At 43.4% G+C, this 43,909-nt stretch carries 46 protein-coding genes, 1 pseudogene and 2 riboswitches (1 of these 49 only partly in view); of the genes and pseudogenes, 10 read left to right on the forward strand and 37 right to left on the reverse strand.

Translation table 11 applies throughout. The features are described from left to right. The 3 genes in view from LRR81_RS18655 to LRR81_RS18665 are tightly spaced (at most 31 nt apart) and all read right to left on the reverse strand, a layout consistent with a single transcriptional unit that may run on beyond the window. Positions 1-1,116 carry the 5' portion of a bifunctional metallophosphatase/5'-nucleotidase gene (locus LRR81_RS18655; protein WP_231790917.1) on the reverse strand. The gene continues 279 nt to the left of window position 1, outside the view, so 1,116 of the gene's 1,395 nt are visible here — the first part of the coding sequence; its start codon is at positions 1,114-1,116; its stop codon lies off the left edge, out of view. Between the two features lie 31 nt (positions 1,117-1,147). Next, positions 1,148-1,966 carry a sulfite exporter TauE/SafE family protein gene (locus tag LRR81_RS18660; protein WP_231790918.1) on the reverse strand — a complete coding sequence of 273 codons (819 nt, stop codon included), beginning with the start codon at positions 1,964-1,966 and terminating at the stop codon, positions 1,148-1,150. 28 nt (positions 1,967-1,994) lie between these two features. Beyond that, on the reverse strand, positions 1,995-2,846 hold the full coding sequence (locus LRR81_RS18665) for a DUF72 domain-containing protein (RefSeq protein ID WP_231790919.1): 852 nt from the start codon (positions 2,844-2,846) through the stop codon (positions 1,995-1,997). Between the two features lie 127 nt (positions 2,847-2,973). Here LRR81_RS18665 and LRR81_RS18670 point away from each other — a divergent pair, with 127 nt between their 5' ends. Next, entirely contained in the window at positions 2,974-3,636 is a 663-nt protein-coding gene (locus tag LRR81_RS18670) for a VC0807 family protein (protein WP_231790920.1), read from the forward strand. Positions 3,637-3,821: 185 nt separating this feature from the next. Here the strand turns inward: LRR81_RS18670 and LRR81_RS18675 are convergent, their stop codons facing one another. From LRR81_RS18675 to LRR81_RS18785, 23 genes are all read right to left on the reverse strand, one after another. Then, the gene (locus LRR81_RS18675) at positions 3,822-4,025 is read right to left on the reverse strand and encodes a hypothetical protein (RefSeq protein WP_231790921.1); all 204 of its coding nucleotides are present in this window, start codon (positions 4,023-4,025) and stop codon (positions 3,822-3,824) included. A 47-nt stretch (positions 4,026-4,072) separates the two neighbouring features. Beyond that, positions 4,073-4,222, reverse strand: coding sequence for a hypothetical protein (locus tag LRR81_RS18680; protein WP_231790922.1), 150 nt, complete (start codon positions 4,220-4,222; stop codon positions 4,073-4,075). Positions 4,223-4,373: 151 nt separating this feature from the next. Further along, positions 4,374-5,771: a Fe-S cluster assembly protein SufB gene (sufB, locus tag LRR81_RS18685; protein ID WP_231790923.1), complete on the reverse strand. Its 1,398-nt coding sequence runs from the start codon at positions 5,769-5,771 to the stop codon at positions 4,374-4,376. A 60-nt stretch (positions 5,772-5,831) separates the two neighbouring features. After that, a complete protein-coding gene (gene sufU / locus LRR81_RS18690; RefSeq protein WP_231790924.1) occupies positions 5,832-6,272 on the reverse strand; it encodes a Fe-S cluster assembly sulfur transfer protein SufU in 441 nt (146 codons plus the stop codon). Beyond that, positions 6,262-7,482: a cysteine desulfurase gene (locus LRR81_RS18695; RefSeq protein WP_231790925.1), complete on the reverse strand. Its 1,221-nt coding sequence runs from the start codon at positions 7,480-7,482 to the stop codon at positions 6,262-6,264. The genes sufU and LRR81_RS18695 overlap by 11 nt, the downstream gene beginning before the upstream one ends. Next, the gene (sufD, locus tag LRR81_RS18700) at positions 7,482-8,786 is read right to left on the reverse strand and encodes a Fe-S cluster assembly protein SufD (protein ID WP_231790926.1); all 1,305 of its coding nucleotides are present in this window, start codon (positions 8,784-8,786) and stop codon (positions 7,482-7,484) included. The genes LRR81_RS18695 and sufD overlap by 1 nt, the downstream gene beginning before the upstream one ends. Positions 8,787-8,804: 18 nt before the next feature. Continuing rightward, on the reverse strand, positions 8,805-9,590 hold the full coding sequence (sufC, locus tag LRR81_RS18705; RefSeq protein ID WP_231790927.1) for a Fe-S cluster assembly ATPase SufC: 786 nt from the start codon (positions 9,588-9,590) through the stop codon (positions 8,805-8,807). Between the two features lie 223 nt (positions 9,591-9,813). Continuing rightward, a complete protein-coding gene (locus tag LRR81_RS18710; RefSeq protein ID WP_231790965.1) occupies positions 9,814-9,954 on the reverse strand; it encodes a hypothetical protein in 141 nt (46 codons plus the stop codon). 256 nt (positions 9,955-10,210) lie between these two features. After that, positions 10,211-10,570 (reverse strand): carboxymuconolactone decarboxylase family protein, encoded by a 360-nt coding sequence (locus LRR81_RS18715; protein WP_231790964.1) that lies wholly within the window; start codon positions 10,568-10,570, stop codon positions 10,211-10,213. 87 nt (positions 10,571-10,657) lie between these two features. Further along, the gene (locus LRR81_RS18720) at positions 10,658-10,951 is read right to left on the reverse strand and encodes an HPr family phosphocarrier protein (protein ID WP_231790928.1); all 294 of its coding nucleotides are present in this window, start codon (positions 10,949-10,951) and stop codon (positions 10,658-10,660) included. A 135-nt stretch (positions 10,952-11,086) separates the two neighbouring features. After that, positions 11,087-12,355 (reverse strand): dicarboxylate/amino acid:cation symporter, encoded by a 1,269-nt coding sequence (locus tag LRR81_RS18725; RefSeq protein WP_231790929.1) that lies wholly within the window; start codon positions 12,353-12,355, stop codon positions 11,087-11,089. Between the two features lie 232 nt (positions 12,356-12,587). Then, the gene (locus LRR81_RS18730) at positions 12,588-13,418 is read right to left on the reverse strand and encodes a MetQ/NlpA family ABC transporter substrate-binding protein (protein ID WP_231790930.1); all 831 of its coding nucleotides are present in this window, start codon (positions 13,416-13,418) and stop codon (positions 12,588-12,590) included. 11 nt (positions 13,419-13,429) lie between these two features. Then, positions 13,430-14,098, reverse strand: a complete 669-nt coding sequence (locus LRR81_RS18735; RefSeq protein WP_231790931.1) for a methionine ABC transporter permease — start codon at positions 14,096-14,098, stop codon at positions 13,430-13,432. Further along, the gene (locus LRR81_RS18740) at positions 14,091-15,116 is read right to left on the reverse strand and encodes a methionine ABC transporter ATP-binding protein (protein WP_231790932.1); all 1,026 of its coding nucleotides are present in this window, start codon (positions 15,114-15,116) and stop codon (positions 14,091-14,093) included. The genes LRR81_RS18735 and LRR81_RS18740 overlap by 8 nt, the downstream gene beginning before the upstream one ends. 95 nt (positions 15,117-15,211) lie before the next feature. Beyond that, positions 15,212-15,321: riboswitch (SAM riboswitch) on the reverse strand. 94 nt (positions 15,322-15,415) lie between these two features. Beyond that, positions 15,416-16,732: an O-acetylhomoserine aminocarboxypropyltransferase/cysteine synthase family protein gene (locus tag LRR81_RS18745; protein ID WP_231790933.1), complete on the reverse strand. Its 1,317-nt coding sequence runs from the start codon at positions 16,730-16,732 to the stop codon at positions 15,416-15,418. A 70-nt stretch (positions 16,733-16,802) separates the two neighbouring features. Continuing rightward, positions 16,803-16,905: riboswitch (SAM riboswitch) on the reverse strand. Positions 16,906-17,125: 220 nt separating this feature from the next. After that, positions 17,126-17,425 (reverse strand): thioredoxin family protein, encoded by a 300-nt coding sequence (locus LRR81_RS18750; RefSeq protein WP_231790934.1) that lies wholly within the window; start codon positions 17,423-17,425, stop codon positions 17,126-17,128. Positions 17,426-17,446: 21 nt separating this feature from the next. Next, a complete protein-coding gene (locus LRR81_RS18755; protein WP_231790935.1) occupies positions 17,447-17,794 on the reverse strand; it encodes a toprim domain-containing protein in 348 nt (115 codons plus the stop codon). Positions 17,795-17,992: 198 nt separating this feature from the next. Then, entirely contained in the window at positions 17,993-18,247 is a 255-nt protein-coding gene (locus tag LRR81_RS18760; RefSeq protein WP_408631626.1) for a YusG family protein, read from the reverse strand. A 46-nt stretch (positions 18,248-18,293) separates the two neighbouring features. Further along, positions 18,294-18,677: a glycine cleavage system protein GcvH gene (gcvH, locus tag LRR81_RS18765; protein ID WP_231790937.1), complete on the reverse strand. Its 384-nt coding sequence runs from the start codon at positions 18,675-18,677 to the stop codon at positions 18,294-18,296. Positions 18,678-18,736: 59 nt separating this feature from the next. Beyond that, entirely contained in the window at positions 18,737-19,093 is a 357-nt protein-coding gene (locus LRR81_RS18770) for an arsenate reductase family protein (RefSeq protein WP_231790938.1), read from the reverse strand. 164 nt (positions 19,094-19,257) lie between these two features. After that, positions 19,258-21,042, reverse strand: coding sequence for an acyl-CoA dehydrogenase family protein (locus LRR81_RS18775; protein WP_231790939.1), 1,785 nt, complete (start codon positions 21,040-21,042; stop codon positions 19,258-19,260). 29 nt (positions 21,043-21,071) lie between these two features. After that, positions 21,072-22,247 (reverse strand): acetyl-CoA C-acetyltransferase, encoded by a 1,176-nt coding sequence (locus tag LRR81_RS18780; RefSeq protein WP_231790940.1) that lies wholly within the window; start codon positions 22,245-22,247, stop codon positions 21,072-21,074. A gap of 15 nt (positions 22,248-22,262) precedes the next feature. Further along, on the reverse strand, positions 22,263-24,647 hold the full coding sequence (locus LRR81_RS18785; RefSeq protein ID WP_231790941.1) for a 3-hydroxyacyl-CoA dehydrogenase/enoyl-CoA hydratase family protein: 2,385 nt from the start codon (positions 24,645-24,647) through the stop codon (positions 22,263-22,265). A 191-nt stretch (positions 24,648-24,838) separates the two neighbouring features. Between LRR81_RS18785 and LRR81_RS18790 the strand changes: the two genes are divergently transcribed. Then, a complete protein-coding gene (locus tag LRR81_RS18790; protein ID WP_231790942.1) occupies positions 24,839-24,991 on the forward strand; it encodes a YuzL family protein in 153 nt (50 codons plus the stop codon). A gap of 96 nt (positions 24,992-25,087) precedes the next feature. Further along, complete coding sequence (locus tag LRR81_RS18795) at positions 25,088-25,618, forward strand: AAA family ATPase (protein ID WP_231790943.1); 531 nt, start codon at positions 25,088-25,090, stop codon at positions 25,616-25,618. A gap of 30 nt (positions 25,619-25,648) precedes the next feature. On the opposite strand, the gene LRR81_RS18800 is transcribed toward LRR81_RS18795, so the two are convergent. Then, on the reverse strand, positions 25,649-26,566 hold the full coding sequence (locus LRR81_RS18800) for a proline dehydrogenase family protein (protein ID WP_231790944.1): 918 nt from the start codon (positions 26,564-26,566) through the stop codon (positions 25,649-25,651). Positions 26,567-26,792: 226 nt separating this feature from the next. Here LRR81_RS18800 and LRR81_RS18805 point away from each other — a divergent pair, with 226 nt between their 5' ends. Beyond that, positions 26,793-27,050: a hypothetical protein gene (locus LRR81_RS18805; protein ID WP_231790945.1), complete on the forward strand. Its 258-nt coding sequence runs from the start codon at positions 26,793-26,795 to the stop codon at positions 27,048-27,050. A 15-nt stretch (positions 27,051-27,065) separates the two neighbouring features. Continuing rightward, a complete protein-coding gene (locus tag LRR81_RS18810) occupies positions 27,066-27,413 on the forward strand; it encodes a spore coat protein (RefSeq protein WP_231790946.1) in 348 nt (115 codons plus the stop codon). A 199-nt stretch (positions 27,414-27,612) separates the two neighbouring features. On the opposite strand, the gene LRR81_RS18815 is transcribed toward LRR81_RS18810, so the two are convergent. Next, positions 27,613-27,882: a DUF2573 family protein gene (locus tag LRR81_RS18815; protein ID WP_231790947.1), complete on the reverse strand. Its 270-nt coding sequence runs from the start codon at positions 27,880-27,882 to the stop codon at positions 27,613-27,615. 146 nt (positions 27,883-28,028) lie between these two features. Between LRR81_RS18815 and LRR81_RS18820 the strand changes: the two genes are divergently transcribed. Next, positions 28,029-28,775 carry a ZIP family metal transporter gene (locus tag LRR81_RS18820; protein WP_231790948.1) on the forward strand — a complete coding sequence of 249 codons (747 nt, stop codon included), beginning with the start codon at positions 28,029-28,031 and terminating at the stop codon, positions 28,773-28,775. Between the two features lie 760 nt (positions 28,776-29,535). Here the strand turns inward: LRR81_RS18820 and LRR81_RS18825 are convergent. From LRR81_RS18825 to LRR81_RS18835, 3 genes are all read right to left on the reverse strand, one after another. Next, positions 29,536-30,861 (reverse strand): TrkH family potassium uptake protein, encoded by a 1,326-nt coding sequence (locus tag LRR81_RS18825; protein ID WP_231790949.1) that lies wholly within the window; start codon positions 30,859-30,861, stop codon positions 29,536-29,538. A gap of 141 nt (positions 30,862-31,002) precedes the next feature. Beyond that, positions 31,003-31,599, reverse strand: coding sequence for a DedA family protein (locus tag LRR81_RS18830; RefSeq protein ID WP_231790950.1), 597 nt, complete (start codon positions 31,597-31,599; stop codon positions 31,003-31,005). Positions 31,600-31,676: 77 nt separating this feature from the next. Next, a complete protein-coding gene (locus tag LRR81_RS18835) occupies positions 31,677-32,906 on the reverse strand; it encodes a dicarboxylate/amino acid:cation symporter (protein ID WP_231790951.1) in 1,230 nt (409 codons plus the stop codon). 229 nt (positions 32,907-33,135) lie between these two features. On the opposite strand from LRR81_RS18835, the gene LRR81_RS18840 reads away from it, so the two are divergent. After that, positions 33,136-34,020, forward strand: coding sequence for a DUF6612 family protein (locus LRR81_RS18840; RefSeq protein WP_231790952.1), 885 nt, complete (start codon positions 33,136-33,138; stop codon positions 34,018-34,020). Positions 34,021-34,283: 263 nt separating this feature from the next. On the opposite strand, the gene LRR81_RS18845 is transcribed toward LRR81_RS18840, so the two are convergent. Continuing rightward, positions 34,284-34,463, reverse strand: a complete 180-nt coding sequence (locus tag LRR81_RS18845; protein ID WP_231790953.1) for a twin-arginine translocase TatA/TatE family subunit — start codon at positions 34,461-34,463, stop codon at positions 34,284-34,286. A 227-nt stretch (positions 34,464-34,690) separates the two neighbouring features. Between LRR81_RS18845 and bacA the strand changes: the two genes are divergently transcribed. Further along, positions 34,691-35,491 (forward strand): undecaprenyl-diphosphate phosphatase, encoded by an 801-nt coding sequence (gene bacA / locus LRR81_RS18850; protein WP_231790954.1) that lies wholly within the window; start codon positions 34,691-34,693, stop codon positions 35,489-35,491. A gap of 54 nt (positions 35,492-35,545) precedes the next feature. On the opposite strand, the gene LRR81_RS18855 is transcribed toward bacA, so the two are convergent. From LRR81_RS18855 to LRR81_RS18870, 4 genes are all read right to left on the reverse strand, one after another. Further along, positions 35,546-36,802 carry a cation:dicarboxylate symporter family transporter gene (locus LRR81_RS18855; protein WP_231790955.1) on the reverse strand — a complete coding sequence of 419 codons (1,257 nt, stop codon included), beginning with the start codon at positions 36,800-36,802 and terminating at the stop codon, positions 35,546-35,548. A 396-nt stretch (positions 36,803-37,198) separates the two neighbouring features. Next, complete coding sequence (locus LRR81_RS18860) at positions 37,199-38,374, reverse strand: D-alanyl-D-alanine carboxypeptidase family protein (protein ID WP_231790956.1); 1,176 nt, start codon at positions 38,372-38,374, stop codon at positions 37,199-37,201. Between the two features lie 375 nt (positions 38,375-38,749). After that, the gene (gene fumC, locus LRR81_RS18865; protein ID WP_231790957.1) at positions 38,750-40,135 is read right to left on the reverse strand and encodes a class II fumarate hydratase; all 1,386 of its coding nucleotides are present in this window, start codon (positions 40,133-40,135) and stop codon (positions 38,750-38,752) included. 78 nt (positions 40,136-40,213) lie between these two features. Further along, complete coding sequence (locus tag LRR81_RS18870; protein WP_231790958.1) at positions 40,214-40,768, reverse strand: GNAT family N-acetyltransferase; 555 nt, start codon at positions 40,766-40,768, stop codon at positions 40,214-40,216. A gap of 207 nt (positions 40,769-40,975) precedes the next feature. Between LRR81_RS18870 and LRR81_RS18875 the strand changes: the two are divergent. Next, positions 40,976-41,800 (forward strand): annotated as a pseudogene (locus LRR81_RS18875) (EcsC family protein). Positions 41,801-41,885: 85 nt separating this feature from the next. After that, positions 41,886-42,227, forward strand: a complete 342-nt coding sequence (locus LRR81_RS18880; RefSeq protein WP_231790959.1) for a DUF3243 domain-containing protein — start codon at positions 41,886-41,888, stop codon at positions 42,225-42,227. 160 nt (positions 42,228-42,387) lie between these two features. Here the strand turns inward: LRR81_RS18880 and brnQ are convergent, their stop codons facing one another. After that, a complete protein-coding gene (brnQ, locus tag LRR81_RS18885) occupies positions 42,388-43,707 on the reverse strand; it encodes a branched-chain amino acid transport system II carrier protein (RefSeq protein WP_231790960.1) in 1,320 nt (439 codons plus the stop codon). Positions 43,708-43,909 lie beyond the last annotated feature (202 nt).

The raw sequence follows: 43,909 nt of genomic DNA on the forward strand, positions 1-43,909 counted from the left end.
AAGTCCTTTCAATTTCAGTTCTTCCATATCCTTTGAAATCGCCTGCAGGATGACTTCTCTTATCACCTGGCCTTTTAATTCAACTTTGCATGGGTTGATCGGATGCGGACAAATTCTGTGCAGGTCGCCGATTGTAACAGGACCTTCCGGAAGCGGTTCAAGCAGCATCCCGGCATTAACCATAGCCACTTCCCCACCACACCACTCCTTCAGTGCATCAGCAAGGAGTGTTCCAAGAGGAGAATCATCGAACCAATCAAGCGTGAGCTCTTCTTTTACAAATGCTGCTGGCTGATCCAGAGTTTTCGCACTTTCAGCAGCAAAAGCCTGAAGTTCTGCTTCCGTTTTTTCGTCATTTTCTTCCTCTTCCATCAGCCAGACAGATGCTGTTTCATTGATCTTCCCTTTGTCTGCATCCAATTCCACATGCCCTACATATCGGCCGTATTTTCCTGCCCCGCAAAGAAGCGTATTGGAGACACGGCGCCCTTTTTCCAGAAGGTGGTGGGTGTGGGAGCCGAGAATCAGATCAATTTCAGGAAAACGGGCTGCGATGGCTTCATCGTCCGTGATGCCGACGTGGGAAAGAAGGATAATGTATTCTGCCTTTCCCTTTACCTCCTGAAGCACTTCCTTCAGGCTTTCAAAAGGGTCTTTCAGCTGCCAGCCGAGCATCCGGTAGAATTCTTCATAAAAAACCGTAACCCCAAGAACGGCAGCTGTTATTCCTGTTTTGCCAAGCTCAATAAGCTCATAAGGCTTTGCCCACTTTGGCCTGCTCCCATTGAGATCATATAAATTAGATAAAATGACAGGAAATTCTGCCTCGTCATACAAAGAATCAAGCGCATCATGAGGAAGGGTAATTCCTTCATTGTTTCCAATTGTCGCTGCATCAAAATGAAGCTCATTTAAGCATTTAATATTAATTTTTCCAAGACTTGCCTCTGTAAGCGGATGGAACCTGTCAGTATGATCGCCAATATCAAATACATAGTAAGCTTCGCCCGCAAGATCATGTTCTTTTTTTCTCCGATTTAAAAAACTGGCGATTTTCGGCCAGTTTTCAAAATGGCTGTGCAAGTCATTAACATGATAAATATGAACCTTTTCCATTGGGAATGTCTCTCCTTATCCGTGCACTTCCTTATAGTAAACCTTGGTAAATCAGCCTTGCCCCTACCAGTATAAGGACTAATCTCAGCAGATTTACGACTGTTTTGCTTTCAAGCCTCATGTTCAGAAGAGCTCCCGCTTTGCCTCCGTACCATGCCCCAGGTATAAGAGCGAGAGCATATAACCAGTTAATATTTCCGAAAATAATATGAGTCACAGAGCTGGTTATGGAAGACAGGAAAATAATCAGCATAGATGTAGCTACCGCAACGTGCGGCGGAAACACAAAAAAGATGATCATAGCAGGAACCATTAACGAGCCTCCGCCTATTCCGAAAAGCCCGCCGAAAAAACCCACAGCGAAGGCAATCAAGATGCCGATCACAGGCTGAAAGGAATAGGTGTGCACCTGTCCTTTTTCATCTGTGTAGGTCCTTGCAATGCCGCTGGAAGATTGATTTAACGGCTTAATTTTATCCTTCAGGAACAGGACAATCGAAACAAAGATCATGAAAATTCCGAACCATAGGGAAAAGGAAGCAAGGTTAAATTCCTTATTCACATAAGCCCCGATTATGCTCCCAGGTCCGCTGCCAATAAAGAAAATCAGACCGCTTTTGTAGTCCGTCATTTTCTTTTTCATATAGGTAAGAGTAGATGAAAGCCCTGTGAAAATAATGACAATTAAGGAGGTCCCTACAGCAACCTGCGGGTTTATTCCTGTAAAAAGAGAGGACCCTGCTGATAAGAAAAGCAGGGCAGGCACGATAATAATGCCGCCTCCAAGGCCCACAAGACTTCCGATTGTCCCGGCAAAAAATCCGAGGATGATAAGCAAAATGTACTCCATAACTTCCCTCTCTCATACATGCAAAATGCTAATTGAATAAATCAAGCTGGCGCGGTGCAAGGCCTTCATAGGAAATATCCATTAAGTCCAGAAGCATTTTGGCATTTCCCGATGCGTCACCGCCTGAATTGTTGTTAAAAACAAGATAAATATCTTTTGTTGATTTTTGCAGAGCGAGAAGCTTTTCCTTCCACTCCAGAAGCTCTGCTTCGTTATATTTATATAAATAGCGGATCTCCCGCCATTCCTTCCCTTTTACAGGCTTTTTCCAGCCATGCACATTTCGTCCATGCATCCTGATAAGGGTTTTATCAGGATCTGTTGCTTCAAGTACTGCAGGAATGGAGCCCTCTCCAGCCTGAGGCTCGTCACAGATGCTGTGAATCCACCCATCTTCCTTCATATATTCCAGGGTCTTTTCATAAAATTCCCCTTGGAACCAAGTTCTATTTCGAAATTCAAGTGCACACGGAATATCACCCATTTGCTTCCTGCACCATCTTAAATACGTCACATTTTCTTTCGTGCAATCAAACCAGGGCGGAAACTGGAACAGCACCATTGTCAGCTTGCCGGACTCACGAAAATGAGTCAGCGATTTTTTGAAAGCCTCAAACATTTCTTCCTTGCTGTCAAATGGAATTTCTCCGCGCTGGTGGCCTGTCATTCCCTGATACGCTTTTACAATAAAATGAAAATTCTCAGGTGTATCGTTTGTCCACTTTTTCATATTTCTTTCCGGCTGAACCGCATAAAAGCTGGCGTCCACTTCAACAACTGGAAAATGAGCCGCATATTCTTTCAGCTTTTCAGAAGCTGGAAGCCCGTCACGGTAAATCTCATCATGATCTCCCCAGCCAGTTACTCCTATATAAATCACGGCACTCACCTCTCTCTATAGTTTATCATACAACAGCAGAATTCTGTTTTTACAGCAACTGTCCTAAATTATCAATAGAAAAAAAGGGAAGATATGTTATGATGAACAGGATAGAGGAGGTATGATGATGAAAAAGTACCAAATGATTGGTGACATCTTATTTTATCTGGCTTTGCCCTATTTCATCTGGAAATTTGGACAAGAGCCGCTTGGAAACTACTATGCCATGCTGCTTTCTACGACTCCAGGCATCGTTTACACCATTTTTCGCTTTTTTGCTGATAAACAGTTCAACGTCACCGGAGTATTTATCCTGGCAAGCATGAGCGTGACAACCATTATCGACCTACTCTCCCAATCCGCAGAGCGGATGCAGTGGAATAACGTATATACAGCCTTCGGATTCGGACTCTTCTGGATCATCACCATGATCATGAAAAAGCCTTTTGCCCTTTATCTAATGGCTGACATCTCAGCACTTCAGGGAATCGACAGAGAAAAGAGCAAAAAGCTGTACCGCAGTAAAAAACTGCTGCCTCTTTTCTATATGGTCAGCATTCTGTTTGCTGCAAGGAGCATGATCAGCGGCTTCCTGAGAGCCTATTTGATCAATACAATCGGGATCTCTCATTACGATAAGATTCTTTTTTATATGAAAGTCTACGGATGGATTTTCGGCGCCATTATGGCTGTTGCTTTCGTCTATGTAGGCATGAAGATCAGCAATGAAATGGAAAAAGAAAATCCCGAACCTAAAATTGAAGGAAACGAAAACAGCTCGCCGGTTTGATCGGCGGGCTGTTTTTTTTGAAAAGGGGGCAGACATAAGCCTTAAATTTCAGAAAGCAAAAATGAATTTATCCTACCCCCTAAAATTGGAGAAGCCCGTCTTAACGTTTATTGGTATCGTTCACGATCAGGATACGGATTAGCATTCTTATGTATAAAAAATAGGCCCGCATAAGAGAGCCGATTTTACAATTTATCTAAATCTCCATTTTTCTTGAAAGAGGCTAATTTATTATAAATAGCCCCAAGTAAACCAATTACCGCTCCCAGCAAAAGGGATATGATTAATAATCCTACAATGTAATTATTATCTAATATCGAATAAGCCGCAAAAAATAGGATAAAGCTTAAAAGCATCCCTAAGGAGACGCTTTTAATGATGGACTTCACTATTTTTCCCCCAAGTATATATGTGGATGGTCTTCCTTTGTCTTAAATCAGTTATCGGTTTGTTCCAGCTTCTTTTTCAAATACTCCGCACGTATTTTTTCAAGCTGCTGCTTTTTATCAAATTTGGCTGGCTTTTGTTTTTCATGATATTTTGCCACAGCTGCCTTGCCTTTGGTATCTAATTGATATTTCCCCACTTTGTTCACCTACTTTTCTTATCCTTTAAGAGAATCTGTTTAACAAATATAATATACCTTATTTTGCTGAAGTAAACCTTAATCTTGATGTTCCTCTAAAAAAAGAAGAAGACGAACTTCAAAAGTTCGCCTCCTACAGGGTTTTACTATCTTAACCGATTGAACCTTCCATTTCAAACTTAATCAAACGGTTCATTTCAACGGCATATTCCATTGGCAGTTCTTTTGTGAACGGCTCGATGAAGCCCATGACGATCATTTCAGTTGCTTCTTCCTGTGAAATGCCGCGGCTCATCAGATAGAACAATTGCTCTTCAGATACTTTTGATACTTTTGCTTCATGCTCCAATGAAATGTTGTCGTTCAGAATTTCATTGTAAGGAATCGTATCAGAAGTTGATTTGTTATCCATAATCAATGTGTCGCACTCAATGTTGGAACGGGCGTTTTCAGCTTTGCGGCCGAAATGCACGATTCCGCGGTATGTTACTTTACCGCCTTGTTTAGAGATGGATTTAGACACAATTGTAGAGGATGTGTTTGGCGCCAGGTGAATCATTTTGGCTCCGGCATCCTGATGCTGGCCTTTGCCTGCCATGGCAATGGAAAGGGTCATGCCGCGCGCACCCTCGCCTTTCAGAATAACAGCCGGATATTTCATTGTCAGCTTGGAGCCGATGTTGCCGTCAATCCATTCCATTGTGGCATTTTCGTCACAAACCGCGCGTTTTGTCACGAGGTTGAAGACGTTGTTTGCCCAGTTCTGGATGGTAGTATAACGGCAGTAGCCGCCTTTTTTCACGGAGATTTCAACGACTGCGCTGTGAAGGGAATTTGTTGTGTACACAGGAGCTGTACAGCCTTCTACATAATGCACAGATGCGTCTTCGTCAACGATGATCAGCGTGCGTTCGAATTGGCCCATGTTTTCAGAGTTGATTCGGAAATACGCCTGCAGCGGAGTATCAACTTTAACGCCTTTCGGTACATAGATGAAAGATCCGCCTGACCATACAGCAGAGTTCAATGCAGCGAACTTGTTGTCCGTCGGTGGAATGACTTTTCCCCAGTGCTCTTTAAAAATGTCTTCATTTTCGCGAAGAGCGCTGTCCGTGTCCTTGAAGACGATTCCCATTTCTTCAAGATCTTCTTTCATGTTGTGGTAAACAACCTCTGATTCATACTGGGCAGAAACACCTGCAAGGTATTTTTGCTCTGCTTCAGGAATTCCAAGTTTGTCAAAGGTTTGCTTGATTTCTTCCGGCACTTCATCCCATGATCTTTCAGATTTCTCTGAAGGCTTCACGTAATAAGTGATTTCATCGAAATTGAGTGCAGCAAGGTCGCCGCCCCATTGAGGCATCGGCATATTGTAAAAGTGCTCTAAAGATTTCAGACGGAATTTAAGCATCCATTCAGGCTCTTGCTTCATACGGGAAATTTCTTCAACAATTTCCTGTGTTAAGCCGCGTTTTGAACGGAAGATGGAGACGTCTCTGTCAGAAAAGCCATATTTGTAATCGCCGATCTCCGGCATCTTTTTAGCCATTCATCTTCACTCCTTTATTGTAATGTACTGCTTTATCTTGAGCCATTGGCTGATTTAGTGTTAGTTTTCAGGCTGTGAAGAGATTCCTTTTTCCATCGCCTTCCACGCAAGTGTAGCACATTTAATGCGGGCTGGAAATTTTGAAACACCCTGCAGTGCTTCAATATCTCCAAGATCAATGGAGTCGTCGTAATCTTTTCCAAGCATCATATCAGAAAAAATGCCTGCCAGCTTTAAAGCTGTTTCTGTGTCCTGGCCTTTGATTGTCTGCGTCATCATGGAAGCAGACGCCATAGAAATGGAGCATCCTTCCCCATCGAATTTCGCATCTGTTACTTTCCCGTCTTCTACCTGAAGAGTCAGATGAATTCTGTCACCGCAGGTCGGGTTGTTCATGTCAATGGTCAGGCCGTCTTCAATTGATCCCTTGTTGCGGGGATTTTTATAATGATCCATGATAACTTGACGGTACAGGCTGTCAAGATTCCCATTAAAAGACATTCGTGAAATACTCCTTTGTTCTGATTAAAGCATCAGCAAGTTTATCGATCTCTTCTTCTGTATTATACAGGTAAAAGCTCGCTCTTGCAGTTGCAGACACTTTTAACCATTTCATTAAAGGCTGGGCGCAATGATGCCCCGCCCTGACCGCAATACCTTCTGCATCCAGAACGGTTGCCACATCATGCGGATGAACATCCTCAAGGTTGAACGTGACAATGCCCGCTCTCTCTTTCGGACCGTAGATGGTCAGCCCTTCTGTGCCGGAAAGCTTATCAAGCGCGTAGCCGGCAAGCTTATGCTCATGCTCGAGGATATTATCAAGCCCGATATCCGTAAGAAAATCAATGGCAGCGCCAAGGCCGATGGCACCGGCAATGATCGGCGTACCCGCTTCAAATTTCCACGGAAGCTCTTTCCACGTTGAGTCATACAAATCAACGAAGTCTATCATTTCGCCGCCGAATTCAGCTGGCTCCATGTTTTCAAGCAGGGCTTTTTTGCCGTAAAGCACACCGATGCCCGTCGGTCCGCACATTTTGTGGCCGGAAAAAGCGAAGAAATCGCAATCCAGATCCTGAACATCCACTTTCATATGAGGAGTGCTCTGTGCGCCGTCTACAACCATTATCGCTCCATTTTCATGGGCAATAGCGGCAATTTCCTTCACCGGATTGATCGTGCCGAGTACGTTCGATACTTGCATGACAGCGACAATTTTCGTATCTGAAGTAATCGTGTTCCGGGCATCCTCGAGAGAAATAGATCCATCCTCCTGAAGAGGAATGTATTTCAGTGTCGCACCAGTGGCTTTTGCAGCCTGCTGCCATGGAATAATGTTCGCATGGTGCTCCATATGAGTAATGACAATTTCATCGCCTTCTTTAAGGTTGGCGCGGGCGTAGCTCATTGCGACAAAGTTCAGGGCAGTTGTAGCGCCGCGGGTAAAGATCACTTCTTCAATAGAAGATGCATTGATAAACTTGCGGACTTTCTCGCGTGCCCCTTCATAACGGTCTGTAGCCTTTGTGCCAAGGGTATGAACACCCCTGTGCACATTGGAATTGTATTCTTTATAATAATTTTCAAGTGTTTCGATCACAGTCAGCGGTTTTTGGGAAGTGGCCGAGCTGTCAAGATAGACAAGGTCATGTCCGTTAACCTGCTGATCCAAAATTGGGAACAGTTTCCGGATTTCCTTGATATCCATTACTTCACTTTCCTTTCAATCACACTGATCAGCTGCTTTTTCACGCCTTCAATCGGCAGCTGTTTCACAACAGGTGCAAGGAAGCCGTAAATAACGAGCCGTTCTGCCTCTGTTTTCGTAATACCGCGGCTCATTAAATAATAAAGCTGGACTGGGTCCACACGGCCGACTGAAGCAGCATGGCCTGCTGTTACATCATCTTCGTCGATTAAAAGAATCGGATTGGCATCTCCGCGGGCCTTTTCACTCAGCATCAGAACGCGGGATTCCTGTTCTGCATTTGCTTTGGAGGCACCGAATTCAATCTTGCCAATCCCATTGAAGATGGAAGTAGCACTGTCTTTGTTAACGCCGTGCTTCAAAATATAGCCTTCGGAATGTTTTCCAAAATGGACGATTTTTGTTGTAAAGTTTTGAGTCTGCTCACCGCGGCCGACTGCAACGGTTTTAGTATCGCCGTAAGAACCGTCGCCCACAAGGTTTGTAATGTTCTCAGAAACCGTGTTTCCGTCGTTCATTAAGCCGAGCGCCCACTCAATGCGGGCGTCTCTTCCAGCTGTCCCGCGGCGGTTCACATAAGTGGTAATGCCTTTAGAAAGAGTGTCAACCGCACCATATGCCACTTTGGCATTTGTTCCGGCAAACACCTCTGTAACGATGTTAAAAACAGCTTCTTCTGATTCGCTTGCAGAAATATAGTTTTCCACATAGGTGACAGAGCTGCTCTCATCAGCTACAAGCAGAACATGGTTGAACATGGACAGAGAAGGTGTTTCGTGAATATAAACTGCCTGCAATGGAGCAGTCAGCTCCACATTTTTCGGAACATAAACAAATGCTCCGCCATTCATAAGTGCGGCATGAAGGGCTGTTAGTTTATTTTCATCGATTTTTACGCCGTCTGTCATATAGTATTTTTTCACGAGATCGCTGTGCTCGCGAACTGCTGTAAAGATGTCAGTGAAAATAACCCCTTTTTCTTTCGCTTCGCTTGAAAGGGAAAGATGTGCAGGTGTATTGTCGCGCTGAATATATAAATTGCTGTCGGCATTTTCAATATCAATCAATGTTTTGACTGACTCGTCAAGCTCATTCAAGGATTGATAAGCATCGCTCTTCACGCGAAGCTGATCAAATTCTGTGAAATTCCAGCCAGTGATTTTTGTTTTGTCCGGTTTTGGCATCGGAAGTTCTTCTGCTTTTTCCAAAGCCTGCAAGCGAAGGTCCTTCAGCCATTCCGGTTCGCCAAGCTCTTTGGAAAAGCTTGAAACCGTTTCATTATCATACTTCGTTTTCGTTTCCAAAGTGAGTCCCCCTAACGCTTACGCTTCTTGTCCAACAGTTTCGTCTTCGATACCAAGCTCTTGCTTAATCCAGTCATAGCCTTCTGCCTCAAGACGCTTAGACAGCTCAGGTCCGCCTGATTTTACAATGCGGCCCTGCATCATAACATGCACTTGATCCGGTGTAATGTAGTTAAGAAGACGCTGATAGTGAGTGATAATCAGGCAGCCGAAATCTTCGCTCCGCATTTTATTGATTCCTTTTGACACAACCTTCAGAGCATCAATATCAAGGCCAGAGTCGATTTCATCAAGAATGGCAATTTTCGGCTGAATCATCATCAGCTGAAGAATTTCATTCCGTTTTTTCTCACCGCCAGAGAAGCCTTCGTTCAGATAGCGCTGAGCCATATCTGGATCCATTTCAAGGTATTCCATATTTTCATCCATTTTGCGGATAAATTTCATCAGGGAAATTTCTTCGCCTTCCTCACGGCGGGCATTAATAGAAGAGCGAAGGAAATCGGCATTTGTTACTCCGCTGATTTCACTTGGATACTGCATAGCAAGGAACAGGCCTGCACGTGCGCGCTCATCTACTTCCATTTCGAGAACGTCTTCACCGTCAAACGTAATGCTTCCTTGAGTGACTTCATACTTCGGGTGCCCCATGATTGCTGAAGACAGGGTGGATTTTCCGGTACCGTTTGGTCCCATGATCGCATGAAACTCACCGCTTTTTATTTCAAGATTTACTCCCTTGAGTATTTCTTTTCCATCAATAGATACGTGTAAATCTTTAATGATAAGTGTTGAACCAGCCATAAAAAAATACCTCCATGATCTTTTAAATTTGCCAAGATCTCATTCTCATTTTATTCTCATTCTAATCTTATAACAAATTAAAAGTGAATACAACCGTTTCACAAGGCCGCAAAACAGGGCTCATTCCTTTATAGTATCATCTTGAAGAGGAGAATGAATCCCTTTTTTAACGCGAAAAGAACCGGTGTTTAACACCGGTTCTTTTCGTATGGTTCATCTTCTGTTATCGGTGAACTTTTCGTTCTACTTCTGCAAGCACCTGCTGGCTTTTTTCAAAGTCTGCCTGCCGCTCTTTTTCTACCTTGAGGCGGCTGCCCAGCTTTCTGCTATATTCTTCGTAACCGATTCCGTGAGCCTGCTGCATCGCTTTTTCCATCTCCGCTGTGTAATCAAGGTGGAGCTTCTCCTGGTCAGAAATAATGAATCCATCCTTTCGGTTTTATAAATACATAACCAATGATATCAAATAGAAAATTTCCATCAAACTCTGCAAGAAGCGATTTACCGCTGTACATTTCTTTGATACCCCATCTGCATCAGCAGAAAACCTTTAATCGGAGTAATCCTGCCATTTCCGTCTTTTTACAGCCAAAAACCCGGCATATGCCGGGTTTTTCTGGTTAGTGCCTGGACTGATTCAATTCTGTCATGCATTCCTGCACAAGGGTTACCGCCTGGCTCATGGCAGCTCCTCCGCCGAAGGCAGCCGTTACGCCGACTGTTTCAAGGATCTCTTTTTCAGAAGCACCTTGGTCAAGGCAGCCCTTCGTATGGTAAATAATGCAGTATTCATCCTGTGAAAAAATACTGATGCCAAGCGCAATAAGCTGCTTTTGCTTTTGGGACAGTTCTCCTTCTTTAAAGCAGGCTTCCGTAAAAGCATTATAGTGGTGTGCCAGATCAGGCATTTTTTCGGTAAAAGTTCCTAAGCCCATTTTATAGCCCAATAGAGCGGCTTCCGCCGTATTGCGGGGTTCCATTTGTTCCACAGCCAATCATCTCCGTCTTCTGTAGATTTCATGGTTAGTATGCAATATTGCAGAAGAGGCTATTCTCCATAAAGAAAATCAAGTCAAAATTACAGCCTGACCACCTGGATCACCTGATAGGAGATTTTCAAGCTGCTGTATGGCAAGCTCAGCATCAGGACCGGAAACCTTGAGAGTTCCTTTGCAGCTCCCTTTTAAGCCCGCTGCCAAGATGCTCATGCCAAGCAGACTTTTCGCATTAACCGTTGATTCATTTGTTTCAATTAAAATGTAGCTGTTTAACTCACTGATTTGACGGACAAAGGATAGAATTTTGGACAATTGCATACCTGAAGGGATTTCACAAGGAATCGTCATTTCCGGGGCTCTCATTTCAAAGATCCTCTCCTTTAAGGTTATTGGGTCCTTCTTGAAATGAGTATCCCATGCTTTCCGCCGCTTTTCTTCCTTCTTGTCAGGTTATTTCTCAAAGAAATTTGAAAAGCCGGCAGAAATCTGCCGGCAATTTTATTTTGCAAGTGTAATGGATGAATCTTTCTTGCTTGGTACGGCAGCCGGCTTAAATTCTTTTTCCGACTTGGCAATAACAACCGTTGCCACACTGTTGCCAATTATATTTGTAATGGCTCTCGCCTCTGACATGAATCGGTCAATTCCGATGATCAGAGCAATTCCGGCCACAGGAACCATTGGAAAGGCGGATAGTGTAGCAGCGAGAGTAATAAAGCCTGACCCTGTTACCCCTGCTGCTCCTTTAGATGTCAGCATCAAGATTCCAAGCAGTGTAAGCTGCTGTCCAAGTGACAGATCCACCTGAAAGGCCTGTGCAATAAAGATCGCTGCCATCGATAAATAGATGGATGTACCATCAAGATTAAACGAATAGCCTGTCGGCACAACCAGCCCTACAACAGATTTAGAGCAGCCGTAGTTTTCTAATTTTTTCATTAAGCTTGGCAGTGCTGATTCAGAAGAAGAGGTTCCAAGAACAAGAAGAAGTTCTTCCTTGATATAAGCAAGGAATTTAAAAATATTAAAACCGGAAAATTTCGCTATTCCGCCAAGCACGACAATGATAAAGAGGAACATCGTCAAATATACCGAGCCCATTAGCTTTCCAAGAGAAACAAGTGAGCCAAGGCCAAATTCCCCTATCGTGTAAGCCATTGCCCCTGCTGCAGCAATTGGTGATACCTTCATCACAATTTTTACAATACCGAAAAAGATATCGGTTACCCGCTCAAAAAAATCTATAACAGGCTTTGCCCTTTCTCCAATACCAGCAGCTGAAACACCGAACAGCACGGCGAAAAACAGGATAGGAAGCAAATCTCCGCTCGCCATAGCCCCAATTGCGTTCTCAGGCACAATATCTGTTAAAAACCCGACAACGCCGTGGCTCGCTTCATTTTTCGCCTCACTAGTATATTGACTCGTATCGCTTTCATTAATTCCAGAGGTAGAGATTCCTGCCCCAGGCTGAATTAAATTAACAACAATAATGCCAATAGCCAGCGCAAGTGTTGTCACGATCTCAAAGTAAAGCAGCGCTTTTCCCCCAATGCGGCCCACTTTTTTTAAATTTCCCATTCCGCCTATTCCTGTGACGATGGTCATAAAAATGATCGGCGCGATCAGCATTTTAATCATTTTAATGAAAACATCAGCCAGCACTTTCAGCTGAATTCCGAATGCAGGAAACAAAAAGCCGATGCCAATCCCCAGCAGTATCCCGATAATGACTTGTACGGTTAAGTTTTTAAAATTGATTCTCAAATCTCCACCCCTTTGTCTGGTTGTGACCGCTTACACACTATTCTATCAATACAGCCTCCAGGATGAAAATGCTGACAGCTGCTGCTTGCAGGACCATTTTCCTTCTTTATGACTGTTTATCGCTCAAAAAAAAGAGAAGCACCCTGAAGGCACTCCTCTTTTCTACTATATTAATAACCCATTCATTGAAGAGCCATGAGAATCTTAGTTCCTAATCCTCAATTTTACAAAATTAGCCGTTTACCGGTACAACAGCACCTTTGTATTTCTCTTTGATAAAGTCTTGAATTTCTTTGCTGTGCAGCACTTCTACAAGTGTTTTAATTTCTTTGCGGTTTTCATCGCCTTTGCGGACAGCAATGATGTTCACATATGGTGAATCTGCTCCTTCAAGGGCAATGGCATCCTTCATCGGGTTTAACCCTGCTGAAATCGCATAGTTAGTGTTAATCAGGACAGCATCACCTTCGCCTGATTTATATGCCTGCGGCAAAAAGCTTGCTTCCACATCTGTTTTGAATTGAATGTTTTTCGGGTTTTCTGCAATGTCTTTTACAGTTGCCGTTGTTTTGTCAATTCCAGGCTTAAGCTTGATCAGACCTTTGCTTTCCAGCAATGAAAGCATGCGGCCATGGTCAGCTACAGAGTTGCTCATGATGATTTGGGCGTTATCCGGAAGCTCTTCAAGCTTTTTGTATTTCTTGGAGTACACACCGATTGGTTCGATATGAATTCCGCCGGCGTTCACAAAGTCATAATTTTTGTTTTCTGCCATTTGAGACTTCAAGTATGGAATGTGCTGGAAATAGTTTGCATCAAGCTCTTTGCTTGCTAGTGACTTATTCGGCATTACATAGTCCTTGAATTTGATAATTTTCAGCTTAACACCCTTTTTTTCAAGCAGCGGTTCTGCTTTTTCAAGAATCTCAGCATGAGGCGTGTTGGATGCCCCGATCACAATTGTTCCTTCTTTTTCAGAACCTCCATTAGATCCGCCTGTACCGCAGGCAGCCAGCGCACTGATTGTAAGCAATGCAATAATAGCTAAAAATATTCTTTTCATTCTTTTTCCCCCTACCTTTTATCAATTTTTTTTGTTATAGAATCTCCAAGAATTTGGATGATGAACACAATAATTAAGATAACAACGGTTGCAATAAACGTTACTTGAACGCTGTCACGCTGAAAGCCATCCAAAAACGCATAATCCCCAAGACCTCCAGCTCCAACGAACCCTGCCATGGCTGTAAAGCCTACAGTAGCAATCGCTGTTACGGTGATTCCTGAAACCAATGCTGGCATCGATTCCGGAAGAAGCACTTTAAAAATAATGGAAGAAGTCGTTGCCCCCATTGACTTGGCTGCTTCAATAACACCTTTATCAATTTCCCGCAGGGCAATTTCAACCATTCTCGCATAAAACGGTGCTGCCCCGATAACTAATGCCGGCAATGCAGCATCTGCTCCCAGCACAGTTCCTACTATCACTTTTGTAAAAGGAAGCAGGAGAATAATCAAAATGATGAATGGAATAGACCGGAACACATTCACGAACGCAGCAACAATCACATACAGCACTTTGTTTTCCCACAGGTTGCCTTTACTTGTAAGGAACAGCAGCAATCCCAGCAGGGTGCCGATTAAAAAGGTTAAGATGACAGAAATGACGGTCATGTACAACGTGTCATAAGTTGCCCTCCATAGATCGCTCAGGACGACATCCGGAAAAAACTGATTAAACATTTGTCATCACCTCCGCATCAACCTCATGCTGTTTTAGGAAATTCAGCGCTTTTGCTAATTCCGCCTCTTCCCCTTCTAAATGAAGAAATAACGTTCCGTATGCACCGCTTTGAGTCTGCGTGATTTTCCCGTGAAGAATATTCACTTCTACCTGATGCTGCCGGATCAATTCTGTAATCACAGGCTGCCCTGTTGAATCCCCGACAAATGTCAGCTGAACCACCTTGCCAGTTTTGTATTGGCGTATGAGTTCACTGATGGTTTCTTTCGTGTCCTCCGGTTCTGTAATCTGCTGCACGAACCGCTTTGTAATCGGCTGTTTAGGGTGCTGGAAGATGTTCAGTACTTTTCCCTCTTCTACAACCTTTCCGCTTTCCATTACGGCTACTCTGTGGCAGATTTTCCGGATGACATGCATTTCATGTGTAATCAGGACAATCGTAAGTCCAAGTTTTTGATTAATGTCAGTCAAGAGATCGAGGATAGAATCCGTTGTCTGGGGATCAAGTGCAGAAGTCGCTTCATCACACAGAAGAACCTCTGGATTATTCGCCAGCGCTCTTGCGATTCCCACCCGCTGCTTTTGTCCGCCGCTCAGCTGGGAAGGATAAGCTTTTTCTCTTCCATTCAGCCCTGTAAGCTCAATCAGCTCTTTCACTCGCTGGTCCCTTTTCTTTTTCGGGATTCCTGCGATTTCAAGCGGAAAGGAAATATTTTCGCTGACTGTCCGAGACCAAAGCAGATTAAAATGCTGAAAAATCATGCTGATTTTTTGGCGGGCTTTTCTTAAATCTGCTTCCTTTATGGTGTTCAGTTTCTTGCCAGCTACTTCTATCGTACCGCTGCTCGGCTTTTCCAAGCCGTTCAGCAAGCGAATAAGCGAGCTTTTCCCAGCACCGCTGTAGCCGATAATGCCATAGATCTCTCCTTTTTCCACCTCAAGGCTTACATTGTCTACTGCTGTTACATTACCGGATTTAGCAGAGTATATCTTTGAAACTTCTGAAAGTTTAATCAAGTCATCACCTTCTTTTTCCTATAATTCAAATGAGAACAAAAAAAGCCTTTCTGCATAAATGAGCAGAAAGGCTTGTTATCGGTAAGTTCGCCTTTCTCTCATCTTTCAAAACAGCTGAGCTGTTTTGTGTGAATTGGCACCATTTCAGTAAACTGACGGTTGCCGGGCTTCATCGGGCACTTCCCTCCACCTCTCTTGATAAGAGAACATCAAATATTCAATTAAATAACCATATCTTAGGTACGAAGGTGATTATATCATGGGCAAATTGGCGGGTCAATCATAAGTTTGCTGATTTTTTAAATAGTTTTAAAAGACACAGCTGAAGTTTGGCCAGTTGCCGCTTCAATGGCCTGCTCCAAATCTTCAAGTAAATCATCGATATGTTCAATTCCAACCGAGAGGCGAATCAGATCTTCTGTGACCCCCGCTTTTATCAAGTTTTCCCCATCAAGCTGCTGGTGGGTAGTGCTTGCCGGGTGAATAATAAGGCTTTTCGCATCGCCTACATTAGCGACGTGCGACCATAATTTCACGCTGTTAATTAATTTGCTGCCTGCTTCCCTGCCGCCGGCTATGCCAAATACAGCAACAGCGCCTGCCCCTTTTGGCAAGTATCTGTCAGCAAGCGGTTTAGAAGGATGGTTTTCAAGGCCTGGATACAGCACCCAGTCCACTGCTGGATGTTCCTCTAAATACTGAACGACCTTCGCGGTATTGGCGATGTGTTCTTTCATTCTCACATGAAGGGTTTCAAGCCCTAATGTAAATTGGAAGGCATTTTGCGGGCTGATCGCGGGTCCAAGGTCGCGCAGCAGCTGGACTCTTGCCTTTGCTATGTAGGCCGCTTCTCCAAGCGCTTCCGCATAGACGAGATTATTGTAGCTTGGATCAGGCTCGGTAAATCCGGGGAATTTCAGCGAGTTCCAGTCAAACCTGCCTCCATCTACAATGATTCCCCCAAGAGCAGTGCCGTTTCCAAGCAGCCATTTCGTTGCAGAATGGACCACAATATCTGCTCCATGCTGAATCGGCTTGCAAAGATACGGAGTTCCGAATGTATTATCAACGATCAGCGGAATCCCCGACTCATGGGCAACATCAGCTGCTGCCTGAATATCCAGCACTTGAAGACTGGGATTTCCAATTGTTTCTCCAAAAATGGCTTTTGTCCTTGGCGTGATTGCCTGCCGGAGATTTTCAGGATTTGCTGAATCTACAAAAATCGTTTTAATGCCGTACTTCGGAAGCGTGTTGGCAAAAAGATTATACGTTCCTCCATATAAGGAGGAAGAAGCCACAATTTCATCTCCAGCATGCGCCACGTTTAAAATAGCAAGTGTGATCGCAGACATGCCGCTCGCAGTGGCTAGAGCGCCAATGCCTCCTTCAAGTGCTGCGATTCGTTCTTCAAGTACAGTGACCGTCGGGTTATGAATCCTTGTGTAAATATAGCCCTGCTCCTGCAGAGCAAATAAACCTGCCGCATGCTCAGTGCTGTTAAACAAATACGCGTTTGTTTGGTAAATCGGCACAGCTCGCGCTCCTGTTACCGGATCCTTTGTCAGCCCTCCATGAATGCCAATCGTTTCCTGCCTGTAGGTTTGTTCAGCCATTTTCCCGCCTCCTGATTAATATAAATAGAAAAACCTCTTCAGAAGAAGAGGTTTAACACACGGCCGGCTCTTCTTATCTTTCAGAGTCATGCACTCTGCTGGACTTAGCACCGTATCGCAGGACCGGTTGCCGGGCTTCATTGGGCCATTCCCTCCGCCACTCTTGATAAATAATTGAATTTTCTTAATTTTAAAATAAAATTCCTGTTTTTTCAAGTGCCTTTTTAAAGCGCCGCAAAAAAACTGCTGAACTCTTTTTTCTCAAATGAAAGAAGATACTTTAAAACCTGGAAATTCTGACACCATTTTTGCAAAGTCTATTATTTTCCGGGAAATAGAAAGAATACTGCAAAAGAGCGCAAAAAAAAATAAACGGTTCCCCGAAGGAACCGTTTATTTCAGCAATTGATACAAATATTCGACAGATTGAAAGGCATAAACCTTTTTCATCAGTTTGCCATCTTCAAAAAGGAGCAGACAAGGAACGCTTTCTATTTCCCATTTTGCTGCATGCTCCGGAAGGTAATTTAAGTTGCTTGAATTGATTTGAACTTCTGGAAGGGCTTCTTCCACAATCGTCAGCATGCGCTTTGCCAGCTGGCATGTACCGCAGAAAGGCGTATACAAATAAAGCGAAAATCTGCCTTCTGATTGGACAGCCTGATCCAGTTCCTGCTTTGTTAATTCAACCATTATATGAAAAGAGACACCTCTTTATAAAAATTTTGCCTGCACATCAATATTAGCGCCGAGGAGAATCGAGGCAATATGATGTTCAGGAGCTGAAGCCACTTCCCGGTACATTTTGTCAACATACAGATGGGAGGCTTCAGGGAATTCTCTTTTAAACTGCTTTCTAAGCTTTTCCCCTGCCTCGTCAGAATCCACAAGCACATAGACATCTTTGTTAAAATAGCTATCAATAAGTTCATCAAGCTTTGTCAGGCTGATTGTCCCATTGGTGCAGATGATTTCCACACTTTCATTGAGCACATCCAACAGCTTTCGTTTATCTGACTTGCCTTCAACAATAATAACCTTTTCAAGCTCAGCTAATGACATATGATCACCTGTTAAAAGAGTATTTCTTTACTATATTCAAGAAAGTGCGGCAGTTTCATAAGAAAAGTGCATCCATGAAAAGCGCTGGAACTGGACATCATTGATCTCTTAGCAATCGAGCGAGCTAAGGTGGAATTTTATCATTTCTTTTCTGATAAAAAAGCAAAACAGCAGTGGATCAATCCACTGCCGTCCGCATCAGCACCAGCCGTTTTCATCGTCACAGTCAACATACTGCTGGGTTTGGCCAGTGGTTGTATCAGCCATTTGGTAAAAACGATTGCTTTCGTGCTCATAACCTTCTTTTAATTCAACTTGACTGCCGTTCGGACCAGATGTCATCCGGCCGATTTGTTCATCATTTGCATACAGATGAAGCTGTCCTTCAAGGAATTTCCCTGTCACCCGGTCCGTAATCTCCAGCCGTTTTTTTTCAAATGCCAACTTGAACACCCTCCTTTTTTGCTTAGGATGTCCAAGTCGGCAATGTGTCATGTAATTAAGCTTCTTTTGTCATTTCTTCGTATTGTTCAGCTGTCATCAGGCTGTCGATTTCATTTGTGTCCTTCGGCTCGATCACGATCATCCACGCCTTCTCATATGGTGATTCGTTTACGAATTCAGGGCTGTCATCAAGATCCCCATTTACTTCCACTACTTTACCGCTGATTGGAGCGTAGAGCTCAGAAACTGTTTTAACAGATTCTACACTGCCGAACGGCTCGTCTGCTTTAATTTCGTCTCCTACAGACGGAAGCTCAACAAATACGATATCTCCAAGCTCTGATTGAGCGAAATGTGTGATGCCCACACGCACGTTATCGCCTTCAACCTTTACCCACTCATGTTCTTCAGAATAACGCAAATCTTTCGGTGTATTCATCTTTAATTCCCTCCACATATCCACTTTTTATTTATAGAAAAGGCTGAAAACCCTCTTCTTTAAGACCAGAATTCCTGGAACTGCTCTTCCTTAAAACCAATAGTCGCATTTTTGCCGTCTGATGTAATCGGCCGCTTGATCAGCATGCCGTCTGAGGCTAAAAGTTCAAGCATTTCTTCTTCATTCATTTCCGGCAGCTTGTCCTTCAAAGATAGCTCCCGGTATTTCATGCCGCTTGTATTAAACAGTTTCTTCAGCTCAAGCCCGCTTTCCTCCTGCAGCCTCTTTAAATCCTCTTTCGAAGGCGGGTTTTCGGCAATATGTACTTCCTGAAGCGTTTGGCCATGCTCCTCAAGCCATTTTTTAGCTTTTCGGCAAGTTCCGCATTTCGGATACCAGTAAAATGTTAAGCTCATGTTAAACACCACCTGCTTTTTCACTCTCATCAACATATTATCATAATCAGCCCGTCAAGCATAACAGGAAGTGCCAAAACTCTGTCATTGTTATTTTAGCCAAATACCGCTTAAAATAAAGAAGGCTCTCCCGCTTTACCTGAGAGAGCCCTTCTTCTTGTCATTTAGTTTACGTAACGGTTTGCATCAATCAATTTTGCTGCAATTTCGCGTTTTTTCGCAATAACGTTGATTGGGGTATGGCGTGTGAATTTTCTAAGCGCTGAGATCATCATCCGCAGTGTATCGCCTGTTTCGATCGCAACAAGGGATTCCTTTGCATGACCTTCAATCTCATTAAACGCTTCCTGGCAGAAAACTTGTGTATACAGCAGTTTCTGGCTGCTCTTCTCTTCTCCAGTTGCTGCAATTGCTTTTTCTGTGCGCAAAATAGCTGATTCCATCGCATATACCGCACTGACAATATCTGCAATGTTGACAAGCACTTCCTGCTCCTGCTGCAGTTTTTCTCCATACTTCTGAGCTGCAAGACCTGCAATCATCAGACCGATTTTCTTGGCGTTTTTCAGCAGGTATTTTTCCTGCTCAAGTGTACCTTCCCCAACTTCCTCCAGCATCAGCATCATCAGCTCTTCCTGAAGAGCCTGTGCTTTTTGCAGCAATGGAAGCTCGCCTTTCATTGCTTTGCGGAGATATGTGCCTGGCACAAGCAGGCGGTTGATTTCGTTGGTTCCTTCAAAGATCCGGTTGATGCGCGAATCGCGGTATGCTCTTTCCACTTCATATTCCTGCATAAACCCGTATCCGCCGTGAATCTGGACGCCTTCATCAACGATATAATCAAGTGTTTCAGAACCGAATACTTTGTTCAAAGAACACTCAATCGCATATTCAGCTATGGAAGCCGCGACAGCTCTTCCGTCTTTTGTTTCTTCGTCAGACAGCAGTCCCATACGGCTTTCAAAGAGGCCGACTGTCCGATAAACAGAGCTTTCCATTGCGTAAAGTCTTGAAGCCATATTCGCCAGCTTCTCCTGAATGAGGGAAAACTTCGCGATTGGTGTTTTGAATTGCTGGCGCTGGTTCGCGTAGTTTACGGAAACATCAATGATGCGCTTAGAGCCGCCGATCGTACCGACAGCCAGCTTGTAGCGGCCGATATTCAGGATATTAAACGCGATAACATGCCCTTTTCCAAGCTCCCCAAGAAGATTTTCTTTCGGCACCATGGCATCTTCCAAAATAAGCGTTCTTGTTGAAGATCCTTTGATCCCCATTTTCTTTTCCTCTGGACCTGTTGAAACGCCTGGGAATTCACGCTCTACTATAAATGCTGAGAAATGCTCGCCGTCAACTTTAGCGTATACAACAAATACATCTGCAAAAGCTGAGTTTGTAATCCACTGTTTTTCACCGTTCAGTACATAATGCGTGCCTTCTGCATTAAGCTTCGCTGTGGTTTTTGCTCCAAGGGCATCAGAACCTGAACCTGGCTCAGTCAAAGCATAAGCCGCAAGCTTTTCTCCTGTTGCAAGATAAGGAAGATATTTTTTCTTCTGATCTTCATTTCCGAACAGGACAATCGGCAAGGAGCCGATTCCGACATGTGCACCAAATGAAAGTGAGAAGCCGCCGGCACGGGAGAACTTTTCTGTAATAAGCGCTGAGCTGATTTTGTCCAGCCCGATCCCGCCGTATTCTTCAGGTACATCTGCTCCAAGAAGTCCAAGCTCTCCAGCCTGCTTCAGCAGTTTGACAGAAACATCAAATTGATGGTTTTCAATTTCATCAATGTGCGGCAGAACATCATTCACAACGAAATCTTCCGTTGTTTTCGCGATCATTTTATGCTCTTCAGTAAAATCCTCTGGTGTAAATACTTCCTGGTGAGAAACTTCTTCAAGCAGGAAGCTGCCGCCTTTAAAAATTTTTTGTTCTGTTTGTGCCATGATTACTCCCCCATTTTCCTTTATTGTGATCAAACAAGTTCAAACACTCCAGCGGCTCCCATTCCGCCGCCAATGCACATCGTAACAATCCCAAACTGTTCATTGCGGCGCTTCATTTCATGTATAAGAGAAAGCGTCAATTTCGCTCCAGTACAGCCCAGCGGATGGCCAAGAGCAATAGCGCCTCCATTAACATTCACTTTCTCCTCATCAATTCCGAGCTCGCGGATGACCTGGATCGCCTGTGAAGCAAAGGCTTCATTCAGTTCAAACAGCCCAATATCGGAAAGCTCGAGTCCGGCAAGCTTGAGCGCTTTCGGTATCGCTGCAACAGGCCCGATTCCCATTACTTCAGGAGGCACGCCGCCTACTGCGAAGGACCGGAATTTAACCATAGGAGCAAGGCCCAATGCGCTTGCTTTTTCTCTGTCCATTACCATTACAGATGCCGCACCGTCACTTGTCTGTGAGGAATTTCCTGCTGTGACGGATCCCTTTGTTGAGAAAACTGTGCGCAGCTTTGCTAGCGTTTCAATGTTTGTGCCGGGACGGACACCCTCATCCTGTGAAAAAAGAATCTTTTTTTCCTGAATTTTATTATCAGGTCCGACACTTCTGCGGGTTACTTCTACTGGAACAATCTCATCTTCAAACTTTCCATCCTTTATGGCAGCCGCTGCTTTTAAGTGGCTTCTGACAGCGAAATCATCCTGATCTTCCCTTGAAACGCCGAATTTGGAAGCTACCTGCTCAGCGGTGTGGCCCATGCTCATATAATATTCAGGCGCCTCTTCAGCAAGTTTAATATTTGGACGGACCGTGTGCCCCATCATCGGCACAAGGCTCATGGATTCCGCACCGCCTGCAATGATTGTGTCCGCATGTCCGAGCATGATTCTCTCAGCCGCATAGGCAATCGTTTGAAGCCCTGAGGAACAATAACGGTTAATCGTTATACCTGGGACAGTGTCAGGGAGTCCCGCAAGCGCTCCAATATTTCTTGCCATGTTAAGGCCCTGCTCTGCTTCAGGCATTGCGCAGCCGATGATAAGATCATCAATATTCCCTTCATATCCTCCCGCTCGCTTAAGGGTTTCCTTTACCGTTAAAGCGCCAAGATCATCAGGGCGGACAGCTGCCAATGTTCCTTTTTTTGCTCTCCCGACAGGTGTTCTTGCACCTGCTACGATAACTGCTTCTCTCATTTGTGCTCCCCCCTTTTAATTGCGCAGCGGCTTGCCTTTTACAAGCATGTGCTGCATGCGCTGCTGAGACTTTCCTTCACTCACGAGGCTGAGGAAAGCTTCTCTTTCAAGATCAAGCAAATACTGCTCATCAACTTCTGTACCGAATGGCACTCTTCCTCCGGCAAGGACAAATGCCAGTTTTTTAGCAATTTTTACGTCATGCTCTGAAATAAATCCGGATAGCTTCATAGAGTGAGCCGCAAGCAGAAGCGCTGCATAGCCTGATTCCCCAGTTACCGGAATTTTTTTGCGTACAGGCGGCAAATAGCCGTTTTCATCGAGCTGAAGGACTGTGCGCTTCGCATCATGCAGCAAATGATCGCTGTTCATGCTGATTTGGTCTTTTGCATTCAGAAAGTTCGTTTCCCTTGCTTCTGCAGCAGAGGTGGAAACCTTCGCCATGGCAATTGTTTCGAACACTTTGTTCGCCACGTCCTGAAGGTCAAAATCCATGCCCTTCGGAATGGCATTCAGGTGGCTGATATAAAGCTCTTTGTTGCCGCCTCCTCCAGGGATTAGGCCAACGCCTGCTTCAACAAGTCCCATGTAGGTTTCGGATGCTGCCTGAACTCTTGCTGCCGGCAGGCAAACCTCTGCACCGCCTCCGAGCGTCATGGCAAACGGTGCCGCTACAACCGGCTTAGGGCTGTATTTGATATTCATCATCGCCTGCTGGAAATGCTTCACAACCATTTCAATTTCGAAGAAATTATCATCCTGTGCTTCCATCAGGATCATCGCGAGGTTTGCACCGACGCAGAAGTTTTTGCCCTGGTTTCCGATTACAAGTCCTCTGTAGTTGCGTTCTGTTTCTTCAATTGCATAATTGATCATTTGAATGATATCAAGACCAATGGAATTGTTCGGCGAATGGAATTCAAGCAGTGCCACGTCATCACCGATATCGATCAGGCTTGCACCAGTGTTTTTCTTAATAACGCCGTTTGTTTCTTTTAATGTTTTCAAATGAATGTTTTTAGGGTTTGATGCTTCTCTGCGGTATTCACCGTCTTTATAGAAGAATCTGACGCCGTTTTCATGAAGATAGAATGTGCTGTGCCCTTTTGCCAGCATCTCTTTTACCCAGGCTGGAATGTCATAGCCTTCGCTTTCTGCTTTTTGAACAGATTTTTCTACCCCGATGGCATCCCAGATTTCAAATGGCCCTTTATCCCAGCCAAAGCCCCATTTCATTGCCTTGTCTATGCCTGTGATGTCATCTGCGATTTCGCCATTCAGCTTTGCGGAGTACAGCAAAGTTGGAATAGTTGTTTTCCAAAGCAGCTGGCCTGCTTTGTCATCTGCATAAATAAGCGCTTTCAATTTATTCCCTGAGCCTTTAGCCTGCTTCGCGGCTTCTGTTGAAGCTGTTTTTAACCGCTTGCGCTCTTCATATTGCAGCGTTTCAGGGTTTAATTCCAGGATCTCTTTGCCTTCTTTTTTGAAAAAGCCCTGTCCAGACTTGCTTCCAATCCATTTATTTTCAATCATTTGATGGATGAACGGCGGAAGGCTGAATACTTCTTTTTCTTTATCATCAATGCTTTCATAGACGTTTTTCGCCACATGGCTGAAAGTATCCAGTCCAACAACATCCAGTGTTCTGAAGGTAGCGCTTTTCGGCCTTCCAATCAGCGGGCCTGTGATGGAATCGACTTCACCGACGCTGTAGCCTCCTTCAAGCATTTCTCTCACTGTTACAAGCAGCCCGTATGTGCCAATGCGGTTTGCAATAAAGTTAGGCGTATCTTTTGCAAGAACGACGCCCTTTCCAAGGACATCCTCGCCATACTTTTTCATAAATTCTACTATGGCAGGGTCAGTCGCTTCTGCAGGTATGACCTCCAAGAGCTTTAAGTAGCGCGGCGGGTTAAAAAAGTGCGTTCCAAGGAAATTCTTTTTAAAGTCCTCTGACCGGCCTTCTGACATCGCATTGATGGAAATGCCTGAGGTATTGGAACTGATAATGCTTCCTTTTTTTCGATATTGATCAACCTGTGCAAATACTTTTTTCTTTATATCAAGGTTTTCTACAACAACTTCAATGACCCAGTCTGCATCAGAAATTTTTGGAAGATCATCCTCAAAATTTCCCGCAGTGATCAGGCTAAGGCTGTCCCGCGATGCAAGCGGTGCCGGTTTTTGCTTTACAAGCTTTTGAATGGCATCTGCTGCAAAACGGTTTCTTACCGCTTTGTCTTCAAGTGTCAGCCCTTTTTTCAGTTCAGTTTCCGAAGCTTCCTTCGGGACAATGTCCAGAAGCATGACAGGGATTCCGATGTTTGCCAAATGTGCGGCAATTCCTGATCCCATAACCCCAGAGCCCAGTACTGCTGCTTTCTTAATTTGCTGGACCATTTGTCTTCCTCCTTATTTGAATGAATGCTCATTCATTTTTTTCACAAAAAAAAGTTCCTCTGTTACTAATATAAAAGATTTAGAAAATTTGTTCAATACATTTGCCGGAATTTCATGTAAAGAATTGGCACAATCATCTCTTCTGCATGAAGTTTATGGCTATAGGCATGTTATTAAGGGAGGTGAGCAAGATGGCCAGACTGAAAAAGAATCCTTCAAAAGCAGGCGTAAGCGCTGCAAGCGTTAAAGGTGACGCAGGCCCGGTGAATGAAATGGACGGCGGCGGCAAAAGAACAAGCACTAATCAGCAGTACGGAAAGCGCAATATGGACACAAACAAATAATTTTCATGAGATGCCCTGCTGATATTCTGCAGGGCTTTTTTCTTTGGCAGGAAGAATGGAAGCGAAAAACGAATAAGATTTTTAGAGGTGATCAAAATGCCGTCTACTGAAGAAGTAATAAAACAAATCATCAGCCGCCAAAAAATAAATTCTCCTATAGCTGTCCTTATGTGCGGTGTTGCAGGATCCGGCAAAACCACATTTGCCAAGGAGCTCGAACAATTTGGGTTTATCAGGCTTTCCATTGATGAAGAAATATGGAAAACAAACGGCAAATACGGAATAGACTTTTCTCCTCTGGAATACGAAGATTTGAAAGAAACAGCAGAGAAAAAACTCCGGCTGGAGCTTTGCATGCATGTGAAAAACAAAAAGAATACAGTGGTGGATTTCAGTTTTTGGCAGCGGCAGCGAAGGAATGAGTATAAGCAGCTGATTGAAGACGGGAGCGGTTTTTGGAAGCTTGTTTACTTGAAGGTGCCGTCTCATGAGCTCCGGAGAAGACTTGCCATCAGAAGCAAACGATTTGATGCCAATGCTGCCTTTCCGATCACAGAAGAAATTCTCGGTTCCTACCTGAAGGGATTTGAGGAGCCTGACGGTGAAGGGGAAATAGTGATTGAATAAAAAAACCGCCTCAAGAGGCGGCTGCACTCATTATTTTTTCAATACGCCCTTCAGGACAAACGCTACATTAGCCGGACGTTCTGCCAGCCTTCTCATGAAATAGCCGTACCAATCTGTTCCGTACGGTACATAAACTCTCATCCTGTAGCCTTCTTCAACAAGCTCAAGCTGGCGCTCAGGCCTGATGCCGTAAAGCATTTGAAACTCAAACTGATCATATGGAATATTATGCTCTTCCACAAGCTTTTTTGTATAATCAATGATCGCTTCATCATGTGAAGCAATCGCTGTATAATTTCCGTTCAGAAGATGCATTTTAATAATTTTTTTGAAGTTATCATCTACATCTTTTTTCTCCGGGAACGCTACTTTCGGAGATTCTTTGTATGCTCCTTTAACAAGCCTTAGATTCGGACTGTACTGATTCAAGTCCTTGATGTCCTCTTCTGTCCGGTAAAGGTACGCCTGAATAACAGTGCCGATATTATCGTATTCTTCTCTCAGCTTCTTAAATATTTCAATGGTTTTGGCGCAGCGGGAGAAATCCTCCATATCAATGGTGACAAATACGCCATTTCTTTTTGCTGCTTCAAGAATTCTCCGCATGTTATCCATCACAAGCTGTTCGGATATATCAAGACCCATAGACGTCATCTTCAATGACAGCTGAGAGCCGAGGTTGTTTTTCCCGATTGCCTCAATGGCTAATATGGAGTTGTCGGCCATTTCATTGGCTTCTTTAGCGTTATCTACGAACTCACCAAGATAATCAATGGTTACATCCAGTCCTTTAGAGTTCAGCTGCTGAATAACTTGAACAGCTTTATCAACTGTTTCGCCGGCTACAAACCTTCCAGCTCCGAAGCGCAAACCGTATTTTTTAGCCACTTTCGTTAAGCCGCGGTTTTTGGAAAGGAACAAAAAGAAATCGCGCATGACCTGTTCCATAGATGGTACCTCCCTGCAAACGCATACATTATTTTCAAATAATAAAAATTTACCATTTTTGCCTAATGAAGCGCATTCATTATTTTCTTCATTGTATCACTTTTTTCTATATTTGGATATAAATATTCGTCTATTTTGTCGCATGGTGTCACCTAATCATTTGAATAGAATTTTCTTCCTTTAGGCACGATAAAGGGGAATCTACAAGAGAGGAAGGATACCGCTCATGCAGCAGCAAAATAGCCAAAATCAGCAGGGAACCATGCAGCAGCCGCCAGATATGATTTCAACGAAAGACCACTTATACATTACAGACATGCTCACTTGGAACCTTCTAGCCATGAAAAAAGCCCATTTCTACGCAGGCCAGTGCCAGAACCAGGAGCTCGCAGACGGCTTGACCCAGGCTGGAGAAATGCACAGCCGCCATTACCAGCAAATCCTGCAGTTACTGCAAAACGGCAATCAGCAGCAGATTCAATAAGAGAGGTGAATCATCATGAACCAAAATCAAAATCAGAATAAAGTCGGCAATCAGGAAACGCAAATTCCGAAAACTCCTCAAATGAATGAGAGAGACTTTGTCAATGACATGCTTGCGACTGAAAAATATATGACCAATTCATACAGCACAGCACTTCACGAGTTTTCAAACAATCATCTGTATCAGGAAATTCAGGGAATTTTCGATGAAACAGAAAAATGCCAGCGGGACCTTTATGACTTAATGTTCAAGCATGGCTGGTATAAGCTGGAGCCCGCTGATCAGCAGGCCATTCAGAAGTCTTATCAGCAGTTCTCAAGGTATATGCAGCAGCAGTCTCCGTATAACGATATGAATCATTGACAAGAAAAGCGCAAGCGGCTCGTTCAGCCCCGACAAGCGCTGGAGCAAAAATCCAGAAAGTCTGGGTTTGACTTTTTGGATTTTTGTGAAGCGACTCAGATCGGGCTAGCCGCTGGAGCTGGACAAATCAATTTCTTAAAAAAACCTTTCAGCGTATATTTCTTAGCTTTTATATGGTAACAAAAGAGCCTTGAATAAATTATTCAGGCTCTTTTTGCTGGCCGGTATTGGTTTTTCGGAGTTCATCATTCAGCGCTTTGATTTCCTGAATGACAGCAATCATCTCTTTTTTTCCATCCGGAAACTCGCTGTTCCAATGCCTTGCAAGCTGCGGCATTGATTTGGAAATATACGTGTAAAGAATCCACATCTCTACTTTTTTCTTGTCTTCTGGATTCGACTCCCCAAGCATCAGCTCCGTATACTTTTCAACCAGCGCATCCATCTGTCCGCTCAGTTTTTCATCCATGCGCCTGTCCTCCTTTCAATTGTTTTTCTACATTTAGTATAGCTGAAATCTCAGGGTCTTCCCAACATCGCATAGCCTTTAGGTTAAGGATTTTAGTAAAAAGGGAAACAGCTCATTGAAAACCATTTCGGAAGGATGTGAATGGCATGTTTCAAGCTGCCGGCTGGGGAGCCTTTGCAGGATCCTCTATTTTTATTGGAGCATTAATGGCCTTATTTTTAAAAATTCCAACCAGAGTGATTGGCTGGATCATGTCGTTTGGAACAGGCGTGCTTATCGGGGCGGCATCCTTCGATTTGCTCGGAGACTCTGTAGAAAGCGGAGGCCTGCTGCCCTCTGCCCTCGGTTTCCTGGGCGGAGCTCTTTTATTTACTGTTTCAGAATACTTCATCTCAAAAAGCGGAGGCAAACACAGAAAAAGATCAGGCGCTAAAGACAGCAGCCAGAACCAGGATCAGAACCAATCTGGTATAGGTATTTTTATCGGAACCTTGATCGATGCCATCCCGGAATCCATCATCATAGGGGTCAGCCTTCTCCAGGGCCAGGGTGTCAGCGTTCTTATGGTCGCTGCCGTCCTAATCAGCAATTTCCCTGAAGGCCTGTCCAGTACAGTTGGACTGAGGAAAGCGGGCCACAGCCGAAAAACAGTCTTTATTCTCTGGATTATTGTTACGGTTATCGCAGCAGTCAGTTCTTTACTTGGATTTGCCCTCTTTGCCAGCGCCTCACCTGCCCTGCTTGCCGTTATCAGCTCTTTCGCAGCAGGCGGCATTATCGCGATGGTGGCTGCCACGATGATGCCTGAAGCCTTTGAAGAAGGCGGACCGATTGTCGGGATGATCTCCTCGCTTGGACTGCTTGTCTCATTGATACTTTCTCAGCTTGAATAGGTTTGGGGATTTGTTTGGAGTTAGGTGATAAATGAATGCGGGTGGTATGGGGGACTGCACGGGACAATGGCGAGCAGGATGGGGCACTTGGAGCTGCAGGTAAACTTAGTAGACTGCATGTAAACCTGGGAAGCTGCACGTTAAATCTGAAACCCGCATGGAAAATTGGGAAGCTGCACGTTAAATCTGAGACCCGCATGGAAAACTAGAATGCTGCACGTTAAATCTGAGACCCGCATGGAAAACTAGAATGCTGCACGTTAACTTGACAAGCTGCATATAAATTTCCAAAAGCCGCATATAAAAGTCGAAAAGCTGCAAATAAATCTTTAAAACCTGCAAATAAAATGAGCAAACCCGCATGTAAATAGCATTTTGAAGCATGCGTGGTGCTCATTTTAAAGCAAATGAGTATGAAAAGACCCTGTTTTTGTCGATTTCCCGTTCATTTTAGTTAAATACAGGTGATTTTAATTCAAAATCGCTTTAAAACAGCGAGTCCCGCATGTTTATGCGGGACTTTTTGATGTTTATGTGCAGCCTTTCGCTTCATATGCGCGGCTTTCACCACTTATGCGTCACTTCTCTCGCTTATGCGCGGCTTCAGCCATTTAGCCATTTATGCGCCACTTCCACCGCTTATGCGCGGCTTCCACCATTTATGCGCGGCGTCGGCCATTTTTGCACCAATCCCACTGCTTGTAGCGGTGTCACCACTAATTCATAACTTCGCACCACTTACGCAGCGCTACCCTCTCCATCATCCTGTCAAAATATCCTCTTCAGGGTAACGTGTCAGCTCTTTTTCCGGTGTAGCTAAAGAGAACATGAGCGTCAGAGGCCCAAGCTTTCCAAGGAACATGATGAAAATGATCACAAGCTTCCCTGTAAGGCTGAGGGAGGCTGTCAGGTTCATCGAAAGCCCTACTGTTCCGAATGCTGAGACGACTTCAAAGAGCACCTGCAGGAAGCTGGCTTTTTCAGTCAGGTTCATGATGAATATGGCGAGTACGATAAATAATAGGGAGACGACTGTAATGGCAAGGGCTTTTGCTATATAGCTTTTATTAAGTGATCTTCTTCCGATCGAAAGAGTTGTTTTCCCTCTTACAAATGTAATGGTGGCAAGAAATATGACCAGTGCAGTGGTCAGCTTGATGCCGCCGCCTGTTGAGGCGCTTCCGGCACCAATAAACATGAGAATGACCATGAAGAACAATGATGAATCTTTCATATCGGCGATATTGATCGTATTGAATCCGGCTGTCCTTGGAGATACTGCTTGAAAATAGGATGCCCAAAGCTTGTCTCCGAACGAGAGCGCACCGAGTGTGTGCGGGTTGGAATATTCAATAAAGAACAGGACGAACATGGCGATAAGGTTGATCACGATGGTTCCAGCTACCATAAGCTTTGTATGCAGGGAAAACTTTTTAAATCTTTTTTTGTTCCAAATATCCACTAAAACCGTGAATCCGATACCCCCTATGATAAACAGGAGACTGATGACAATATTGATCAGCGGGTCACCTGCATAATTCATCAGGTTGTTTGGAAAGAGGGCAAATCCTGCATTGTTAAATGCTGAGACGGCGTGAAAAAAACTGTAGAACAGACCTTTGCTCCACCCGAATTCCGGTACCCATCTGAAGGATAAAAAAATCATCGCAATGAATTCTATAATAAATGAGAAAACAAACAGCCTTCTAACAAGCCTCACCACACCGCCGACAGAAGTTTGGTTAAGAGCCTGCTGCATAAGGAGCCGCTCTTTCATGCCGATTTTTCTGCCGAGCATCATATAAATCAATACGGCAAAGGACATGATTCCAAGCCCTCCGATTTGAATCAGCAGGGCAATGACGGTTTGTCCAAAAACAGTAAATACAGAGCTTGGGTCAACGGTTGACAGCCCTGTAACTGTCATGGCAGATGTGGTCACAAACAGCGCGTCTGACCATCCTATTGGTTTATTTACAGATATAGGAAGCTTCAAGAGCAGTGTTCCAATCGCTATTGCGATTAAAAAGACACTGACGAGAAGCTGGGAAGGATTGAGTTTTATTACCTTCGGCCATTTCTTCATTCTGTTCCTTCCTCCTAAAAGTTTGCGCGGACAAAATCCCCATTGTATGTATTTTGCACTTACGAGTGTATATTACCCTTGTTACCCCTCTAGCGTAAAGTAAAAAAACAGAAAAAGGCCGGATGCTCCCGGCCTTTTCATTTATACAGTTTCCTTTTTAGATCTTCTTTTAATAAAGATGTACACGATCATCACTACAACAAAGATAATGATCAGCGGCATCACAAACGGCTGGGCTTTTTCTTTTACTTCCTTCCAGTCGCTTCCGAGGCTCATTCCGAGATACAAAAAGAGAATGGTCCAAGGAACAATTGCTCCTACTGTATAGCCTATAAAGTGCCATACGGGCATTTTGGCAATGCCGGCTGGAATGGAGATGGCATGCCTGACGACGGGAATAAATCTGGCGGAAAAGATCACGCCCGGTCCATATTTTTCAAACCATTTTTCCGAAAGGTCCAAATGTTTTTTTCTAATGAGAAGAAATCTGCCGTATTTCTCAAGGAATGGCCTTCCGCCATAAGCTCCAATCCAATAAAGAAACAGCTGCGCTATCGTTCCTCCGATCGTCCCTGCAATCAAAGCGCCAATAAAATTTATTTTCCCTAAGGAAATCAGGTAGCCGCCATACCCAAGGACAATTTCGCTTGGAATAATTTCAATCATTAAGCCGAGAGCCACACCAAAATAACCTAGACCGGCCAGCCAGTCCAATATGCTGTAAACAAAATTCCCCATTTTGTACTCCTCTTTCTTAATTTCATCACTTATCTATCTTACTTCTGAAGAGGAGTTACATTCAACCCTATCTTTTTTCAGCCCGCTTTTTGGGCGGGTTCCTTCTTTTTTTCAGATTCTGCCACAATGACTGCACATGCGGCATCACCTGTAATATTTACCGCTGTCCTAAGCATATCCAGTATTCTGTCTATGCCAAGGATCAGGGCAATTCCTTCAACTGGAAGATTAACAGAATTGAGCACCATTGCAAGCAGAATTAAACCGACTCCCGGCACCCCTGCTGTACCGATGCTTGCCAGCACAGCTGTCAAAACAACGGTAAGAAGCTCAGCTATTGTAAGGTTATGGCTATAAACTTGAGCAATAAATACGGTTGCCACTCCCTGCATAATGGCTGTTCCATCCATATTAATCGTGGCTCCGAGCGGCTGCACAAAGCTCGATATCTGCTCTGGAACTTTCAGGTTTTTTTGTGCAGAATTCATAGATACCGGCAGTGATGCATTGCTGCTTGAGGTTGAAAATCCGATAATCATGGCAGGGAAAAATCCTTTATAGAATGAAAGGGGATTCCGCTTAGCCAAGAATCCGACTGCTGAACCGTATACAACTGTAAACTGGATAGCAAGCGCAAGGACAACAACGAATACATAGAGAAGCATCGCTTTAAACGCATCCCATCCCTGGCTGCCAATGGCCGATGCAATTAAGCCGAATGTGCCGTACGGAGCAAACTTCATTACGAGTCCTACTAAATACATCATCAAATCGTTTCCCTGCTCAAAAAGCTTCTTGACCATTCCTGCTTTTTCTCCAAGCATAGCTATGCCAAACCCTACAAACAAAGCAAAGGCAATTATCTGCAGCATATTGCCTGTTGCTAAAGCTTCTATCGGGTTTTTAGGAAAAATATTTAAGAGAGTCTCACCTATGGAAGGGGCCTTTTCAGCCTGATAGTCTGCATTTGAGGTATTAAATTCTCCGATGTTGCCAGGCTGGATCAATAGGCTGAGTGCGAGTCCGATAATGATTGCGACCGCTGTAGTGGAAAGAAAGTAAACAATTGTTTTAATTCCGATCCTAGAGAGTTTCTTGGGATCTCCAATTCCCGCTGCACCCAGTGTGATAGAGAAAAAGACGATAGGCACAACCAGCATGTTAATTAAGTTCAAGAAAATTTTTCCGAGCGGACTGAATAAATACGTATCCAAATTTTTAAATAGATCAGGAGAGAAAATGTTTAAAAGAAATCCTACAGCAATACCCGCTAATAAACCAATAATAATTTTAATTGCAAGATTCATCTGTTTCCTCCTTTTCACTTGTCATCTAACTTATAACTTATTACCCCTATGAAAGCGCTTCAAACTTTATTTTTCTATAAAAAAGACATATTTTGCTGTTTTCATTTTCCAATAAAGGGTAATTCGTAAATAGCTGTTTGGCATTGCCATTTATACATAAATCTTACAAATAACTTCAATTGCTAGGGAACGCCTTCAGTAAATGACGAACATATAGGAGTGGAAAATAGTGAAAAAACGTGTGTTAATTGGAATGCTGGCTGCATGTGCATTTACCCTGTCCGCATGCGGCACAGCAGAAAAACCGGCAGCATCAGGTGCAGAAAAACCCAAAACGGAGCAAAAAGCTCCTGTAAAGAAATTAACAGCTGAGGAAGTATTGGCAAAATCTGCAGAAGCTACAAAGAAAGTGAACAGTTATACGGCTGAAATGACAATGAAGCAGGCATTTGAAATTCAAGGCAAGAAGATGGACACATCCAGCTTTATCAATATGAAAAGCCAGGAAAATCCCATGCTCGGCAAAGTAAAAATAAAAATAACTGCAAATGGACTGGAGGAGCAGGGAAACTCCGCAAACTCCCCAAATTCGATCATCATGGATATGTATGTGACAAAAGATAAGGCATATATGAACAGTTCTTTGCAGAAGGATCAATGGACAGTTATGAATATCTCCGGAGAAAATGCAGGACCTCTTTCTGAAATGGGAGGCACTTCCTCCATGAATCCTAACCAGCAGGTAGAAAAATTAAAAAAATATGCCAAGGATGTAAAAATGACCGAAAGCGGAAATCAATATATCCTCACCATAACGGCTTCTGAAAAGAAAATGAACGAGATGCTGAGCGATCTTATCCCTAACAGCAGCAAGATGGAATCCCAAGGGGCAAAAGTAGATATCCAAATGTTTAAAATGGTCCTTGGCATCAACAAGGAAACCTTCCTGCAGGAAAATTTCACCATTGATACAAATATGAATCTAATGGCAGATAACAATGCCACTTCAATGGAGCAGCATATGACAGGAAAGTTAACGGATTACAATAAAGTAGAAAAATTTGAAATTCCTAAGGAAGTCACGGAGAATGCGGTCGAGGCTGGAGTAAATTAATAATATAGAAGTGATGCAAGCGGAAAATGCCGCTTGCATTTTTTTATTTGGTTCTTTTGAATTTGGCTGTTGATTGCAGTACGCAGCGTCCGCTTTCCGCGGGGCGGGCGGTGAGCCTCCATGGCGCCCTTGCGCTCCGGGGTCTCACCTGCCCTGCTGCTCCCGCAGGAGTCTCTAAATAAACAGGTGCGAAATAAATTAACATTGCCTTTTAGTAAAGCAAAAAACAAAGGCCGGATCTCATGACCCAGCCATTAAAAGAATTATTCCGGTTTTTTAACCTGTTTCTCATCTTCATCATCCATAATGCCTTTAGTGGCATTTTTAAATTCCCGCAGCGTTCTTCCGGCAGCCTTCCCTAACTCAGGAAGCTTCTTTGGGCCAAACAAAAGCAGTGCTACAAAAACAATTAATAGAATTTCTCCAAATCCCAAATTTGGCATTCTTGTTCCCACCTTTAAAGGTCAGTTTCTCAAACTGTGAAACGAAATATCCTTGCTCATAGAGGTTACTCTTCAGCAAAAAAAGTAAGAAGTTCTAATTGCAACAATTTTGCGAATAAAACGGCTGCCTATAGAAAATTATAGGCCATTGCTTTATAATTTGCAAAGTGAATTCCTTTTTTGAAAAGAAAAATATTCCAATAATACTAGAGGGTGTGTAGCGGCATATGGATATCATCAAAGCAATAATTATGGGTCTTGTCGAAGGACTGACCGAATTTGTTCCGGTTTCCTCGACAGGCCATTTAATTTTGGTTGGCGACTTGCTCAACTTTACAGGCCAAAAAGCAACTGTTTTTGAAGTAGTCATACAGCTGGGCTCAATATTGGCTGTAGTAGTGGTCTTTTGGAAAAGGTTATGGAGCCTGTTCGGCTTTTACAAGAAGGATTACAATTCAATCAGCGGCAAGTTAAACCTTATACATATCATTTTGGCTATGCTTCCTGCCGTTGTTATTGGTTTGCTTTTGCATGATTTTATTAAAAACGTTTTGTTTCATCCACTCCCGGTCGTCCTCGCCCTTATTGCCGGCGGTATTCTTATGATCTTTGCTGAAAAAAAGAAAACACCGGTTACAGCAGGTAGCCTTGATGAAGTCACATATAAGCAGGCTTTTGGAATTGGATTGTTCCAGGTGCTTGCGCTCTGGTCAGGGTTTTCCCGTTCAGGAGCTACGATTGCCGGAGGCTTGCTTCTTGGCCTGACTCATAAAACGGCTGCTGAGTTCACGTTCATTGTGGCGGTTCCGATTATGTTTGCAGCCAGCGGCCTAGATCTTGTGAAGAATCTTGATGTGTTAAGCACCTCAGATATCCCGGTATTTGCAGCAGGATTTATTACAGCATTTCTTGTAGCGATGCTTGCCATCGTATCATTCTTAAAGCTTTTATCAAAAATAAAGCTGACTCCGTTCGCTATATACCGTTTCGTTCTGGCTGCTGTCTTCATCATCTTCCAGATTCTTTAATAACTTGCACGAAAAAAGGCTGTCACTTTTGTGACAGCCTTTTTTATGCTTCTATTATGCTGATTTCGCTTCTTGTTTCTTCATTTGGCTTGGGTTAAATTGACCTTCCCATTTTGCTATTACTACTGTCGCTAGGGAGTTGCCGACAACGTTGACGACTGTTCTCGCCATATCAAGAATACGGTCAATGCCGGCAATGATTGCTAGGCCTTCTACAGGAATTCCTACAGAGCCCAAAGTGGCTAATAGGACAACAAAGGATACACCAGGCACACCGGCTATTCCTTTAGAAGTGACCATTAATACAAGAACGAGTGTAATCTGGGTTCCAATCGATAAATGAACATCGTACATCTGGGCAATAAAAACTGCCGCAATAGCCTGATACAGAGTGGACCCGTCCAGGTTAAAGGAGTAGCCTGTCGGCACGACGAATGAAACGATGGACTTTGGAACGCCGAATTTCTCCATTTTCTCCATGATTCTCGGGAGAACTGTCTCTGAACTCGAGGTTGAGTAAGCAAGGATCAGTTCATCCTTCAGCAGCTTGATGAGACTGAAGATATTTACTCCAACCACTCTAGCAACAAGGCCCAGCACAACAATAATGAAAAAGGCCATGCTGCCATATACGAGAATGGCAAGTTTGCTTAGTGATACTAGTGAATCAAGGCCGAATTTTGAAACGGTCACACCGATCAAAGCAAACACTCCAAACGGAGCAAACTTCATCACCTGGTTTGTCACATAAAACATCGCAGAGGCTGTTCCCTGGAAGAAATCCAGCACCGGCTTCCCTTTTTCTCCTATTGCTGTGACACCAAGGCCAAACAAAATCGAGAAGAAAATAATCGGAAGCATATCGCCTTTTACAATTGATTCAAAAACATTGCTTGGCACAATGTGAACAAAGGTTTCAGCGAACCCCTGGCTTTTCACCTCATTAGCTGTGCCAACGTAGCTAGATATATCTGACTTTTCCATATGCTTCATATCAATCCCACTGCCCGGCTGAAAAACATTGGCAGCAACGAGTCCGATAAGAATGGCAAATGTAGTAATAACTTCAAAGTAAAGAATGGTTTTAAATCCGAGCTTTCCAAGCTTTTTTGTATCTCCAACACTCGCAACCGCCACAATAATAGTAGAAATGACGATTGGAATGACAATCATCTTAATTAAATGAAGAAAGATATCACCGATCGGCTGCAGGTATGCTGGAAGGTTTGGGTTTCCGTAAAAGATTGCTCCAATTGCAATACCAAGAATCAAGCCAATCAAAATTTGCCAGGCCAGGCCAATTTTCTTCATAAGAATCACCCCTATTTCTTAAAGATTGAATAGTAAGATAACGTTGCCAAAACCAGGTAGACAGGGGACAGCACAATGCCTTTTAAGAACTGATAAACTGTCATGAAAGACAGCAGGCAAAAAGACGCTCATATTTTTGTATATTATATTAAAAATTAAATTTTCTCAACATTTTTTGTTTCTTTTTTCACAATTTGCGATGCTGATTGCGGAATATTTTCGTTTACTTCCTTATATATCAAGCCTTTTGAGCGATTTAAAATCCACTTATTGCTATCTTCATAGAAAACATTTTAGACCGCAATCATCTACCAAATATATCATCTCGGTTAAAAAATTATACTTAAAAAGGAAAAAACAGACTATTAAAGCTGTCAGTCTGTTTTTTCCTACCTTTTATACTCGTCTTTTAATAAACAGCACAATTCCAGCAGCTAAAGCCAGCAAACAGGCCGCAGAACCCGCAATTATGATTTGCTTTTGATGCTGGCCTGTTTGAGCATTAGAATTAGAGGAAACAGCGGTCTCACTCAGCAGCTTTTCCTTTGTCTGGCGCTTAGACGGCACCATTTTTTTGGAAGCGATGATATGATCATCTCCTCCAAGAACAGCAAGCGTCCCATCATCTTTTACTTCAGTATGAATTCTTTCATTTTTCTTTTTCGTATAGAAAAGCGGACTTTCTAAATGAAAATCCTTGCCCTTGCTGCTTTCAAATGAGATCTGAGGTGATATGCTTCCACTTTGAAAATGGGAAAATCCATAATCAAGCAGCTTTTCAGTATCTTCATAGGAGGCTTGATCAGAGGGTGCTTTCAGAGTAACAGCGATAACATCCATCCCATTCTGACTGGCAGTTGTAACAAGCGTAAAGCCAGCCTGGTGAACATAGCCATTTTTGCCGCCTGTTACCCCTTTGTAGTGTTCATGGAGAAGCTTATGATGTGTATATAAGGATGTCTGCCATTTTTCTCCGTCCCATTTCAGTTTAACCGTACCGAAGATTTCTCTAAATTCCCGATTTCGCATGGCATATTTTGTAATTTTTGCCATATCAGAAGCAGAAGTCAGGTGCTGCGGATGAAAAAGTCCATGGGGATTAGTGAAATGAGTCTCTTTTGTTCCAGCTTTCTCTTTCACGAACGTATTTAAATCATTGGCAAAGGCTTCTGTACTCCCGCTTAAATGCTCTGCGATCGCTACGCCAGCGTCATTTCCTGAATTAATCAGAAGACCTTGAATGAGCGTTTTCAGCCTGACTTTCTCGCCTTCTTCTAAATAAACTCTTGTTCCATCTGCATTACGTGCATTTTTGCTTACGGTGACCAAGTCATTTAAATGACCGTTCTCAATTGCGTAAATAGCTGTTGCGATTTTTGTAATGCTTGCAGGATACATTTGTGTGTTTTCATATTTCCCAAACAGCACTTTCCCAGATTTTCCGTCAATTAAAATAGCTGACTCGCTCGCTAAATCGGGTTTCTTTTCCCCTGCTCCAAGCACTGTCTGCTGTCCAAGCCCAGTAAAGAACAGCATAACAAGGGCTGCTAAACGAATGACGTTTTTTTTCATAAAGTTTCTCCTCAGGCTCCATAAAATCCTTCATTAGAATACCAATGCAGCCGAGGATTCACAATGTAACTTAATTCTATAATTTTGAAATAAATTCTTAATAATAAATATTTAGGAAATTCAGCTAAAAGGAAGAAAATATTGAGTGAATCAAATGGATTAGGAAGAGGTAAGAAGCGTTTCCAATTTAAATAGGAAGAAAAACAGCATTCTTTGCCGTTTAGTACGTGCGGTCATCCGCCTGCTTTCCCAATTTCATATGTCAAAACTCCCCTGAGAATAAGCTGTCCGTTATCTAAATGAGGCTTTATACCGAATTATTTATTTAGGGGTATTTTCAATAGAAAAAGCAGCTGGATAACCAGCTGCTTGTCATTACTTCGGTCCAATCATGTTCTCAGGACGGACAATTGCATCAAAGTCCTCTTCTGAAAGCAAGTCCAGCTCAAGTGCGGCTTCTTTCAATGTTAATCCTTTTTTATGTGCATGCTTCGCGATTTTCGCGGCATTTTCGTATCCTATATGCGGGTTTAGCGCTGTTACAAGCATGAGCGAATTGGTGACATTTCGGCTGATGACCTCTTCGTTCGGTTCAATACCTGCTGCACAATGGTCATGGAAGGATGCAATGGCATCGCTTAACAGATTGACTGATTGGAGAAAGTTGTACAGGATCACTGGTTTGAACACATTGAGTTCAAAGTTGCCCTGGCTTGCGGCAAAGCCGATCGCTGCATCATTCCCCATTACCTGAACAGCCACCATTGTCAGCGCTTCGCACTGAGTAGGGTTAACTTTGCCGGGCATGATCGAGCTGCCGGGCTCGTTTTCAGGTATCAGGATTTCCCCAAGCCCGCTGCGCGGACCGCTTGCAAGCCAGCGGACATCATTCGCGATCTTCATAATATCTGCTGCAAGTCCTTTAATGGCTCCATGAACATAGACTGTTTCATCATGTGAGGTAAGGGCGTGAAACTTATTTGGCGAAGACTTGAAAGGCAGAGTGGTGAGTTTTCCGATCTCTTCTGCTGTCCTGTCCCCAAATTCAGGATGGGCATTGATCCCAGTTCCTACCGCTGTTCCGCCGATAGCTAGATTATATAAATGCTCCGTGGATTGGGCGATCATCTCTTTTGACTTGGACAGCATATGCACCCACCCGCTGATTTCCTGTCCAAGTGTTATAGGAGTCGCATCCTGCAGATGTGTTCTTCCAATCTTTACAATCGATGAAAATGCCTCTGATTTTTCCTTCAGTGTATTTTCAAGCACGTCAATGCTTGAAAGGAGCCGGTCCTTCACCGCAATGACAGCCGCAATATGCATCGCAGTCGGATAGGTGTCATTTGAACTCTGGCTCATGTTCACATCATCATTTGGATGAATTCTATCGCTGAACCCTTTTTCTTCAAGCCATTGATTTCCTCTTCTGGCCACCACTTCATTCACATTCATATTGCTCTGTGTCCCGCTTCCTGTCTGCCAGACAACGAGCGGAAAATGTCCGTCAAGCTTGCCGGATAAGATTTCATCACAGGCAAGCTGTATAGCTGCAGCTTTATTTTCGCTAAGCTTGCCAAGAGCTTTATTGGCAAGGGCTGCGCTTCTTTTTAATACCGCAAATGCCCTGATGACCTCCATTGGCATCTTTTCTTCACCAATGCGGAAGTTCTCCTTGCTGCGCTGAGTTTGTGCCCCCCACAGCCTGTCCGCCGGTACTTCGATTTCTCCCATTGTGTCTCTTTCCACTCTTGTTTCCATGATATCCCTCCTGTTTAAACATGCAATCTTCTATCTTAAACCTATAAGAAAACGGATACAGAAGCAAGCAATGCACCTTTAAAGAATCATGTTTCCTGACTCCTCTTTCAGCTTTGAGTACATCGCTACATCATGGAAAACCTCGCGGGTGTATTCATGCGGCCGCATGACGCCTTCAAGCTGAAATCCGAGTTTCTCAAGCAATCTGATGGAATTGCGATTATCAGGAATGACCTTCGCTTCAATACGATTGTATTTCCATTCATCAAATGCCATTTGGATGATCCAGATGAGCGCTTCTTTCATTAAACCTTTGCCCCAGTATTCTTTATCCAGTTCATAGCCTATTTCTGTTCTCATGTTTTCTTCATCAAAGTAGTTAAATCCGCAAGTGCCAATGATCCGATTATCTGCTTTGTCCAATATCGTCCATCTGTAGCCCGCTTCCTTTTCAGAGAGGGCCTCCAGAATCAAAATCATGGATCGGGCATTTTCCAGTGAATTCATTGCCTGGATGTTCATAAACTCTGCTACATCATGATTTGACCAGATCCTATAAAGCTCTTCCGTATCTCTTTCTTTAATTGCCCGCAAAACAAGACGCTCTGTCTCTATAATTTTAGGAATACCCATTTTTCTCCCGCCTTTTAAACGTCAGCATTCTTTTTTCTATCATACCAAGATCTTCATTCAGATGCTGATTTGAACCCCTCTTCCTAAAAGCATACTTTGCGGGAAGCTTTTGCATCCTAAACAAGACTGTCTGCTGTTAAATTTGAAACTCTTCCGGGTATAAACCCGTAAAGAAGATTAATTTTCCATTAAAGGAGACGCCCTGAGATGCTTGAATCTAAGGAAGAAATTCTTAAAGCTTTAAAAGAAATTGATAAATGGGAGAAGGACCAAAAAGGGCTTTGGATTTGGGAAAGGATCGGCAGGATTCCTTTCAGGCTGCTGGACAAAGCAACCCCCGCTTTTATCCAAAAGAAAATCAGCGTCATGCTGGATGAGCTTGGACACTATCTTCAATCAGGCGGAAAGTATTTGACCAATAAAAAAATGGTTCTTCAAAAATTAAACAAGCTGACTGGCACCAGCTTAGAATCGATAGAAGACATCCGCCGTCTGCCTCTTGCAGACATGAAAGAGGTTTGCCTGCAGCTGATGTCTGCAAGAAAAACAGCTGCGGCTTTGCAGGGAGCAACGACAGGCTTTGGAGGCGTATTTACGCTTGCTGCTGATATTCCCGTGCTCCTCGGCCTCTCATTGAAAACCCTGTAGGAGATGGCAGTGGCACATGGATATGACCCTAACACAAAAGAAGAACGGATTTTCATTGTAAAATGCCTGCAATTTGCTTCTGCTGACACAGTTGGGAAGGAAGCCATATTAAATGAGCTTTCCTCCTTCCAGGACCGTTCAAAACCAAGTGAAGTATTCTCCCAGCTGCAGGGCTGGCGCGAGGTCATCTATTCTTATCGTGACACTTACGGGTGGAAAAAGCTTCTTCAGACAGTACCTGTTGCAGGCGTCATATTCGGCGCCTTTACGAACCGGTCTTTAATAAATGATGTCGCTGAAGCAGGCATGATGCTTTATCAAAAAAGAAGGGCATTGGAACGCCTGGAACAGCATGAAGAAAATTCAGCTCCGCAGTTAAACTAAAAATATTTTTCTCAATGCTCTCCTGATGGTTTACCTCCCCACCAACCGGGAATTGTATAAGCATATTACCCAGGAGGTGTTAGTAATGGAAAACCAGAACAAAGATTCATCTGTACATGAAGAGAAAGTAGCTAATCAATTGGATTCTATGGACAAAGAGGATATGGATCAAGTACTGAACAGCTTCCAGACTTTTAAAAACCACTTGGCGGATAAGGTAGGCAAGGGAGAAAAAATGGGCTTAAGCGAAGATGTTATGGCAAAGGCAGCGAAAAAGACTGCTGATTATTTAGCTGACAACGTGGAGCCTAGAAACCGTGAAGAATATTTGCTAAACCAGCTATGGGACTGCAGCAATGAAGAAGAAAAGAAACATCTTAGCCATATTTTGGTGAAAATGGCTAAAGACGAAAAAGAATCAGCTTAAAATAAAACTGTTTATTTAGATAAGCAAGAAGAAATCCAAAAAGTATGTTCTCACTTTTTGGGTTTTTTTAATCAGTGCAGGATTATGATGCAGCGCAGCCCAGCAGCAGATAACTGAAAATAAAAAAAGCAGGGCAATGAAACTGCCCCGCTTTTTTGCTTTATTGTGCTGAAACCTTGTGCTTTTTTATGGAACTGGCGGCTAATCCGATGACTGTACCAAAAATTGCCGGCAGAAGCCATCCAATTCCCTGTTTGTATAAAGGGATGCTTGTCATTACAGGATCAAAGGAGCCTGACAATATTGTCTTGTTCATAAATTCAAAAAGGCTGTAGATTCCAGTAAAAAGAATGGCAGCAGGATAAACTGCAAAGTAGTTTTTCAAATAGGGATACAGCAGCCCCAACACAATCAGCACGACGGTAATGGGATATACGATGCTTAGGATGGGTACTGAAACAGCGAGAATTTGATTCAGCCCAAGATTGGCGATCAGCATACTGAGCAGCGTGAAAAGGATTACCCAATTCCGGTAGCTCATTTTTGAAAACAGCTTGTTAAAATATTGGCTGCAGGAAATAACAAGTCCAATGGACACGCAAAGACAGGCAGAAACAAACAGGATCCCAAGTATGACCACTCCGGCATTGCCAAAAAGAGCGCTGACGATCGCTGTCAGTACACCAGCCCCGTTCTCTTCGCTTCCAGTTCCAGAGGATGACGCCCCCAGAAATCCAAGGATAGCGTAAATTCCAGCTAAAAGAATGCCGGCTCCTATTCCAATATAGATCATGTTTTTTGAAATATTCTTCTGGCTGCTAATTCCTCTTGAGCGGACGGTATTGGCAATAAACACACCAAACACAAGAGCCCCAAGCGCGTCCATTGTTAAATATCCATCAAGAAATCCCTGAAAAAATGAATTTTCTTTGTAAGCTCCTGCAGGAGGAGCAAAATCACTGTCCGGTGAGAACAATTTTTTAATAAAAATGAGAGCAATAATTCCTAACGTAACGGGTGCAAGCACCTTGCCAAACCGATCGACAAGCTTGGACGGACTTAGCGAAAGCCATAAAACAAGGCTGAAAAAAGCAAAACTGAAAAGGGCAAGCATCAGCGGATTTCCCGTAAGAGCCTGTGGAATAAACGGCTTCATTCCCATTTCGTAAGCAATCGTTCCTGCACGGGGAATCGCAAGCCCTGGTCCGATGCACAAATAAATGATAACCGGGAAAACAAAAGCAAACAGCGGATGAACCCGTCTGTTCAGCTCATCAAAGCTGCCATTAATCGCAACAGCAATAACAGCCAGAACAGGAAGGCCTACAGCTGTTATAACAAAGCCCCCTAATGATGACCATACAGACTGGCCTGCTGAATACCCCAAAAAGGTAGGAAAAATGAGGTTGCCTGCCCCAAAAAACATTGAAAACAGCATAAAACTGATCAGTATAATGTCATTCCTTTTAAGTTGTTCCATTTTTCTCTTCCCTTCAGGTGTATTGGAAGCTTTAGCGCCCTAAAGCAAACAAGTGCGAAAACTATTCATGTAGTATAACAACTCCCCATTGTTTTTTCTACAGATTTTGCAAAATACTAAATTTTGATAGATATGTCACATTTGGATCTTTGCAAATTAGGATACATCAATGATTCATTTATTATTTTCATTATTTCAGCGC

Origin of the sequence: Metabacillus kandeliae, from assembly GCF_021166585.1 — a bacterium.
GTDB classification, from domain to species: Bacteria; Bacillota; Bacilli; order Bacillales; family Bacillaceae; genus Metabacillus_B; species Metabacillus_B kandeliae.

What these genes read in the sequence shown, in the direction of transcription:
- LRR81_RS18660 (WP_231790918.1), bottom strand. Translation starts at nt 1,966, where the DNA reads ATGGAGTACATTTTGCTTATCATCCTCGGATTTTTTGCCGGGACAATC.
- LRR81_RS18670 (WP_231790920.1), top strand. Translation starts at nt 2,974, where the DNA reads ATGAAAAAGTACCAAATGATTGGTGACATCTTATTTTATCTGGCTTTG.
- sufB (WP_231790923.1), bottom strand. Translation starts at nt 5,771, where the DNA reads ATGGCTAAAAAGATGCCGGAGATCGGCGATTACAAATATGGCTTTTCT.
- sufU (WP_231790924.1), bottom strand. Translation starts at nt 6,272, where the DNA reads ATGTCTTTTAATGGGAATCTTGACAGCCTGTACCGTCAAGTTATCATG.
- LRR81_RS18695 (WP_231790925.1), bottom strand. Translation starts at nt 7,482, where the DNA reads ATGGATATCAAGGAAATCCGGAAACTGTTCCCAATTTTGGATCAGCAG.
- sufC (WP_231790927.1), bottom strand. Translation starts at nt 9,590, where the DNA reads ATGGCTGGTTCAACACTTATCATTAAAGATTTACACGTATCTATTGAT.
- LRR81_RS18710 (WP_231790965.1), bottom strand. Translation starts at nt 9,954, where the DNA reads ATGCAGCAGGCTCACGGAATCGGTTACGAAGAATATAGCAGAAAGCTG.
- LRR81_RS18715 (WP_231790964.1), bottom strand. Translation starts at nt 10,570, where the DNA reads ATGGAACCCCGCAATACGGCGGAAGCCGCTCTATTGGGCTATAAAATG.
- LRR81_RS18720 (WP_231790928.1), bottom strand. Translation starts at nt 10,951, where the DNA reads ATGAGAGCCCCGGAAATGACGATTCCTTGTGAAATCCCTTCAGGTATG.
- LRR81_RS18730 (WP_231790930.1), bottom strand. Translation starts at nt 13,418, where the DNA reads ATGAAAAGAATATTTTTAGCTATTATTGCATTGCTTACAATCAGTGCG.
- LRR81_RS18735 (WP_231790931.1), bottom strand. Translation starts at nt 14,098, where the DNA reads ATGTTTAATCAGTTTTTTCCGGATGTCGTCCTGAGCGATCTATGGAGG.
- LRR81_RS18745 (WP_231790933.1), bottom strand. Translation starts at nt 16,732, where the DNA reads ATGGCTGAACAAACCTACAGGCAGGAAACGATTGGCATTCATGGAGGG.
- LRR81_RS18750 (WP_231790934.1), bottom strand. Translation starts at nt 17,425, where the DNA reads ATGGTTGAATTAACAAAGCAGGAACTGGATCAGGCTGTCCAATCAGAA.
- LRR81_RS18755 (WP_231790935.1), bottom strand. Translation starts at nt 17,794, where the DNA reads ATGTCATTAGCTGAGCTTGAAAAGGTTATTATTGTTGAAGGCAAGTCA.
- gcvH (WP_231790937.1), bottom strand. Translation starts at nt 18,677, where the DNA reads ATGAATACACCGAAAGATTTGCGTTATTCTGAAGAACATGAGTGGGTA.
- LRR81_RS18770 (WP_231790938.1), bottom strand. Translation starts at nt 19,093, where the DNA reads ATGAGCTTAACATTTTACTGGTATCCGAAATGCGGAACTTGCCGAAAA.
- LRR81_RS18775 (WP_231790939.1), bottom strand. Translation starts at nt 21,042, where the DNA reads ATGGCACAAACAGAACAAAAAATTTTTAAAGGCGGCAGCTTCCTGCTT.
- LRR81_RS18780 (WP_231790940.1), bottom strand. Translation starts at nt 22,247, where the DNA reads ATGAGAGAAGCAGTTATCGTAGCAGGTGCAAGAACACCTGTCGGGAGA.
- LRR81_RS18785 (WP_231790941.1), bottom strand. Translation starts at nt 24,647, where the DNA reads ATGGTCCAGCAAATTAAGAAAGCAGCAGTACTGGGCTCTGGGGTTATG.
- LRR81_RS18790 (WP_231790942.1), top strand. Translation starts at nt 24,839, where the DNA reads ATGGCCAGACTGAAAAAGAATCCTTCAAAAGCAGGCGTAAGCGCTGCA.
- LRR81_RS18795 (WP_231790943.1), top strand. Translation starts at nt 25,088, where the DNA reads ATGCCGTCTACTGAAGAAGTAATAAAACAAATCATCAGCCGCCAAAAA.
- LRR81_RS18800 (WP_231790944.1), bottom strand. Translation starts at nt 26,566, where the DNA reads ATGGAACAGGTCATGCGCGATTTCTTTTTGTTCCTTTCCAAAAACCGC.
- LRR81_RS18805 (WP_231790945.1), top strand. Translation starts at nt 26,793, where the DNA reads ATGCAGCAGCAAAATAGCCAAAATCAGCAGGGAACCATGCAGCAGCCG.
- LRR81_RS18810 (WP_231790946.1), top strand. Translation starts at nt 27,066, where the DNA reads ATGAACCAAAATCAAAATCAGAATAAAGTCGGCAATCAGGAAACGCAA.
- LRR81_RS18815 (WP_231790947.1), bottom strand. Translation starts at nt 27,882, where the DNA reads ATGGATGAAAAACTGAGCGGACAGATGGATGCGCTGGTTGAAAAGTAT.
- LRR81_RS18820 (WP_231790948.1), top strand. Translation starts at nt 28,029, where the DNA reads ATGTTTCAAGCTGCCGGCTGGGGAGCCTTTGCAGGATCCTCTATTTTT.
- LRR81_RS18825 (WP_231790949.1), bottom strand. Translation starts at nt 30,861, where the DNA reads ATGAAGAAATGGCCGAAGGTAATAAAACTCAATCCTTCCCAGCTTCTC.
- LRR81_RS18830 (WP_231790950.1), bottom strand. Translation starts at nt 31,599, where the DNA reads ATGGGGAATTTTGTTTACAGCATATTGGACTGGCTGGCCGGTCTAGGT.
- LRR81_RS18835 (WP_231790951.1), bottom strand. Translation starts at nt 32,906, where the DNA reads ATGAATCTTGCAATTAAAATTATTATTGGTTTATTAGCGGGTATTGCT.
- LRR81_RS18845 (WP_231790953.1), bottom strand. Translation starts at nt 34,463, where the DNA reads ATGCCAAATTTGGGATTTGGAGAAATTCTATTAATTGTTTTTGTAGCA.
- bacA (WP_231790954.1), top strand. Translation starts at nt 34,691, where the DNA reads ATGGATATCATCAAAGCAATAATTATGGGTCTTGTCGAAGGACTGACC.
- LRR81_RS18855 (WP_231790955.1), bottom strand. Translation starts at nt 36,802, where the DNA reads ATGAAGAAAATTGGCCTGGCCTGGCAAATTTTGATTGGCTTGATTCTT.
- LRR81_RS18860 (WP_231790956.1), bottom strand. Translation starts at nt 38,374, where the DNA reads ATGAAAAAAAACGTCATTCGTTTAGCAGCCCTTGTTATGCTGTTCTTT.
- fumC (WP_231790957.1), bottom strand. Translation starts at nt 40,135, where the DNA reads ATGGAAACAAGAGTGGAAAGAGACACAATGGGAGAAATCGAAGTACCG.
- LRR81_RS18870 (WP_231790958.1), bottom strand. Translation starts at nt 40,768, where the DNA reads ATGGGTATTCCTAAAATTATAGAGACAGAGCGTCTTGTTTTGCGGGCA.
- LRR81_RS18880 (WP_231790959.1), top strand. Translation starts at nt 41,886, where the DNA reads ATGGAAAACCAGAACAAAGATTCATCTGTACATGAAGAGAAAGTAGCT.
- brnQ (WP_231790960.1), bottom strand. Translation starts at nt 43,707, where the DNA reads ATGGAACAACTTAAAAGGAATGACATTATACTGATCAGTTTTATGCTG.